Annotated in this window: 60 protein-coding genes and 1 other annotated feature (1 of these 61 running past the window's edge); of the genes, 20 read left to right on the forward strand and 40 right to left on the reverse strand. The window is 30.0% G+C overall.

Going from position 1 to position 57,671, the window contains the following annotated elements; genetic code table 11:
- Positions 1 to 240: 240 nt before the first annotated feature.
- Complete coding sequence (tnpC, locus tag FYJ83_RS09165) at positions 241 to 1,815, forward strand: IS66 family transposase (RefSeq protein ID WP_229768549.1); 1,575 nt, start codon at positions 241 to 243, stop codon at positions 1,813 to 1,815.
- A gap of 27 nt (positions 1,816 to 1,842) precedes the next feature.
- On the opposite strand, the gene FYJ83_RS09170 is transcribed toward tnpC, so the two are convergent.
- Positions 1,843 to 2,463, reverse strand: a complete 621-nt coding sequence (locus FYJ83_RS09170) for a transposase (RefSeq protein ID WP_154440027.1) — start codon at positions 2,461 to 2,463, stop codon at positions 1,843 to 1,845.
- A gap of 671 nt (positions 2,464 to 3,134) precedes the next feature.
- Between FYJ83_RS09170 and FYJ83_RS09175 the strand changes: the two genes are divergently transcribed.
- The 5 genes from FYJ83_RS09175 to FYJ83_RS09195 all read left to right on the forward strand — a co-directional run bounded on the left by FYJ83_RS09175 (position 3,135) and on the right by FYJ83_RS09195 (position 7,805).
- The gene (locus FYJ83_RS09175; RefSeq protein WP_154440028.1) at positions 3,135 to 3,539 is read left to right on the forward strand and encodes a hypothetical protein; all 405 of its coding nucleotides are present in this window, start codon (positions 3,135 to 3,137) and stop codon (positions 3,537 to 3,539) included.
- A 279-nt stretch (positions 3,540 to 3,818) separates the two neighbouring features.
- Positions 3,819 to 5,093 carry an ABC transporter substrate-binding protein gene (locus FYJ83_RS09180; RefSeq protein WP_154440029.1) on the forward strand — a complete coding sequence of 425 codons (1,275 nt, stop codon included), beginning with the start codon at positions 3,819 to 3,821 and terminating at the stop codon, positions 5,091 to 5,093.
- A gap of 25 nt (positions 5,094 to 5,118) precedes the next feature.
- Positions 5,119 to 5,970, forward strand: coding sequence for an ABC transporter permease (locus FYJ83_RS09185; protein ID WP_154440030.1), 852 nt, complete (start codon positions 5,119 to 5,121; stop codon positions 5,968 to 5,970).
- Between the two features lie 5 nt (positions 5,971 to 5,975).
- A complete protein-coding gene (locus tag FYJ83_RS09190; RefSeq protein ID WP_154440031.1) occupies positions 5,976 to 6,788 on the forward strand; it encodes an ABC transporter permease in 813 nt (270 codons plus the stop codon).
- On the forward strand, positions 6,789 to 7,805 hold the full coding sequence (locus tag FYJ83_RS09195; protein ID WP_154440032.1) for an ABC transporter ATP-binding protein: 1,017 nt from the start codon (positions 6,789 to 6,791) through the stop codon (positions 7,803 to 7,805).
- A gap of 39 nt (positions 7,806 to 7,844) precedes the next feature.
- On the opposite strand, the gene FYJ83_RS09200 is transcribed toward FYJ83_RS09195, so the two are convergent.
- From FYJ83_RS09200 to serS, 16 genes are all read right to left on the reverse strand, one after another.
- Positions 7,845 to 8,708 (reverse strand): nucleoside hydrolase, encoded by an 864-nt coding sequence (locus FYJ83_RS09200; RefSeq protein ID WP_154440033.1) that lies wholly within the window; start codon positions 8,706 to 8,708, stop codon positions 7,845 to 7,847.
- Positions 8,709 to 8,961: 253 nt separating this feature from the next.
- Positions 8,962 to 9,993 (reverse strand): heterodisulfide reductase-related iron-sulfur binding cluster, encoded by a 1,032-nt coding sequence (locus FYJ83_RS09205; protein ID WP_154440034.1) that lies wholly within the window; start codon positions 9,991 to 9,993, stop codon positions 8,962 to 8,964.
- The gene (locus tag FYJ83_RS09210) at positions 9,953 to 10,642 is read right to left on the reverse strand and encodes a TIGR04283 family arsenosugar biosynthesis glycosyltransferase (protein WP_154440035.1); all 690 of its coding nucleotides are present in this window, start codon (positions 10,640 to 10,642) and stop codon (positions 9,953 to 9,955) included. The genes FYJ83_RS09205 and FYJ83_RS09210 overlap by 41 nt, the downstream gene beginning before the upstream one ends.
- On the reverse strand, positions 10,632 to 11,630 hold the full coding sequence (locus tag FYJ83_RS09215) for an aminoglycoside phosphotransferase family protein (RefSeq protein ID WP_154440036.1): 999 nt from the start codon (positions 11,628 to 11,630) through the stop codon (positions 10,632 to 10,634). Before FYJ83_RS09215 ends, FYJ83_RS09210 begins: the two co-directional genes overlap by 11 nt.
- Positions 11,623 to 12,297, reverse strand: a complete 675-nt coding sequence (locus FYJ83_RS09220; RefSeq protein ID WP_154440037.1) for a TIGR04282 family arsenosugar biosynthesis glycosyltransferase — start codon at positions 12,295 to 12,297, stop codon at positions 11,623 to 11,625. Before FYJ83_RS09220 ends, FYJ83_RS09215 begins: the two co-directional genes overlap by 8 nt.
- The gene (locus FYJ83_RS09225) at positions 12,287 to 12,976 is read right to left on the reverse strand and encodes a TVP38/TMEM64 family protein (protein WP_154440038.1); all 690 of its coding nucleotides are present in this window, start codon (positions 12,974 to 12,976) and stop codon (positions 12,287 to 12,289) included. The genes FYJ83_RS09220 and FYJ83_RS09225 overlap by 11 nt, the downstream gene beginning before the upstream one ends.
- On the reverse strand, positions 12,963 to 13,685 hold the full coding sequence (locus FYJ83_RS09230) for a TVP38/TMEM64 family protein (RefSeq protein ID WP_154440039.1): 723 nt from the start codon (positions 13,683 to 13,685) through the stop codon (positions 12,963 to 12,965). The genes FYJ83_RS09225 and FYJ83_RS09230 overlap by 14 nt, the downstream gene beginning before the upstream one ends.
- 83 nt (positions 13,686 to 13,768) lie before the next feature.
- Complete coding sequence (locus tag FYJ83_RS09235; RefSeq protein WP_195837970.1) at positions 13,769 to 14,263, reverse strand: rhodanese-like domain-containing protein; 495 nt, start codon at positions 14,261 to 14,263, stop codon at positions 13,769 to 13,771.
- A gap of 151 nt (positions 14,264 to 14,414) precedes the next feature.
- On the reverse strand, positions 14,415 to 16,259 hold the full coding sequence (locus FYJ83_RS09240; RefSeq protein ID WP_154440041.1) for an ABC transporter ATP-binding protein: 1,845 nt from the start codon (positions 16,257 to 16,259) through the stop codon (positions 14,415 to 14,417).
- A complete protein-coding gene (locus FYJ83_RS09245; RefSeq protein WP_195837971.1) occupies positions 16,234 to 18,084 on the reverse strand; it encodes an ABC transporter ATP-binding protein in 1,851 nt (616 codons plus the stop codon). Before FYJ83_RS09245 ends, FYJ83_RS09240 begins: the two co-directional genes overlap by 26 nt.
- Before the next feature lie 89 nt (positions 18,085 to 18,173).
- Entirely contained in the window at positions 18,174 to 18,905 is a 732-nt protein-coding gene (locus tag FYJ83_RS09250) for a sensor histidine kinase (RefSeq protein WP_154440043.1), read from the reverse strand.
- Positions 18,898 to 19,626, reverse strand: a complete 729-nt coding sequence (locus tag FYJ83_RS09255) for a LytR/AlgR family response regulator transcription factor (protein ID WP_154440044.1) — start codon at positions 19,624 to 19,626, stop codon at positions 18,898 to 18,900. The genes FYJ83_RS09250 and FYJ83_RS09255 overlap by 8 nt, the downstream gene beginning before the upstream one ends.
- Before the next feature lies 1 nt (position 19,627).
- Positions 19,628 to 20,821, reverse strand: coding sequence for a D-alanyl-D-alanine carboxypeptidase family protein (locus tag FYJ83_RS09260; RefSeq protein ID WP_154440045.1), 1,194 nt, complete (start codon positions 20,819 to 20,821; stop codon positions 19,628 to 19,630).
- 130 nt (positions 20,822 to 20,951) lie between these two features.
- Positions 20,952 to 22,451 (reverse strand): M1 family metallopeptidase, encoded by a 1,500-nt coding sequence (locus FYJ83_RS09265; RefSeq protein ID WP_154440046.1) that lies wholly within the window; start codon positions 22,449 to 22,451, stop codon positions 20,952 to 20,954.
- Positions 22,452 to 22,549: 98 nt separating this feature from the next.
- Positions 22,550 to 23,419: a DUF1002 domain-containing protein gene (locus tag FYJ83_RS09270; protein WP_154440047.1), complete on the reverse strand. Its 870-nt coding sequence runs from the start codon at positions 23,417 to 23,419 to the stop codon at positions 22,550 to 22,552.
- A 126-nt stretch (positions 23,420 to 23,545) separates the two neighbouring features.
- Positions 23,546 to 24,820, reverse strand: coding sequence for a serine--tRNA ligase (gene serS / locus FYJ83_RS09275; RefSeq protein ID WP_154440048.1), 1,275 nt, complete (start codon positions 24,818 to 24,820; stop codon positions 23,546 to 23,548).
- A gap of 354 nt (positions 24,821 to 25,174) precedes the next feature.
- Positions 25,175 to 25,337, reverse strand: a binding site (T-box leader).
- Between the two features lie 301 nt (positions 25,338 to 25,638).
- On the opposite strand from serS, the gene FYJ83_RS09280 reads away from it, so the two are divergent.
- From FYJ83_RS09280 to FYJ83_RS09300, 5 genes are all read left to right on the forward strand, one after another.
- Positions 25,639 to 26,031 carry an ATP-binding cassette domain-containing protein gene (locus FYJ83_RS09280; protein WP_154440049.1) on the forward strand — a complete coding sequence of 131 codons (393 nt, stop codon included), beginning with the start codon at positions 25,639 to 25,641 and terminating at the stop codon, positions 26,029 to 26,031.
- Positions 26,007 to 26,309 (forward strand): MptD family putative ECF transporter S component, encoded by a 303-nt coding sequence (locus FYJ83_RS09285; protein WP_154440050.1) that lies wholly within the window; start codon positions 26,007 to 26,009, stop codon positions 26,307 to 26,309. Before FYJ83_RS09280 ends, FYJ83_RS09285 begins: the two co-directional genes overlap by 25 nt.
- Positions 26,310 to 26,365: 56 nt before the next feature.
- Positions 26,366 to 27,316: a helix-turn-helix domain-containing protein gene (locus tag FYJ83_RS09290; protein WP_154440051.1), complete on the forward strand. Its 951-nt coding sequence runs from the start codon at positions 26,366 to 26,368 to the stop codon at positions 27,314 to 27,316.
- Positions 27,317 to 27,431: 115 nt separating this feature from the next.
- Positions 27,432 to 29,186 (forward strand): ABC transporter ATP-binding protein, encoded by a 1,755-nt coding sequence (locus tag FYJ83_RS09295; protein ID WP_154440052.1) that lies wholly within the window; start codon positions 27,432 to 27,434, stop codon positions 29,184 to 29,186.
- Positions 29,187 to 29,199: 13 nt separating this feature from the next.
- The gene (locus FYJ83_RS09300) at positions 29,200 to 30,948 is read left to right on the forward strand and encodes an ABC transporter ATP-binding protein (protein ID WP_154440053.1); all 1,749 of its coding nucleotides are present in this window, start codon (positions 29,200 to 29,202) and stop codon (positions 30,946 to 30,948) included.
- A gap of 95 nt (positions 30,949 to 31,043) precedes the next feature.
- Here the strand turns inward: FYJ83_RS09300 and FYJ83_RS09305 are convergent, their stop codons facing one another.
- From FYJ83_RS09305 to FYJ83_RS09385, 17 genes are all read right to left on the reverse strand, one after another.
- Positions 31,044 to 32,414, reverse strand: a complete 1,371-nt coding sequence (locus FYJ83_RS09305) for a sensor histidine kinase (RefSeq protein ID WP_195837972.1) — start codon at positions 32,412 to 32,414, stop codon at positions 31,044 to 31,046.
- Between the two features lie 43 nt (positions 32,415 to 32,457).
- Positions 32,458 to 33,168 carry a response regulator transcription factor gene (locus FYJ83_RS09310; RefSeq protein WP_154440055.1) on the reverse strand — a complete coding sequence of 237 codons (711 nt, stop codon included), beginning with the start codon at positions 33,166 to 33,168 and terminating at the stop codon, positions 32,458 to 32,460.
- 65 nt (positions 33,169 to 33,233) lie between these two features.
- Positions 33,234 to 34,025 carry a TraX family protein gene (locus FYJ83_RS09315; protein ID WP_154440056.1) on the reverse strand — a complete coding sequence of 264 codons (792 nt, stop codon included), beginning with the start codon at positions 34,023 to 34,025 and terminating at the stop codon, positions 33,234 to 33,236.
- A gap of 297 nt (positions 34,026 to 34,322) precedes the next feature.
- Complete coding sequence (locus FYJ83_RS09320; protein WP_412034781.1) at positions 34,323 to 35,351, reverse strand: PTS transporter subunit IIC; 1,029 nt, start codon at positions 35,349 to 35,351, stop codon at positions 34,323 to 34,325.
- Between the two features lie 61 nt (positions 35,352 to 35,412).
- Positions 35,413 to 35,934, reverse strand: a complete 522-nt coding sequence (locus tag FYJ83_RS09325; protein WP_216585881.1) for a transcription repressor NadR — start codon at positions 35,932 to 35,934, stop codon at positions 35,413 to 35,415.
- 40 nt (positions 35,935 to 35,974) lie between these two features.
- Positions 35,975 to 36,952, reverse strand: a complete 978-nt coding sequence (locus FYJ83_RS09330; protein WP_154440057.1) for an ATP-binding protein — start codon at positions 36,950 to 36,952, stop codon at positions 35,975 to 35,977.
- Between the two features lie 2 nt (positions 36,953 to 36,954).
- On the reverse strand, positions 36,955 to 38,049 hold the full coding sequence (locus tag FYJ83_RS09335) for a DnaD domain-containing protein (RefSeq protein ID WP_154440058.1): 1,095 nt from the start codon (positions 38,047 to 38,049) through the stop codon (positions 36,955 to 36,957).
- A gap of 11 nt (positions 38,050 to 38,060) precedes the next feature.
- The gene (locus tag FYJ83_RS09340) at positions 38,061 to 38,660 is read right to left on the reverse strand and encodes a GNAT family N-acetyltransferase (protein ID WP_154440059.1); all 600 of its coding nucleotides are present in this window, start codon (positions 38,658 to 38,660) and stop codon (positions 38,061 to 38,063) included.
- A 145-nt stretch (positions 38,661 to 38,805) separates the two neighbouring features.
- The gene (dnaB, locus tag FYJ83_RS09345) at positions 38,806 to 40,137 is read right to left on the reverse strand and encodes a replicative DNA helicase (protein ID WP_154440060.1); all 1,332 of its coding nucleotides are present in this window, start codon (positions 40,135 to 40,137) and stop codon (positions 38,806 to 38,808) included.
- Between the two features lie 12 nt (positions 40,138 to 40,149).
- Positions 40,150 to 40,596: a 50S ribosomal protein L9 gene (gene rplI / locus FYJ83_RS09350; protein WP_154440061.1), complete on the reverse strand. Its 447-nt coding sequence runs from the start codon at positions 40,594 to 40,596 to the stop codon at positions 40,150 to 40,152.
- On the reverse strand, positions 40,593 to 42,590 hold the full coding sequence (locus FYJ83_RS09355; RefSeq protein ID WP_154440062.1) for a DHH family phosphoesterase: 1,998 nt from the start codon (positions 42,588 to 42,590) through the stop codon (positions 40,593 to 40,595). Before FYJ83_RS09355 ends, rplI begins: the two co-directional genes overlap by 4 nt.
- A 15-nt stretch (positions 42,591 to 42,605) precedes the next feature.
- Positions 42,606 to 43,559: a DUF2232 domain-containing protein gene (locus tag FYJ83_RS09360; protein ID WP_154440063.1), complete on the reverse strand. Its 954-nt coding sequence runs from the start codon at positions 43,557 to 43,559 to the stop codon at positions 42,606 to 42,608.
- 11 nt (positions 43,560 to 43,570) lie between these two features.
- A complete protein-coding gene (locus tag FYJ83_RS09365) occupies positions 43,571 to 43,891 on the reverse strand; it encodes a MazG-like family protein (RefSeq protein WP_154440064.1) in 321 nt (106 codons plus the stop codon).
- A 93-nt stretch (positions 43,892 to 43,984) separates the two neighbouring features.
- Positions 43,985 to 44,209 (reverse strand): 30S ribosomal protein S18, encoded by a 225-nt coding sequence (gene rpsR, locus FYJ83_RS09370; protein WP_154440065.1) that lies wholly within the window; start codon positions 44,207 to 44,209, stop codon positions 43,985 to 43,987.
- 16 nt (positions 44,210 to 44,225) lie between these two features.
- On the reverse strand, positions 44,226 to 44,657 hold the full coding sequence (locus tag FYJ83_RS09375) for a single-stranded DNA-binding protein (protein ID WP_154440066.1): 432 nt from the start codon (positions 44,655 to 44,657) through the stop codon (positions 44,226 to 44,228).
- A 20-nt stretch (positions 44,658 to 44,677) separates the two neighbouring features.
- Entirely contained in the window at positions 44,678 to 44,959 is a 282-nt protein-coding gene (gene rpsF / locus FYJ83_RS09380) for a 30S ribosomal protein S6 (protein ID WP_154440067.1), read from the reverse strand.
- Positions 44,960 to 45,129: 170 nt separating this feature from the next.
- Entirely contained in the window at positions 45,130 to 45,690 is a 561-nt protein-coding gene (locus FYJ83_RS09385) for a hypothetical protein (RefSeq protein WP_154440068.1), read from the reverse strand.
- A gap of 242 nt (positions 45,691 to 45,932) precedes the next feature.
- Here FYJ83_RS09385 and FYJ83_RS09390 point away from each other — a divergent pair, with 242 nt between their 5' ends.
- From FYJ83_RS09390 to FYJ83_RS09420, 7 genes are all read left to right on the forward strand, one after another.
- Positions 45,933 to 46,838, forward strand: a complete 906-nt coding sequence (locus FYJ83_RS09390) for a substrate-binding domain-containing protein (protein ID WP_154440069.1) — start codon at positions 45,933 to 45,935, stop codon at positions 46,836 to 46,838.
- Between the two features lie 11 nt (positions 46,839 to 46,849).
- Positions 46,850 to 47,707, forward strand: coding sequence for a phosphate ABC transporter permease subunit PstC (pstC, locus tag FYJ83_RS09395; protein WP_154440070.1), 858 nt, complete (start codon positions 46,850 to 46,852; stop codon positions 47,705 to 47,707).
- Complete coding sequence (gene pstA / locus FYJ83_RS09400) at positions 47,708 to 48,535, forward strand: phosphate ABC transporter permease PstA (RefSeq protein ID WP_280634067.1); 828 nt, start codon at positions 47,708 to 47,710, stop codon at positions 48,533 to 48,535. It abuts the gene before it with no gap.
- Positions 48,528 to 49,283, forward strand: coding sequence for a phosphate ABC transporter ATP-binding protein PstB (gene pstB / locus FYJ83_RS09405; protein WP_154440071.1), 756 nt, complete (start codon positions 48,528 to 48,530; stop codon positions 49,281 to 49,283). Before pstA ends, pstB begins: the two co-directional genes overlap by 8 nt.
- Before the next feature lie 15 nt (positions 49,284 to 49,298).
- Positions 49,299 to 49,958 (forward strand): phosphate signaling complex protein PhoU, encoded by a 660-nt coding sequence (gene phoU / locus FYJ83_RS09410; protein WP_154440072.1) that lies wholly within the window; start codon positions 49,299 to 49,301, stop codon positions 49,956 to 49,958.
- A 141-nt stretch (positions 49,959 to 50,099) separates the two neighbouring features.
- A complete protein-coding gene (locus FYJ83_RS09415) occupies positions 50,100 to 50,777 on the forward strand; it encodes a response regulator transcription factor (protein WP_154440073.1) in 678 nt (225 codons plus the stop codon).
- 2 nt (positions 50,778 to 50,779) lie between these two features.
- Positions 50,780 to 51,955, forward strand: coding sequence for a sensor histidine kinase (locus FYJ83_RS09420; protein ID WP_154440074.1), 1,176 nt, complete (start codon positions 50,780 to 50,782; stop codon positions 51,953 to 51,955).
- Between the two features lie 58 nt (positions 51,956 to 52,013).
- Here the strand turns inward: FYJ83_RS09420 and FYJ83_RS09425 are convergent, their stop codons facing one another.
- From FYJ83_RS09425 to FYJ83_RS09450, 6 genes are all read right to left on the reverse strand, one after another.
- Positions 52,014 to 53,198 (reverse strand): aminotransferase-like domain-containing protein, encoded by a 1,185-nt coding sequence (locus FYJ83_RS09425; protein ID WP_154440075.1) that lies wholly within the window; start codon positions 53,196 to 53,198, stop codon positions 52,014 to 52,016.
- Between the two features lie 136 nt (positions 53,199 to 53,334).
- Positions 53,335 to 53,577: a DUF951 domain-containing protein gene (locus FYJ83_RS09430; protein WP_154440076.1), complete on the reverse strand. Its 243-nt coding sequence runs from the start codon at positions 53,575 to 53,577 to the stop codon at positions 53,335 to 53,337.
- Positions 53,561 to 54,448, reverse strand: a complete 888-nt coding sequence (locus FYJ83_RS09435; protein ID WP_154440077.1) for a mechanosensitive ion channel family protein — start codon at positions 54,446 to 54,448, stop codon at positions 53,561 to 53,563. Before FYJ83_RS09435 ends, FYJ83_RS09430 begins: the two co-directional genes overlap by 17 nt.
- A gap of 16 nt (positions 54,449 to 54,464) precedes the next feature.
- Positions 54,465 to 54,731 (reverse strand): DUF3343 domain-containing protein, encoded by a 267-nt coding sequence (locus tag FYJ83_RS09440; RefSeq protein ID WP_154440078.1) that lies wholly within the window; start codon positions 54,729 to 54,731, stop codon positions 54,465 to 54,467.
- Between the two features lie 9 nt (positions 54,732 to 54,740).
- Positions 54,741 to 55,337 carry a sulfurtransferase-like selenium metabolism protein YedF gene (gene yedF, locus FYJ83_RS09445; RefSeq protein WP_154440079.1) on the reverse strand — a complete coding sequence of 199 codons (597 nt, stop codon included), beginning with the start codon at positions 55,335 to 55,337 and terminating at the stop codon, positions 54,741 to 54,743.
- Positions 55,338 to 55,456: 119 nt separating this feature from the next.
- Positions 55,457 to 56,536 carry a DUF5711 family protein gene (locus FYJ83_RS09450; RefSeq protein ID WP_154440080.1) on the reverse strand — a complete coding sequence of 360 codons (1,080 nt, stop codon included), beginning with the start codon at positions 56,534 to 56,536 and terminating at the stop codon, positions 55,457 to 55,459.
- Between the two features lie 251 nt (positions 56,537 to 56,787).
- On the opposite strand from FYJ83_RS09450, the gene FYJ83_RS09455 reads away from it, so the two are divergent.
- Positions 56,788 to 57,156, forward strand: coding sequence for a DUF2089 domain-containing protein (locus tag FYJ83_RS09455; RefSeq protein WP_154440081.1), 369 nt, complete (start codon positions 56,788 to 56,790; stop codon positions 57,154 to 57,156).
- A gap of 14 nt (positions 57,157 to 57,170) precedes the next feature.
- Positions 57,171 to 57,671: the start of a DUF4097 family beta strand repeat-containing protein gene (locus FYJ83_RS09460; protein ID WP_154440082.1), read on the forward strand. Its footprint extends 711 nt past the window's final position; only the first 501 of its 1,212 coding nucleotides appear in the window; its start codon is at positions 57,171 to 57,173; its stop codon lies off the right edge, out of view.

The following is a 57,671-nucleotide window of genomic DNA, read 5'->3' on the forward strand; positions in this document are numbered from 1 at the left end:
ATACAGATTAAAAGATAGAAAAGAGTATATGTCTTCTAGAAAAGAAATCACAAATACTCTTTTAAATAAATAAATTCTCTGCACTTTTTAAATGACTTTTTTATGTAGAATTAGATTGTCGTTGACAATGCTTGAAACTATTGAAAAATACGTGATTTCATGCATCTTTTTTCTTGTTTTTGACTGCTGAAAATGGTATAATATACTTAAATAAAAGCTCGAAAGAAAGGCTAAATTCCAATGACTGAAAACTCTTTAATACGAACTCTACAAGATACAATTGAATCTCAGAATAAAACCATAGAAGCTCTTAGAGAAGAGTTGAAAAGATCTAATGAAAATATGGAATATCTAATACAAAAACTCTATGGTAGAAAAACAGAAAAAACCTTTGCCATAGATGGTCAGCTAGTAATTAATGATATAGAACTAGGTTTATTCAATGAAGCAGAAAGCGAAATGGATCCAGCTGTTCTAGAACCAGTTCCATTTGAAGAGCCAATTAAAAGAACTAGAAAAGGATACAAGAGAAAAGATCTATTTAAAGATTTACCTAGCCACGACCAAGTATTTAAAATAGAAGAATCGAAACAAATATGCCCAACAGATGGCAATAGACTTTCCGTTGTAGGTAATAAATTCGTAAGATCAGAAATCAGATATGTACCAGCAGAAGTATCTGTAGTTAATATATACCAAGAAACATATGAATGCAGAACATGTAAGAAAGAAAACAGACCTGGGATGTTTAGTCCATCTACACCAGAGCCTGTACTTCAACATTCCTATGCTACTGATTCAAGCGTAGCATGGACAATGTATCAGAAATTTGTCCAAGCAGTACCACTGTATCGTCAAGAAAAAGATTGGAAGCAGATGGGATTTCCATTAAGCCGTGCAACCTTATCTAACTGGATCATAAAAACATCAGAAGAATGGCTAAATCCAGTAGTAGAAAAACTACATGAAGAACTCCTAAAGGAGAAATACTTACATGCCGATGAAACCCCAGTCCAAGTATTTAGAGAAGAAGGTAAAAAGAATACCACAAAATCCTACATGTGGGTCTACTCTACCTCAACTGATTCTAAACATGGAATCAGAATATTTAAATATGCTAAAGGTAGAACAGGCGACAATGCCAAGGACTTCCTGAAAGGTTTCAATGGATATCTACATACAGACGGCTATACTGGTTATGGTAAAGTGAAAGATATTCACCATTGTCTATGCTGGGCACATGTCAGAAGATATTTCAAGGATGCTCTTCCTAAGGATATGGAAAGTCCTGAAGCCACCTTACCTGCAACAGGAATAGCATATTGCAACCAGTTATTCGACTGGGAAAGAAAATTTAAAAGTCTATCACCAGAAGATAGGAAAAAGATGCGTCTGGAAAAGGAAAAACCAGTTTTAGATGCCTTTTGGTCATGGGTAGAAAGTTCAAATGAAAAAGTACTTCCTAAATCCAATATTGGGAAGGCTCTTCAATATGCCCTAAATCACAAAGAAAAATTAGAAACCTATTTAGAAGATGGAAACTGTGTAATCTCCAACAATATTGCAGAAAACAGCATACGCCCATTTACCATAGGTAGAAAGAATTGGACCTTCTGTGGTAGTCCTGAAGGAGCCAATGCAAGTGCATGTGTATATACACTAGTAGAAACAGCAAAAGCCAATGGACTAAACCCCTATAAATACTTAGAATTTGTATTATCAAGATTGCCAGGATCTGATTTCAAAACAAATCCCAAAATCTTAGATTTAATGATGCCTTGGGCTGAACTTATTCAAAAAACATGTAAAGCTTAATAAAAGACTCTATGGGAAGATGATACATTATCTTCCCATAGCTATCAATACATCTTTTATTGTACGCTTACATTGTTTCCCAAATTTATCATTAATTTTGTTTATTAATATTTTAATTTTTTCTTGTAATTTTGTTTCAAATTTGTTAGTTGATTTTTTCCAAACAAAGCTATATTTATTAGCATTTGCTTCGATTTTTGTTCCATCAATAAATATATTTTTATATTCTATTTCTCCTAATTCTCCTAGTTTTTTAACGAACTGATAGAATAAATCTTCTATAACTTCTGTAAGTTTTCCGCTCCTAAATCTAGCTATTGTATTATGATCAGGAGCCTTCTGGCCTTCTAATAGCCACATGAAGTTAATATCTCTTTTGCAAGCTATTTCAATTTTTCTTGTAGAATAGATATTATTCATATATGCATAAACTAAAATTTTAAAAAGAGTCTTTGGTGAAACTACTGGATTTCTCCCGAGATGAGAGTACGCTTTTTCTAAATTTCTATAATCTATTTCCTCCAGTATTTGGCTTAGTAGTCTCACAGAATCATTTTGTGGTATTAATATTTCTGTATTTACAGGAAGTACTAATTGATAAACATTACAATTTTTGCTATAATCTTTTTGTGTATTTGTTTTTTCCATAAAAAAATTATACACAAAAAACGGATTCTTTGGAATCCGTTTTTACTATTTTTTGATATCTTTTAGCTGTCTCATTTTATTTGTTATTTTTTATTTTGAGACAGCCCCTTTTTTATGTCAAAGGTAACCACTAAGTTATCTAATTACACTGCCTCTTCATTATAATATTGAGATTGAAAATTCTATAATTTGGTTAGAAGTTTTAAGATATTCAATTTATTAATAATCTTAAGTTTATTTATTTTAGTATGGGTATTTATAAAATACTAGATCAAATTTAATCCTTATTTATACAAAATTAGAAAAATAAAAGGAATGGAAGCTACCAAGGAAATCGTAGAAAAGCTATCTCTAAGGGATAGAACACAACTTGCCATTTATTATTATAAATTGTAAAGTAGATAATTATAATTAAACTCTATACTTTATAATCCATTAATATTTCACTAAAGGTTTATGTCGAAAAACAGGAGATAATATCGGAAAAAGTACATTGATATATACTTGTACATATAATACAATGTACTTAAATTAGTTTGTTATGTACTTGTCAATGTTATAGTAATTAAGAAAATCATAATATCCTGTAAATCTAAAATTACTCTAATTATAAGTTTTATTCCATAACAAATTATACTAATTTAATGGATATTAATCGGGAGGTGAATAGAGTGTCACTTAATCGAAGAAATATCATTAGATGTTTAATGGGTGTTTTGTCAATTATTTTTATCTTCAGTATTACTTCTGATGCAAGGTCACTTGATCCAGAAGTTCAAAGAAACCCTTCAGTAAAATCCACGAATAATCTGTTTCAAAATCTAAAAGCAAGATTTTCTACGGGGATAATTTGTGAGCATTGTTATGATGATATTTATCAGGGTATAGAAACAATATATGGTCGAACTGATAAGTCTGGTGAAATGTGTTCCCATTGTAATATTCAAGACTTTCATTTAACTAACGTATATGCCCGTAGAAAATCTTCAATGTGTCCTAATGGATGTACCTATAAGGATGTAGAATATTTACCAACTTTATATGAATGTACTCGTTTAAATGAAAGAAATAAATAGACAGACTTATTTATAAGATAAATTTAAAAAATTAATATATAGTTAATCTAAAATTCTAATACAATATTATTTTTAATATGGTATTGGAATTTTTTAATTGACAATCTGTACAAATCATATAAATCAAATTTATTTTTTACCAAATTACCTTTTATTTCCATCCCTATAGATATAATAAATAATCAAATAATCATTATAGAATAATATTATCATAGATATTACAATTAATATGCTATAATTATTATTGGTAAAAAATTTGTCAAATAAGGGGAGGAAAACATGAATAAGAGAAAATTATCATCATTTCTAGCAATTATTATGGTCTTATTTCTAATTGCAGGTTGTAGTGGAAATAAAGAACATCCAAATATAGTAAAAGATAGTGACTCAAATGTAACACCTAAGACAGAGGTATTTGACCCAAATATGAGCTTTGATAAAATACTTGAAGAAGCCAAAGGAGATACTGTTAGTTTCTATGGTTGGGGTGGAGATGAAGATAGAAATAAATGGTTAAGCCAAACTGTTGCTCCAATACTAAAGGAAAGATATGATATTACATTAGAAGTAGTTGGCATGGATATTGACAATATATTGGCTAAATTAGCCGGAGAAAAACAAGCTGGTTTAGAAGAAGGGTCAATAGATATGATATGGATTAATGGGGAAAATTTTTATTCTGCTAAAGAGAATGATTTACTATTTGGTCCCTTTGCAGAACAATTACCTAATTTTGAAAAATATATAGATACTGAAGATGAAGAAGTTAAAAATGATTTTGGCTTTACCATAGATGGCTATGAAGCACCATATGGTAAGGCACAAATGGTATTTATAAATGATAGTGCAACAACTTCAGAAACTCCAAAGAATGCTGAAGAATTCATGGAGTATTGTAAAAAATATGAAGGCAAAGTAACTTACCCTGCTTTGCCTGATTTTACAGGAAGTGCCTTTGTAAGAACTTTAATTTATGATGTAGTTGGACACGAGCAATTCTTAAATATGGAGGCAGATAAAGAAATAGTTAAAGCTGCAATAGAGCCTGCCTTAGAGTATTTAAAAGAATTGAATAAATACTTATGGAATCAAGGCAAAACTTTCCCTGCAACTTCAGGAGAAGTCAATAATATGTTTGAAGATGGTGAATTAGTTATGACTATGTCCTATGGTCCTTATTCAGTAGCCACAGGAATCGAAAAGGGTATATACAATGAAACTGTAAGAACATTTTTATTTGACAAAGGTACAGTAGGAAATACTAACTATATGGCTATTGCTAAAAACTCACCTAATAAGGCTGCTGCAATGGTGGCTATTAATGAAATCATTTCAGCTGAGATACAAGCAACTCAATTTGAAGAGTTAAGGTCCTTGCCTGTAGTCTCCTATGATAAATTAACCGACGCAGAAAAAGAAAGCTTTGATAAAATCAATATAGGCAAAGGAGTACTGCCACAAGATGAACTTCTTAGTAAACGTTTACCAGAAATGCCAGCTAATATTGTTCCTATAATAGAAGAAATCTGGTTAGAAGAAATAATAGGTAAATAGTAGCAAATAGTTAGGAGTGAATATTATGAATAAAAAAACACCCTATATACTTATAATGCCCATAGTATTGTTGGGTGTTCTTTTTATATTTGGAGTTATAAATGGAATTGTTCAAAGCTTTGGATATATTCCAGCTTTTGATCTTACAGACATCACTTTGGATTATTATATTGAGATACTTAATAGCCCTACTTTCCTTGATTCATTAAAAACAAGTTTGCAAATATCAATTATTTCTTCTATATTGGCAGTAATTTTAGGTACTATACTTACAGCTGCACTAGTATATACTGGACATACAGAAGGTAAAATCCTTCAAATAATTAAGCTTGCCATAATTATTCCCCATACTATAGTAGCATTATTTCTAATAAGTATACTTTCACAAAATGGTTTAATCGCTAGACTTTTTTACAAATTAGGATGGATTAGTTCACAGGGGGATTTTCCACTGTTACTATATACAAAAAATAACTTTGGAATTATATTAGGATATATATGGAAGGAGATACCCTTTGTTGCATACTTTAGCTTGGCTTTAATGTCCAGTATAAATAAAACTCTGGGAGAGGCTTCAGAAAACTTAGGTGCTTCTAAATTAAAGTCATTCTTTTATATAACTCTACCTTTAAGTATGCCTGCCATTGGAAAAGCCTTCTTGATTATTTTAACCTTTTCCTTTGGAGCTTATGATTTGCCATTTTTATTAGGTGCAACTATGCCAAAAGCACTACCTGTACAGGCACATATTGAATATATTCATCCAGATTTACGTCATAGGCCCTATGCTATGGCAATGAACGGATTAATATTAATAATAACTTGGACTATGGCAGGAATGTATTATTTAATAACTACAAAAAAGAATAAAAGGTGATATTGATGAAAAGTACTAATTCCAATAAACTATTAAAGATTTTTTTATACATTACTTTGTTTACAATATTAGCACCTATGGCAATACTTATTCTTTGGATTTTTGTAGGAAGATGGCCTTGGCCTAATTTATTACCAGCAACTTATTCCCTTAGAGCTATTAAAGAAATATTTGCACCTTATTCAAACGTATTTTCAATATTATTTTCAAGTATATTACTGTCTTTATCTGTAGCAATTTTATCAGCAATAATTGCTACGATCACTGCTCGAGCATTGGTATTATACGATTTCATAGGAAAAACAGTAATAGAATTTTTAACCATTGCCCCGATCTTAGTCCCAGGAGCTGTATTTGCCATGGGCATACATATAGTATTTATAAAACTGTCTTTAGCTGATACTGTATTAGGAGTAATAATAATACATTTAATATATACACTGCCTTATACTATAAATATTATGAAAGATTTAACAGAATCTGTAGGTAAGCAAATGGAGGTACAGGCTTATGTATTAGGGGCATCACCTTTAAAATCATTTATATATATTACATTTCCACTGCTTACACCAGGAATAATGGCAAGTATTAGTATGGCTTATATTACTTCATTCAGTCAGTATTTCATTACTTTACTAATAGGTGGAGGGACAGTAAAATCCTTTAATGTACTTATGGTACCATTTATAGCAAAGGGAGACCGTTCCCTGAGTTCTGCCTATGCTTTAGTATTTATTATATCTACACTTTTAGTTTTCCTAATTATAGATAAAATCATAAAAAAATTACCTTATCAAGATAATAAGGAGGAGATATAATTGGAATTAGAATTAAAAAACATATCTGTAACATTATCCAATAAAGAGATATTAAAATCTATAAATTTAAAAGTTGAAAACGGCGAATTCATATCTTTACTAGGTCCTTCTGGATGCGGAAAAAGCACTATGTTAAAAACAATAGCAGGTATAATAAATCAACATGAAGGTTCTGTTATATTAGGTGGAAATATAATAGACAATATACCACCTTACAAAAGAAAGACTGTTATTGTTTTTCAAGACTTTAGATTATTTCCCCATATGACAGTAGCTGAAAATATAGGTTTTCCGTTGAAAATACTTGGTGTTAATAAAAACAAATGCAGGGAAAGAGCTATAGAATTACTTAAAAAGGTTAAATTAGTTGGATATGAAAATAGACGAGTCCACGAAATGTCTGGAGGACAGATACAAAGAGTTGCTCTAGCACGTGCAATTGCAGCTGAGCCAACAGTATTATTATTAGACGAACCTTTCTCTAGTCTTGATACTAATTTAAGAAAGGACATGAGAGAATTAGTTTTGGAGCTGCAAAAAGAATATAAAATAACTACTATACTAGTTACCCATGATAAAGAAGAAGCTTTAATTATGTCAGATAAAATAGCTTTTATGTATAATGGACAAATAGAACAGTATACTACACCTAAAAATATTTTTAACAATCCTGCAAACACCATAGTAGCAGATTATTTCTTAGAAGGAACATATATTGATGGAGAAATAATGGATAATAGATTTCTTAGTGAACTATTTAATATAGATGTAAATAAAAATAATGGAAAATATAAATGCCTTATTAGACCTTTAGCTGTAAGGCCGTTTAAATCCCATGTTGGTGAATTCTTAGTAATCAATAAAATATATCAAGGAGATAATTATTTACTTAAATTAAATAGTACTATTAAAGACTTAACGCTAGAAAGTATTGTACCAGATTTTACAGATATTATGGAAGGTGATAAAGTCAATGTAGAAATTGTAAAGGATAAACTTATTTTCATACCAATGTAGAATTTTTCTATTGGTTATAAGTTTATCCTTAGGTTAAAATTAAAATTTTTCTCCAAAAATCCTATATTGATTATATACATGTTCTATATATTCATCTACATCCTTTATCTTTGGTATAATGACTTCTCGTGTTTTACCTTTTCCTATTAATAAGCCTTTTTTCATACTTTCCTCATCTGGTGAAATATTTATAGTATTTTTTATAAACAAATTAGGATTCAAAAGAGCTGCTGCTGACAATATATCCCAGATATATATTCCTTCGTTTTTAAATACATTCTTCTCTCTGTCAAACCAATATTCGCACTGAACATATAGCCATTTTTCAAAATCATTACCTTCTTTTAATGTTTCAAATCTTTCCCTTGTAAAAAATCCATCCAAACAAGTATTTCCTGTGGCTATAGTGATATTTTTTCCATGTTCCAAAACATTTAGACTCGCCTCAGCATTACAGGAAAAATTCAATTCGTTTAAAATCTTGTTGTTTATAACCAATGGTGCAGTTATTCCTCCCATTAGGGAAATGGATTTTATCTTTTCATAAAATTTATTATCTATTTTCCAGGCATCATATAAATTGGTCAATGAGCCTGTTGCTAATATACATAAATCTCCATTATATTTATTTACCATCTCTACTAAAAACTTTGCTGCTTTATTATTTTCATAGGAATCTTCTGACCCTTTATAGACTGGAATTTCTGGATAGCCAATATTTTTCATAAAGGAAATAGTATTGGGATATACAATATCTAAACTATTGTTGCCAAAGGTTGTACTTATACCTAATACTTCCACCTCCCTTTGGGCTAAAGCATATATAATCGCAAGACCATCATCTACATCACAACCATCTATGCCAAAGGTATTATCACAATCTATTATTATCTTTCTACCCATTAGTATCACTCCTGTTCTTTAAGAGAAAACAATGCTACTATTCACAAACCCTTTAAAATATAATAGAAATACACATTTACGGTTTCGGTCATGAATAATTCTATAGAGAATTCCAGCTAAAAATCCTACAACTTGCAAACTCGCTACGCTCAAACAGTGCAAGTTGCTTAACAGCTTTTCAGCTTACATTCTCTAAGAATTATAGTCATGCCCTGCAAATGTTCATTTAGTATTTTTATTATATTTATCTTATTTATCCTGAATAGTAACAAAACAATGCTCTGTTTTTTACGGAATTTATTCCTACTGATATTGTTTCCTTTGTACCAATTAGTTTACATAGGATATGCTCCACATTTGTATTGGACTTTGTTATCATACCTGCACAGGTAGCACAGTATACATATATCTTCTCATCATAGGCTTTAAACTTGTCCTGCATATTCTTAGTAAGTTCTTTTTCTTTTATAGATGCACATCCTCCTGCACCACAGCACTGAATTTCTCTTATTTCTTGGGTATCTCTTATATATTTTTCTATCATTTTATAGATTTGTCTGCTATCTTTATCTGGACAAGGTAAAAATAATGGTCCTTCTATTTTATTAGGATTCTCCTTAGAAATTAGACTCTCCATTATGTCCTTATGTTCATATATCATAGATACTTCAATATCCAAATTATTTTTAAAATAATAATAACAATTTGGACATAGTAATATAAGCCTTTTAATTCCTAATTCTTTAAATCTATTGTTTAATCTCTCTTTTACAATTTCTTTTTCCTTTGCCATATTCAAATCAGCTATAGGTTTACCACAACAATCAAATACAGTTGAAATTCCAAAGTCTTCCTTTAATTTTTTTGAGATAACCTTAGTTGTACTAGGATAATATGCTGAAAAATTACATCCTGGAAAAAAGGCAACTGTACTATTTACATCTTTATAATTTTTAAAGATATAGTTTCTTTTTTCTAAGAGTAATGCTCCATATCCATTTAAATATAGATTATATCCCTTTTCTATTTTACTTTTCCTTAAATCCAAGGATATTTGCCTACCATCTATATCAACTGGGCAAACTCTTTTACATTCTCCGCAAAGATAACAATTATAGGCGAGATTTGGTAAATTGGCATAATCCTTTAAATTTATATTATATTTTTTTAAAAACAAACAGCAATTTGTACATTTGCCACAGTCAATACATTTTTCATAGCTTGATTTCAAATCCTTCACCTTCTCATTTGTATAAATTCGCAATCTTTTTAATATCTTCTCCATTTCTATACATGTATTGTAGCCTTTGCATTCTTATCATAGTTTTTAATCTACCATTTTTTATAAAGCGTCTTTCTGAAGTTTCTATTTTTGCTTTTCCTAATGCTATTTTTTCACCACTATCTTTTATATCCATTGAAAGTTGATAATCTTCCATAATAGGTATGTCTCGAAACTCACCTAATTCATAAAAATAATCTCTAACTATGAATATTCCTTGATCTCCAAAAGCTATATTTCTTAATCTAACCCTTAAATTTGACATAAAGCCACATATTTTCATAAGAAAGTTTTTGCTATTAAATTTTATTTTAAAACATCCAACCTTATATCCTTGGGAAATTATTTTATGGATTTCATTGAGAAAATCATGGGGAAGCAAACTATCTGCATGTAGAAATAAAAGTATCTCTCCTTTTGATAATTTTGCTCCATAGTTCATTTGATTAGATCGACCTTTTTTCGGAGAATAGACAAGGCTATATTTTTCTTGGATTATTTTATCTGTGCCATCATTGCTGCCACCATCTACAAATATAATTTCACAACAATCTTTAAATTGTGCTAAATTATCCATTAATTCATTTATATTAGAAGCTTCATTATATACAGGAATTATAATTGAAACCTTATTATCCGATTTAATACTCATTTAGATATTCCTCTTTTATCATACTTAAAAACTCCTTAGACAAATAAGATTTAATCTTCTTATATGTGGAGTCATTGGATATAAGCTTATTTGGTTCTTGATATTCTACATAAGCCATTGCACACCATGTTATCCCTCTTAGACAATTCATAGATAGATAATTTTTTACAGAGTTCCAAAGTTCCTTTTCATCTTTGTATTGATTAGAGTTTTTACAATATTCTTTTATAAAGAAATCAATCTCTTCTTTAGATAGAATAATATCCGTTTTCCAAAATGTGGTTGTAGGTGCTAAAAAATGTCCTAAATCCTGTGCTGGATAGCCATATAATGGTTTTTCCCAGTCCACTATATAGTTATTGTCTCCTTCTCCATTTATAAGGAAATTTCCAGAATTTAGCTCTGTATTTATTATAGTTCTATTTCCTATATCTGTAGTTTTTATATTTCTTCCTTTTTCCAGTAAGTAATCTATACTATCTTTAATTTCCATATCCATATATTCTGATACTCTATATATTTCAAACATTTTCAGACATTCTTCATATATTGCTTCTATTGGATTTTCTGGTTTTATCAGATGATTAGTTTTTGAGATGGGATGGTTATGAATATCTGCTAAGGCTTTTGATGCAAGTTTTAAATCTTTTTTATAATCCAAATGTTTTCCTGAGAGATACTCCATAACTAAAAACCCATAAGGTATTAATTCCTTACTATCATCACAATATATAGGTTTTGGAGTTCTCTTAGTCATACTTAATAACTTTAAAGCATTATATTCATATCTAATTTGATTTTCTAATTTCATCTGACTAGCTGTGGCTATTCTCAGAATCAGCTTTTTATTATAAACTTTTGAATTAAAAATATAGTTAATATTATATTCTCCTTGTCCCAGTAAGATAAATTCTTCTTTCTGTTCTAATCCAAATCTTTCTATGAAGTCTTTATTTCTTCTTATATTATCTAAATTAATTTTATTCATATTTATCACACTTTTCCATTATTTCATTAACTAATTTCCTTGTATTTTCACAGGAAATACTCTTATCTTTATTTAATATTTCATAAAGTTTTAAAAAATCATTTTTGTCATCTATATCTAATTGAATATTTCCTTCCCCAAAGGATTTCTGTAAGTTTGTGATTTTATCTATGGTTTCCCTAAATACTGAGCTTGTACTATATCTTATATTGAATATATCCTTATTTTCATCCTTCATACCAATTAAATAATATCCTCCGTCATAGGTTGGAGAAATGACTATATCCTTAGTTTCTAGAATCTTAAAAGCTATTTCTATATCATTCTTATTTATTAAAGGAAGATCACTTCCTATAAGCACTGCATTATTATACCTTTTTAAAGAAAAAGATATAGCATTATACATCTTTTCTCCTAAATCTTTTCCTCTTTGTTTTAAGAAACATATATCTTCACCTATTATATCCCTTAAAACCTTTAGCTCACCATGATCTGAATAACTTATGATTATTTCTATTCCCATATCCTTTATATTGTTATAAATATCTTTTATAAATGCTGTCTGAAGCTTTACACATAAATCTTTATTTAAAAAAGATTCCAGTCTTGTTTTTGTCTTGCCTAATGTAGGTATTCTTGTAAAAAAAATAATTACTTTATTCTTCATCTTGCTCCTTTATGGTTAATAATTTGTATTTTTTATATAAATATGTTCCCAAAACCATCATTAAAAATATTATTAATAAGGCCATTAAAAACATTTTACTTCTATCTTCTGCATTTATAACTCCTTCTGTACCTATACTAAAGATAACAACTCCTGGAATCATAAACAAAAAAGTTCCTATAGTATATTTTACTATAGAAATATTTGTTATTCCATAAGCAAAGTTTTGAAGGTTAAATGGAAATATAGGAAGTAGTCTAGTTATCATTAAAATTAACAATTCCTTTTCAGAATCTGTTTGAAATATTATATTGTATAGTTTATCATTTTTCTTAACTAACTCCTCTATAGAATCCTTTAATAAATATCTGCTTAGAAGAAATGATAAAACTGCTCCTAAGGTTGCTCCTATTAAGCAATATAAACTCCCAATCCATGGACCAAATAGTCCACTGGCTATAACAGCAAAGGTAACTCCTGGCAAAGCTAAAACCGAAGATCCTATTATGGTAAATACTAAATATAAAGCTATTGAATACACATAATTATTATCTACAAAGTCAGAAACTTCTTTCAAATTCTTAGAATCTATTAAGGAACTCAATTGAAATTTTGTATTTAAAAATAATCCTAAAGCTACTATGAGCATAAAAATCAAAACTTTTTTATATTTGTTCATTATCCTTTTTCCTAGCCTTTGGCTCTCTTGAATTAAATATATTTCTTATTAGTACAATAAATATTGATAATGCAAATAAAATAAGAAGCCCTGTCACTAATAATTGTACTCCACCTGATAGCATACCTCCAACGTAAGAATAAATTATGGTTGCTGGTAATTGTCCTATTCCTGTTGCTATAAAGAAGGGTATAAAAGCCATGGAAGTTAGACCTGCTGCATAGCTTACAAGATCAAAAGACATAAATGGAAGTAATCTAGCTATTAATATAGAATATTTTCCATACTTTTCAAAGAAATTATCAATGCTTTCTAATCCTGCCTTACTTGTCAATTTTTCTACTATATCTCTACCTAGTACACGGGATATATAAAAACATAATGCTGCTCCTAACATTGCACTTACCCAAGATAATATAGCCCCTTGCCACCATCCAAATAAATTTGCATTGGCAAATGTAATTAAAAATGCTGGTAACGGTGCCATTACTGATTGAAATATCATTAATCCCGCTGATACTAACATTGCATAGGTACCATATTCATCAATAAAGTCCCTAACAACTGTAAAGTCTCCTGTTGCAAACATTGCAGATATATTATTTACTAATTGATTTACATTATGGTTGAAAAAATATAATAAAACTAATATTAAGATTATACCTACAAGAATTACTTTTGATTTATGTTTCAATAGGTTTTCCTTCATTGTTCACCTCAACTAAAAGTATTTTTTTTGTTAAATGGCTATTTATTTAAAAATATTTTTAAATAAATAGCCATTTATATTAATTATTCTAAAAGACCTTTATAATCGTCTCCGCCTTCTTCCCAGGCTTTCATTCCACCTTCTAATGTATAAATTTGATCTGCTGATATTCCCATTTCCAGCATTAAATCTGTAGCTTTTTGTGCATAGGATTTTCCTGAGTAACACACTAATGCGTATTTGCTGTCAGAATTTCCAAGTTCATTTCCTGTTGCTTCCTTAAGAGCTACTTTTAAATTTTCTGTTCCTTTAGCATCGTCTCCGCCTTTATTAGCAGCATCCACATCTCCTGAAATAGAACCTACTATATGACTTGTATTAAAGTCCTCTACTTTTCTTACATCTAAAATAATGTATTCCCCAGCGTCTGATTCTATAGATGTTTTTAAATCTTCTTTTGCAACATACTGCATTGGATTTGCTTCTGCATTTCCCTGCTCTGCTTTTTGTCCACAAGCTACTAATAATAATGATAAAATTAATAGAACTGACATTAATTTTAATGATTTGTTTTTCATAATATCTATACCTCCAAAATATTTTTTATCCATCTTACATTGTACAGTAAGGCATACTTAAAAACAAATAGATATTATTTATAAATTTTATTCTCACTATTGATATTTTAAATAGTATTTACTATATTTACATTACTAATTTTTAGTCTCTCTACATTGCCTCTTCATTATAATACTGTGCTTGGGAGTTCCATAGTTCATAGTATTTTCCATCTATATCCTTCAATAAACTTTCATGGTTTCCCTTTTGAACTATCCTCCCCTCATGGAATACTGCTATTTCATCACAGAACCTGCAGGATGATAATCTATGGGATATATAAAAGGCTGTCTTGGTGCCTACTAATTCGTTGAACTTAGAATATATTTCAAATTCTGCTATAGGGTCCAAGGCTGATGTTGGTTCATCTAATATAATAATAGGTGCATTACGATATAAGGCCCTAGCCAAAGCTATTTTTTGCGCCTCTCCACCTGAAATCTCCACGCCATCTTCATCAAAATCTTTATATAATGGGGTCTCAACTCCTTTAGACAAAGTAGCTAATCTTTCCTTTAATCCTGCTTTAATTAATATATCTTCTACCTTGCTAATATTATAATCTACAGATGCAGCCACATTTTGTCCCAAGGAAAATGAAAATAACTTAAAATCTTGAAATACTATGGAAAATAAATTCAAATATTCATCATAATCATATTTCTTTATATCTATTCCATTTAAAAGTATTTCTCCTTCGTCTGGGTCATAGAGCCTACACAACAACTTGATAAAAGTAGTTTTTCCTGAGCCATTCATACCTACTATGGCAAGTCGTTCCCCTATATTTAATTTCATAGAAATATTCTTTAGTACATAATTATTCGTCTTTGGATATTTGAAAGATACATTTCTAAATTCTATTTCATATTCATCATCATCTCTTTTTTCTACTGGCAATGTTCCCTTATATTTCTCTCCCTCTATATTTAAAAAATCCATATATAACTGTAGATATTGATTATTAGCCTTTAATCCTACTATAGCCATTAGCACCATACCGCTTCCTGCCATAAATTGATTTATACTTCCTGTATATTTGACTATATTTCCTATGGTAATGGAACCACTCATGGCTTTTAACCCTACAAATATATATACTAAACCGGATAATAATGATGAAATAAATCCGTTGGCTGCACCATATTTAATATTATCAGAAATAATTTCATTTAATATCTGATGGAATCCATTGCACATATTTTCAGATTTTTTATTGAGTAAAGGCTGTTGATGATATAACCTTACACTCTTACCCGAGTTATAGTCTGAAATTTGATCATAGTAAAAGAAAAACATTCTATTATAGCTGATCATTCTATTGAAAGAATTAAAAAATTTATTCTGTGAGTTTTCTTTTAGCTTTAGATTGTAAATTGTACATATAACCAATATAGCTATAAAAATCATATTGAATATTGTAGAATTTATAAATCCAATAGATTCTCCCACATTTGAATTCACTTTGAAAATCTCCATTATCAATATAATACTTGTGAATAACGTAACTAAACCTGTGATTAATTCATCAAAATAATTAACAAGAGCATATACTCCTCCACCATTCATGCTTTCTCCTTCTGTTATTTTTGTTCTTAGAATATGGGTTTCTGGGTTTTCCACATGTTGATAATCCATACTTATTATTTTTTCATTTATCCTCATGTCTTGATTTTGCCACATTATTCTAGCCAATAATCCCTTTAGATGTCCAAACCCTGTGGATAAAAGATGAATAATAAGATTTAACCCAATTGTAATACCTACAAGGAAAATAAGTCTATCCACATCTTTTGTTCTTAGTAATTCGTCTATTATTTTTGAGGACATATAGATATTTATAAAAGGCATTATAGATTTAAAAAATGAATTAATAATAGTAACTGGAATCACCCAAGGCTGTAGTATATGAATTTCTTTTAATCCAAATTTAAGAATCTGTATATCTTTTTTCATTCTCTGCACCCCCTATATTATCTTTATAATAATGAGCCTGCATATCATACATTTCCTTATATATTCCGCCCTTATTCATTAGACTATTATGATCGCCTTCTTCTACTATCTCACCATCTTTAAGAAAAACTATTCTATCACAAAATCTAGTAGAAGATAATCTATGAGATATAAATATGGAGGTTTTTTCCTTCGTCAATTCATTGTATTTCTGGTATATTTCATTTTCAGCTATAGGATCTAAAGCCGCAGTTGGCTCATCTAGTATAATAATAGGTCCATCCTTATATAATGCAGCAGCTAAAGCTAATTTCTGTTTTTCTCCCCCCGATAAATCTATGGCATCATCATAGACAGATTTTAACATTAGAGTCTTTTTACCTTTTTCTAAAGATTTTACCTTCTCCATTAATCCAGACATATTAAGGACTTTATCCATCATTTCCTCATCAATATCTTCCTCTAACTGGGATGCAATATTTTCTTCTATGGACATAGGAAGTAAATATATATCTTGAAATACTACAGAAAATAGCTTGTAATACTCATCTCTATTATATAAGGTGGATTTCTTATCATTTATATATATTTCGCCTTTAGTAGGAGCATATAATCCACAGAGTAATTTAACTAAGGTAGTTTTTCCTGCACCATTTATTCCTACTAATGCTAACTTCTCTCCTTTTCTTATATGAAGATTAATATTTTTAATAGTATAGTCTTCTGCTTCTGGATATTTGTAGAAAACATTTCTTAGTTCTATATCACAGGGTAATTCATATTCTTTTGGTAACTCTACTCCAGTACCTCTATTCATCTTATCTTCCATCTCTAGAAATTCTCTTAAATCCATGGTTTCTAAATGAACTCTATTTAATTCATTTATACTTTTTACTATGGCTGATAACCAAGTAGAAAATCCAGCAGTTGCTCCAAAGTATAATACAAAATTGCCTATACTCATATTTTTATATAATACAGAATAAATCAAAATTCCATAGGCTATGCCATCTCTTAAAAAACCTAATAATCCATCTATAATATTAGCAAGATATTTTCTAGATATATTTTGCTTTTGTAGCTTTATTCTTTTATATAAAAATATATTATACATCTCTTTAAACCATAAAGACATATTATATAATCTTAAATCCTTAGCAGCCTTAAAATCTCCTGACTTTTCCCTTATATATCTAAGCTTCTTTTCTATTGGTGCTAAATTAGATTTATTTTTATATTCAAATTTATTTGCGTAGTCTCCCATAAAATAATTAGTTAAAGAAGAAATAACAATAAATAGCGCAAACAATGGATGGATAGTAAATATTATGCTTCCATATAAAACTAAACCTACTATATTTGATATTAATTCTACAGAAACTTTAATTATAGCTTCTGTAGCAGAACCATTATTTTCTGTTGCCATAAATGCCTTCATAAATTTGTTTTGTCCTTGTGATCCATCTATATTTTCAAAATCTGTATCATTAGCCTTATGGATTAGTATTTGGATGTATCTAAATCTATAGATTACTCCTCCAAATAATGTCTTAAAGTATGAGCCTTTCAACATTGTTTCCACTATTATAATACCAATTATAGGTATTCCAATATTTATTAGGAGTTTAGTTATGCCTACATTTTCTACAATAGAATCTATCAGTACTTTAGGCAGGTAAATGCTAAGTAAAGGTCCAAGTACTAATAAAGGAATTTGTATAATGAAAAATCCGAATAATCCCTTATCCCAATTCCACATATTTTTCATTAAATATCTTAGATTTTCAAATAAAGAATATTTTTTCTTAAATATCTTTTCTTCCATAATCTCCATCACCTCAACTATATCATAGCATTACATCTATATTTATGTAAAAAAAAGCACCAATGGTTCAATTTACGACACCAATGGTACTATAGGGGTAAAATTATCTCTGTTGCAAAAACACCTTCTTCATTTTGTCTATTTATAAATCCATTATATTTTTTTACTATACTATCTACCCTTTTTAAGCCAAATCCATGGTTTATCCCTAGTTTTGTACTTAAATATTCTAAGTTAATTTTCTTTACTTCTCCACCTATAGAGTTAGTTATGGATATATATAGCTGACTTTTCATTTCTCTTATATAGATTCTTATGAATCTTTCATCTAAATTCTCCAATTTCATAGTAGCTTCCATGGCATTATCCATTAGATTTCCAATAATCACACAAAGATCCATATCTAAAATCTTCAAATCCTTTGGAACTGTTGCTTTGGCATTGATTTTTATATCATTGCTAATAGCTATAGATAATTTACTGTTTAAAATTGCATCTACCATTATATTTCCTGTTTTAATAACTGTATCTATATTGGTTAAGTCCTTATGTAATTCACTAAGATATTTATCCATGTCTTCATACTTTCCCAAGGAAAGATATGCCTTCATCACCTGTATATGATTATGATAGTCATGTCTCCAACCTCTCATTTGTTTATAAACATTTTCCACTTCATTAAAATGTTTAGATATAAGTTCATTTTGATAATTATTAATTCTTCTATCTACTAACCTATTGAATACATATCTACATATCAAAAATATAGCTCCTATTAATAGAGATATACCTATGGGCAAAAATAAAATCTTGCTATTCATCTACCTCACCCCTAAAGTATCTAATAAACTCCTTATTAACTTTAGAATATAGTCTCCTACTGACAGGAATGGTCTCTTTATTATCTAACTCTATATCTGTTTTTCCTATTCTCTTTATATGTTTCAAGCCTACTATATAGGACCTATGGCATCTTATAAAGAGTTTCGCATCTAACTCCTTTTCTATAACACCGATGTTCTTTCGGGTAGTATATATTCCATCTATTGTATGAATATCTATAGAATGAGAAAAAGCCTCTATATATATTATGTCCTTCTCCTTTATTCTAGTAATTTTCCCTTCTACATCTATAAGAAGTATCTTTTCTTCCATATGAATCTTTTTCACTGATTTATCTAAACATTCATATAGTTTAGTTTCTATTATAGGTTTTATTAGATAATTTATGGCATCTACTTCATAGCCTTCTCCTATATAATCTGAAATAGCAGTAATAAAAACTATATTTAATAGATTATCTTCTGTTCTTATTTTTTTCGCCAAATCTACTCCATTTATTCCAGACATTTCTATATCTAAAAGGAGTATATTATATTTCTTGTCCATACTCCAACTAAATTCAAAGGACTCACCACTATAAAAACATTCTATATTTACTTTTAGATTGTTTTTAGTCTCCCAGTTCTTTACATATTTTTTCAATAATTCTACCTGTACCTTTTCATCATCACATATGGCTATATTAACTATCTGAGACATTTTAATTATCCCCTCTCCCAAATAATCTTTCAATATATCTCATAAGAACTATGTACCATTTAGCTTTAATTACATCTTCCTTAATTAAAACATTAGTTTCAAAGATAATCTCTCCATTTTCTAATACTTCAGCCCTTCCTATGACAGCACCACTTTTTATAGGTAATTTCATATTTTCATTTATATGTAGATTTACTGTTATATCTTCATCATTTTTTATTAGCCTTGAAAATTCTTTTTCTGGAAACACATCTACTTTTGTAATATGCCCTTTAGGAAAATCTAAGGTCTTTAATGGAATAGTTTTATCTAAAAATACTTTATGGGAATAGTTATCAATTCCATATTGTACTAGAATTTTAGCCATTATATTTCTTTTCTCTAAATCCTTAGCCCCCATTACTATGGCTATAAGCCTTTGGTCTTTACTTTCTCCAGCCTTCCCTTCTATTGTAAAGGTAGATACATAGCTATATCCTGCTTTATTTGTAAATCCTGTTTTTAAACCATCTACACCTTTTATTTCATTTAACAAAGGATTAGTATTTAGCTCAAAATAATTTCTATCTATTTGTTCTATTGATTTTATTGAACAAATATTCAATATTTCAGGATATTTTTTAATTATATATTGAGACAAAAGAAATATTTCCTTTGTAGTCATTTTATTTTGTACATCTTTTTCTGGTATGGGAAGTCCTGTAGAATTGTAGAATACTGCACTTTCTATACCTATTTCTTTTGCCTTTTCATTCATCATCTTCACAAAGTTTTCTTCAGTTCCTCCCACATATTTTGATAGTGCATATGCGGCATCATTTCCAGATATAACTATGGCAGCTTCCAGTAGTTCCTTTACTGTAAATACTTCTCCAACCTTTAGTTTAAAACTAGAACCCTTTATTTTAGTAGTATCCTTATCTATGGTAATAATATCATCTAAGGAAACATTTCCCTTTGACACTTGCTCCATTACTACTAAATAAGACATTAGCTTAGATATACTTGCTATTTCCACTACTTCATTTATATTATGTTCTTCTAATATTTCTCCAGTTTCAAAATCAGCTAAAATATATGTTCGCAAATTTTCTCTTAAAACAACTGGAATATATGTATTTATACTATCTCCATAGGATATAGTACCTGTTATTACAATCATAAATATTAGTAAAATTGATAATAGCCTCTTCATAAAATCCCTCCATACTTATTGTAACAAAAATATATCTATATTTATATAATGTATTATATATTTCTCATATACTTGCTAGAAATATATAATAAATAGATAAGGCAGAGAATATGGATATTCTCTGCCTTATCTATTTATTTCCATTTAGATATTCCTTTACTAATGGTTCAAAGGAAGTTTTTGTTACTTCTTCACAGACCTTAATAAAATCTTCAGTAGTTGCTATATGAAATTTATGTCTTTCATAATATTTATTAAGTATCTCGTATAGAGCTTCTTCTCCAAAATCATTTTTTATTCTATCTATGAACATTGCTCCCCTTAGATATACTAAAATAGAATAATCATCCCATCCTGCAAATTCATCTAAAGGTTTATTCACTACTTCATTTCCTATGTTCCTATATTGAGCTCCATATTCATAACCTAATCTAATATTTTCATTATAATAATTTCTAGCTTCTTCTTCTCCCCTAGTTTCATTTACATATATCAGTTCTGAATATGTGGCTAAACTTTCATCTAACCAAGCTTCTTTAACTTGATTGTTTCCCACTAAACCGTACCACCACTGATGTGCAGTTTCATGGACTATGACCTTTTCCAATATATTTGTTAAATGTTTATAAAAATAGTCATTAGATATAAAAACTATACCTGGATACTCCATACCAGAAGGAAACTCAGTATTTACTATGGAATATACACCATAAGGATATTCACCAAAGATTCTATTAAAAGTCAATAAAGATTGTTCCCCTATTTCTAAGGTTTTATCTATCATATGTGAATTATTATTTATTGAGTAAACCTTAACGATTGTACCTTCTACTTTCTTTTCCTTCACTACAAAGTCTTTGCTTGCAGCCCAGGCAAAATCTCTTATTAATTTCCCTTCTATTTTGTAAGTCTTTTTATTTTTATTTACCTTCTCTGATAAGATTTTCCCACTGGAAGCAACTACTACTTCTTTAGGTACTGTTATAGTCACATCATAATCAGATACCTCACTATAGAAAGGGTCTCCTACTTTATAGTATAAGTCTAGGTTCCATCCATTTTCATCATATACACATACTATGGGATACCAGTTTCCAAGATTTATTCCCTTATCATGGTATCCAAATCTATCCTTTGTAGTAGGCAATTTTACATTATATTCTAAATAAATTTCAGTCGATTCACCTTTCTTTAATGTTTCGTTGAGTTTTACATGGAGAATAGTATCTATACTATGTATATTCCATTCTAAATCCTTATTTCCTGAGCTTACTTTCTTTATATCTATCAAGCCTTCCCTATAATCTAAGGAGTTAGTATTTTGTCCTAAATTAAATAAAATTGGTGCATTTTCCAATGTCTTAAAGGCATTAGGATATAGGTGAAAATAAACTTCCTCTAAATCTACATCTGTATTATTTGTATACATAAGGGTTTGTTTCCCTTTGTATGTCATGGACTCAGTATCTAAATCCACATCTATTTTATATTTATTTATGGTAGATTCTTTTACTCCATTTAAGTTCTTAATAACTATTGTGTCTTGATTTAATTTACCGCTTTCCTGCCTACATCCTGATACCAATAATATAAATACTAAAAGTATAACGAATAATCTAAATTTTTTCATAATACACCTCCATATATTAATATTAACTATATGGAGAAATTTTATCAATAATAATTTCAAAACCACTGAAAAGTATAGAATTTCCAGTGGTTTTAAAATTATTTTCTTTTAAACAAAGAATTAAAAAACTCTTTTATAGCATCTAGTATTTTCTGAAGCAATGATTTCACTTCTTCATTATTTTTTAATGTTTCATCAAGTTTTTGACCAATACCTTTTAATTGTTCTTTAATTTGTTCTGTATTTAAATCTAGTTTACTTATTTTTTCCATTAACTTTGCAATATCTTTTATTTGATTAGTATTTAGATTTATATCTAATTTTCCAGCAATTTCAATAATAATCTTTTTTATTTCTTCTGGAGTCTTTACATTTTTCTCTATAACCTTTTCTTTGACCTCTCTTATTAGTTCACTGGCTTTTTCTTTACCTATGACCTCTCCTAATTCTCCTGTTTGAATAATTTCTTCATTAGCTACTTTCTTTTGTTCTTCACTTATTTCTATACCTGCTGCCTGTTCAAAGGCTTTTAGTATACCAGTCAAAGCTCCTGTTCCTGAAACTGGATAAGGAGCCGCAGCTATAACCTTTGCATCTTTTACACCTGCTGTAATAAGTGCACTGCGGTACATTTCTTCTGTTGCCCAAGAGATATTATATGTTTGTACATCTATACCAGAACCTTCTTCCAATAATTCTACATAGGAGGATGATATGGTTATCTTTCCCAGTTGTCCTTCACTTGCTACTCCTTCTAAGTATTTTCTTTCTTCTTCATTATTAACTTCTATTATAGTAGCTTCATTTTTATTTACATTAAAAAGATTCAACATTTGTTTTCGTTGGTCTTCATTTAAGTTTTTCCCCAATGTAACAACCTTTGTGCTATCACCATAGGCAAAAGCATTAAATATAAAAATAAAAGATAAAATTATTGTTATATTCATTATTAATTTTTTATTTTTCATTTTACCACCTCTCTAAAATACTTTTTCTCTATTTTATCATATAATCCCCTTTTAGTCTCTTATTGTATAATAAAAAGCAATAATAAGGAACTAGAATGAGTTTCATCTAGTTCCTTATTATAGAATTTACTTCTCTATTTTCTCCAATCCTCCCATATATGGCCTTAGTGCTTCTGGAATTATTACTGTTCCATTTTCTTCTTGATAATTTTCTAAAATTGCTGCAAAGGTTCTGCCTACAGCTAACCCTGAGCCATTTAGAGTATGAACAAACTCAACTTTTCCTGTTTCTTCTTTTCTATATCTAATGTTTGCACGTCTTGCTTGAAAATCCTCAAAGTTACTACAGCTTGAAATCTCTACATATCTGCCATATGAAGGCATCCATACTTCTATATCATAAGTCTTTGCAGATGAGAAGCCTAAGTCTCCGCTACATAAAGCTACTACTCTATAAGGTATATTAAGTCTCTTTAATACTTCTTCTGCACTTAAAGTTAGCTTTTCCAATTCTTCATAGGAATTTTCTGGACTTACAAACTTAACTAATTCAACCTTATCAAATTGGTGGTTTCTAATAAGCCCTCTTGTATCCCTTCCTGCTGCCCCTGCTTCCTGTCTAAAACAAGGAGTATATGCTGTATAGTATATTGGTAAATCCTTTTCATTTAATATTTCATCCCTAAGAAGGTTTGTAAGGGGAACTTCTGCTGTTGGTATAAGGAAGTAGTCTTTAGTAGGTAGATGGAACATATCTTCTTCAAACTTTGGCAATTGACCTGTACCTGTCATACTATCTCTATTTACCATAAATGGAACAGCCATTTCAGTAAACCCATGTTCTGTTGTATGCAAATCCAACATAAATTGTGTAATGGCTCTTTCAAGTCTTGCACCTAAACCTCTAAAAACTGTAAATCTAGCTCCTGTAATCTTTGTAGCATTTTCAAAGTCCAATATATTTAAGTCTGTACCTATATCCCAATGTGCCTTTGCTTCAAATGTAAAATCCTTTGGTTCTCCAAACTTTCTTACTTCCACATTATCTGTATCATCTTTACCTTCTATTACAGCTTCATTAGGTGTATTTGGTATTTGAAGTAAAGTATTTCTTAAATCCTCATCTATTTCCTTTACTTTTACATCTAGATCCTTTATTTTCTCTGACAACTCCTTCATTTCAGCAAAAATAGGTGCTGGGTCTTTTCCTTCTTTTTTCAGTTTAGGTATTTCCTTTGATACTGAATTTTGTCTTGCCTTCATTTCTTCTACTTCTACAAGAATATTTCTTCTAGTTTCGTCTAATTCTAAAACTTTATCAATAGGAAATTCTCCTTTTCTTTTTCCTAAGGCTTTTATTACTTCTTCTGGATTTGATCTGATTCTTCGAATATCTAACATGATTCTTTCCTCCTTAAATTTTCCACAGTCCCAAAACACAAATCGGGTTAGGTCATTTGCCACGGTTTCGCAACTCAAATTCATTTACTCGCTACACTCATATAGATTTGGTTCTCATTGCCTTTTTGTCCAATGAGCGATAGCGAATTGCAGACAAAACGGACAGCGTAGGTGCGTTTGACCTACATCAGCTCACTGTCGTTCGCTGTATTAGGTCATTTGCCGCAGTTTCGAAACTCAAATCTATTCACTCGCTACGCTCATATAGATTTGGTTCTCATTGCGTTTGACCTACTAAAGCTCACTGTCGTTCGCTAAGTTAGGTCATAAAAAAACTCTCGATCCCTAATAAATATTAGGGACGAGAGTTACCCGCGTTGCCACCCTAGTTAGCCCGAAGGCTCACTCGAAATTCATAGACTCTGGGACGGATTCAATATTTTGCTTTGCCAATTCTCACCAACCATTGGCTCTCTTAAAAAGCTATATACTTACTATTTCCCTTCTTTGCCTAGTATTTAATTATAGATATTATAACACAATATTTGCAATTGTCAAGGTTTTTTTAATTTATAATAAAAATAAAATTTGACCAGATATATCTTGATAAAAATCTATAAACTTTTAACTTATTTCTATTATATATTTGTCTAAATGGAGTATAACGGTCTTTATAGAGCAGACAATCTCACAAATCTATATTAGACTATTTAGTATATGATATTATCTACTTCTATCTTATAGTTAGCCGATACTAACTTCCAAAGGATAAATACTATTTTAAAAGGACGTGATTTAATCTTTTATGGATAAACCACTTGAATTTAAGTCCACAAAACCTGATCATAGAGCAGGGAGAATTAAAAGGGAAGGGAACTATATGTAATCAAAACATAACTAGTGAATCAATAAAAGAAAGATCATATAAAGTAGGTTCTGTCTTTCAAGACCCACGTTCACAATTCTTTACCCTACATGTAAAAACAGAAATTTCCTTTCCAAGTGAAAACCATGGTGTTTCTACAGATAAAATGCAAAGAAACATTTCTGAAACAGTAGATAGACTAAAGTTTTCACCATTAATGGGAAGAAAACCTTTTGATTTATCTAGTGGCGAAAAACAAAAAGTTGCTTTAGCCTCTGTTTATTCATTAGGAGTAAAAGTCTATGTTTTAGAGGAGGATTTGTGGGAGAGCTACTTTTTAATTTAATAGGAAGAAATAAATTTATAGCAGCTGTATTTGGATTTTCTTCTATTATGCTAGGCTATGCCCTTGGTGAATATATTCCATTTGTATATATGCAAGATGTCTACATAGCATTGTATAAAAACTACAGGTACATTACCTATTGTTCAGCAATGTTTAGAAATTATGAACCCAAGTTTAATGATTATCTTATGTATTATAACAGTCATTGCTTCCATTTTAGGATGTTTATGGGTAAAAAATTACTTCATAAGCACTTTAAAAAGGCTGGAATTGTATAAAATAAGGGATAATTGCACAATAAAGATAGGATGTGAAACGGAAAGGAGTGTATAAAATGTCATGGGAAGAAAAAACCTTTTTAGGTGACAATATCACCACTTTTTCTCAAAGTGAAGATTGTACAATTTATCGAATGAAAGATAAGTCTGGTGATGGCATTATGACAGCAATAAAAGTATTTCCAGGAATTATTTTAATATATAATGATTTTCACATGGAAAGTTGTTCCTCTCAATTTCATACAAAGGCTAATTTCCTTTGCATCGATTTCTGTCGGGAGGGAAGAATGGAATGGAAATTGGACAACGATACCTATGTATACATGAAAGCTGGTGATTTACAGATAAACCATCGAGAAAACCATATTCAAAACTTTGGATTTCCTCTGAATCATTACCATGGAATATCATTAGTATTTCATATTGAAGAAGCAGAGGAAGTTGTAAAACTATATGGAGGATTTTCTATTGATCTAGCTGCTTTAAGTAAAAAGTTTTTTATGTTAAATAGACCTTTTATTATTCAAGCAGATAAGGTAATAGCACATATATTTTTGGAGCTCTATACAATACCTAATAAGATAAAAGATGATTACTTGAAAATAAAGATTTTAGAACTACTACTTCATCTAAGCATTTTAGAGATTCCCAAAAACTTTGATAAAAGACCATACTATTATAAAACTCAAGTTGAAAAGGTAAAGGCAATTCAGGAACTTATTACCACAAATTTAGAGGATCATTATACATTAGACGAGCTTTCAGAAAAGTTTAATATTCCTTTAACCTCAATGAAATTATGTTTTAAGGGAGTATACGGGACTTCAATATATTCTTATATAAGAGTATATCGTATGAACAAGGCTGCAATTATGTTAAGACAAACTAAGGAAAATATTTCTGAAATAGCACATAAAGTTGGATATGATAATTCCAGTAAATTTGCATCAGCCTTTAGATCCGTTATAGGAAAATCACCAAAGGAGTATAGAAATTCCATTGTCTAAATGGAGTATCATGGACTCATTAGAGTAGATAGGTTGCTAAATATAAAATATAATTGGGAATAGTTAAATAACTATTCCCAATTATATGAACTTTAATTTTAGAAAGGAGAGCATTATGAATAAAGAATCTTGGTTAAAAACCGTTATGAAATTCGCAGAACCATGTAAGAGAAAATTAATTTTTTCTATTTTTTTAGAAGTTATTAGTGTGGCTGGAGGTATAATCCCTTATTTTGGAGTATATCAGATAATCATTCTCTTTTTTGAAGGAAAACAGTCTGTAAATAATATATTATTTTGGACATCTATTTGTCTCTTAGGATATGTAATTAAATTGTTATTCCACGGCTTTTCAACTACATTATCACATATTTCTGCTTATACAATTTTAGAGGAAATGAGAATGTCCATGGCAGATAGATTAATGTATGCACCTCTAGGTACAGTATTAAATCAAACAGTGGGAAATTTAAAAAGTATTATAATAGACAGAGTAGAAACAATTGAACTCCCTCTAGCACATTTAATCCCAGAAGGATTTTCAAATCTTTTATTACCAATTTGCGTTTTCATTTATCTTTTTGTAATAAATTGGCGTATGGCATTAGCATCAATTATAACAGTTCCCATTTCATTTATTGCATATGGTTTTATGATGCGAAACTTCAATGAAAAATATAATGATTATATGGAAGCTAGCGCCTATGTCAATGGAGTCATTGTAGAGTATGTAGAAGGAATAGAGGTTATTAAAACATTTAATCAGTCTACAACTTCATATGAAAAGTTTGAAAAAGCCATACACTCTTTCAAAGAGTACACCTTGGACTGGTTTAGGAGTACATGGAAATTAATGAATTTTGGCGGAGCTGTTCTACCCTCCACTTTACTCGGCACATTACCTATAGGAATGTTTCTTTACAAACAGGGAAGTTTAAGCCCGGCAGAGCTTACTATGTGTATGATTTTATCTCTAGGAATTATAGGACCACTAACAAGTTTTACAGTATTCATTAATGACTTAAAATCTATTGAATATGCTGTAAGAGATGCCAATAGTCTACTTAATCTAACAAAACTGGAAAATGCAGATAAGTTAGTTTCTATTAAAGAATATGATATTGAATTAAATAATGTTTCGTTTTCCTATGACAGTACAGATAACAACGAGGTGTTATCAAATCTAAGTTTAAAGATTCCACAAGGAAGCTTTACAGCATTAGTAGGCCCATCTGGTAGTGGTAAATCTACCATAGCAAGATTGATTGCTCGTTTTTGGGATGTAAATGAAGGTGAAATAAAAATAGGTAATACAAATATAAAAGAAATACCTCTAAGTCAACTATGTGATATGGTCAGTTTTGTTACACAGGATAATTTCTTGTTTAACTGTTCATTACTTGAAAATATTCGCTTAGGCAATCCAAAAGCAACTGATGAGGAAGTTTTGCAAGCAGCCAAATCTGCATGTTGTGATGAATTTATCTCCAATTTTGAAAAGGGATATAATACCAGTGCTGGTGAAGCTGGTGGAAGACTGTCTGGTGGAGAAAAGCAACGAATTGTCATAGCTCGAGCAATATTAAAAGATGCTCCAATCATAATTCTTGATGAAGCAACGGCTTTTACTGATCCGGAAAATGAAGATAAAATCCAGAAATCCATTGCAGCACTTACGAAAGGAAAAACATTGTTAGTAATTGCCCATAGATTATCTACTATAAAAAATTCAGATCAAATTATTGTTCTACAAAAAGGAAAAATCCAAAGTAAAGGCACCCATGAAGAGTTATTAAAAAAAGAAGGCCTTTATAAAGATATGTGGACAGCACATATTGGGGCGAAACTATGGGCAGTAAATCAAGAATAAGGGGGAGTGTAATATGTTTAGGTCAATAAAAAGGATAATAGCATGGACAGGTATGCGTAAAAAGAGATTATATATTGGGTTTGTTTATTCTTTTATACACACTATGTTTACTGCAATGCCTATTATGGCAACAGCTTATGGATTAAATCTGATATTAGAAGATATATCTGGAAAAAAACCATTGGCTAGTAAAGAAATTATCCTACTAACTATATATATGATATTTGCTGTCCTAGGAAGATTTTTATTTTCCTATCTTCGTGCTAAAACACAAGAAAGTGTTGGATATGAGGTCTCAGCAGAAGAAAGAACTAAAATCGGAAATAGACTGAAAAGAGTATCCCTTGGATTTTTCAGCAATAATAATACTGGAGAACTAACTTCAGCTGTTACAACAGATTTATCCTTCATTGAGATGCACGGAATGAAAATGATTGATACAGTAGTAAATGGATATATCAGTGCTTTTACCATGGTATTATGTATGGGATTTTACAATATATGGATTGCAATAACTGCTGTAATAGGAATAGTATTATCTGCAGTATTCCTGAAACTTTTAGGAAATAAAAGTAATCAGAATGCTCCTATTCATCAAAAAGCACAAGATACTATGATCAATGCAACTATTGAATATATTAGGGGAATGCCTGTAGTAAAGGCCTTTAAACAGGAAGGTGTTTCAATAGATGGGATTCGTAATGCTTATAAATCCAGTAAGGATATTAATCTTAAAATTGAAAAGAATTACGTTCCATATAATACTATGCATCATTTTGTGTTAAAAACTGCATCTGTATGTATTATAGCCATTTCTTCTATTTTTGCCATAAAGGAAACTATGGATATACCAACTATGCTAATGATGATTATCTTCTCTTTTGTTATCTTTGGCAATGTAGAAACCATCAATAATGCAGCCCATGTTCTAAAAATCATAGATGCTACTTTTAATAAATTGGAGCCCATTGAAAATGCAGAATTTATTGATTATGATGGTAAGGATATTTCTTTGAATAATTATAACATTGAATTTCAAAATGTAACCTTTGCTTACAATAACAAAAATGTCTTAAGCAATGTATCATTCCAAATTCCACAAAATACAACTACTGCTATCGTTGGTCCATCTGGCAGTGGTAAAACAACCATATGTAATTTGATTTCCAGGTTTTATGATGTAAATGAAGGAAGTATTAAAATAGGAAATGTAGATATTAGAGAGATGACTTGTGATAGTTTATTAAAAAATATCAGCATGGTATTCCAAAATGTATATTTATTTCATGATACTATTCTAAATAATATTAAATTTGGAAAGCCAGAAGCTAACTTCGATGAAATTGTAGAAACAGCAAAGAAAGCATGCTGTCATGAATTTATCATGAACCTTCCTCAAGGCTATAATACTATCATAGGAGATGGTGGTTCTACCCTCTCTGGCGGTGAAAAACAAAGAATATCTATTGCAAGGGCCATGTTAAAGGATGCTCCAATAGTCATATTAGATGAAGCTACAGCCAGTATTGACCCAGAAAATGAGCATTTCATTCAGCAAGCTATTAGTGCCTTAGTACATGGAAAAACTATTATCACCATAGCTCATCGTTTAGCTACTATTCAAAATGCAGATCAAATAATTGTAGTAGATAATGGACAAATTGTACAAAGAGGTACTCATATGGATTTAATAGAAGAAGCAGGTATTTATAAGCGTTTTATTGAAATTCGTGAGAAAGCAGAAGGATGGATAATTGCATAATTGATTCTTTTAGTTTTAAAACCTTGAAAATATAGTTAATAATAATATTATATCCCTATCTTGTATTTTGAGAAATAAGATAGGGGTATAATACTTTAATTAGGAAGAATAATCCTAAAACACGTGCCAGTTCCTAGCTTACTTTCTACACCAATTTCGCCTCCGTGGACTTTTATAATCTGCTTAGTTATAGCCATACCTAGACCTGTTCCTTCAACTGTATTAGAAGTATTTGTACCTCGATAATGTCTATTGAAAATATATGGTAGATCCTCTGGTGAGATTCCCTTACCATCATCATCCACATATATATAAATTTTATTTTCCTCATAAGTTAATTTCACCTTAATATTCACTGATCTATCATTATGAGTAATAGCATTGTATAGAATGTTATTTATGGCTCGTCTAAAAAGTACAGGATCAAGCTGACATAAAATCTGTGTTTCATCACAATACCAATCCAGATGAACATTAGACATATCTACACCGTTAAGCACATCAATAATAATATCTCTTAACAAAGTTACCAGATTTACTGTCTGTAAATTTAACACTAAATATCCACTTTCCAGTCTCGTACTTAGATTTAAATCATCTACTAAGTTTGAGATATAAAGTGCCTTATCCTCAATAACTTTTGCATAACGATGTATATTCTCTACTGAAATTCTTTCATCACTACGAAGCAATTCTCCATATCCACGAATAGACGCCAGTGGCGTTTTTATATCATGTGATATATTAGAAATCCAGTTTTCTCGCATAGTATCTATGGCAACACGTTCTTTTTCATTGGCTTGTAGTTGATCCGATAATTTATTGATATTAGAAAAAACCGATCCGTATAACCCCTTTGTTGGCAGAACTTGATTGTAACCTCCCTCAGTCAAATCCTCTATACTTTTAATCATTTCTCCTACTGGCTTTGTTAGGCCTCTACTAAAACCCATACCAAATAGCAATCCTAAAATTAGGTCCACAGCAAAAACCAGCAGCACAAGTCCACCTATAATACTGGCAAAGTAAGTTTTATTGAAGGTAAAAAACGTCCTTTGAATATCTTTATATGGCATACCTATTAAATAGGTATAGGTCTCTTCTCCAAAAGACACCTCACTTACAAAGATTGTATCTGGATTGGCGTATTTATAATTATGCACTAAAGTCATTGGGGTGTATATCTGCGGAAGCTCTTCATTCCCATTGAATTGAAAATTTACCTTATAATCTGTACTAAGTATCTGAATCCAAGCATGGTTTTGGATTAAAGAACGCTCTGCATTTTTATCTAAGGAAAATTGTCCTTCCTCTAAGCTAATATGCTTAAAAAACTGTCTGACATAATCTTCTGGACTAATATAGCGTTCATTGGCAATTCCATAGGAATAAGATTCCCTAGGCCCAAAATGAAATAGGCCAAAAGCCATAAGGCCGTTGACCAATCCCACTACAATAATAACCATAATAATACTTATCAAATATTTGAAGGTTAAATGTAATCTCATATTATTTGTCCTTTACTACTAGCTTATAGCCAAGCCCTTTTACCGTTATTAAATACTCTGGATTTGATGGGTCTACTTCGATTTGCTCTCTTATTCTTCGAATGTGTACCATAATCGTGTTATCAAAGCCAATATAATCCTCTCCCCAGACTGCACCACATAAATGCTCCTTACTTAAAATCAAATTAGGATGTCTTGCAAAATATTCCAATAACTTATAGGCTTTTGGCTGTAGCACAAGTTCTTCATCTTCCTTAAAAAGTTCGCCTTTTAAAGGAATCATCCTAAATGGCCCAAAATAGATAGTTTCAATATCCTGTGGATCAGATGTAGATTCTGAGCGTTTCAAATGTGCTTTTACTCGATATGCAAGTTCTTTTGGACTAAATGGCTTTGTTACATAATCATCTGCTCCTATTGCAAATCCTACAATTCGGTCCACTTCTTCTGTTTTTGCAGATACAAAAATAATGGGAATCTGTGAAGTCTCTCTTATGGTCTTACACAGATTATGTCCTTGGACATCAGGTAACATTACATCTAAAATCACCATATCTGGTTGCCAACTATGAAATTCTTCCAAAGCTTTAACACCTGTATTTGTGGTTTTAACATTAGTGAAACCTTCTAGTTTTAAGGCATGTTCAATTATCTCTAGCAACTCAACTTCATCATCTACAACAAGTATCTTTTTATTAAATAGCACATCCATAATACCGCTCCTTATTATTGATATAGGTATAGTATACCCAATTTCGTCACCACATGATAAGTGATTTACGCGAAAAAGGTAGATAAAACGTATAAAACATAAATGTGAAGTGGATAAAACACATAAAATAAATATTTCATACCCTTACCCCTTTGACCATTATAAAGTGCTAAGAAAGGTAATGCTCCTATCATCATCCATTGGAAATTATCATAGAATATCCCTTGTAAGGAGAAGTTCTGCCAAGGCATTAAAGCAATAGACACTAAAGCATATAAAATCAATTGAAGTCTTTTTTTATCACGTGTTAAATAAAACAATATTCCCAATGCTATAAATACTGGACCACCTTCAACAAACATTGGGGTTGGTAATAGAAAAATTGCATGAATCATCCCTGGCACATGAAGGTTCATCATCATAAGTATACCAATGGCAACAGGCAATACCAATCCTAAAATTCCCAGCACTACAGACATGATGCGTCTTTCTTTAATACCTTTTTTTAGGTATTCGATTATGGTTAAATAAACAGTAATTAAAAAGAGAGTTGCAAAAATATTTGTCATAAGAGCTGCGTCATCACCACGTGGAAACCATCTTGAAATCCATTGATTTCCAAGAACCATTATCAATGATCCCATATAAAGTCTACCCATATATTTAACACGACTTCGTGTATGGATAAACCCTTCCACAGTCATGAAAATAAATATTGGAGCTACCACACGCCCTGTCCATGTAAACCATAAAGGTATCTTATTAGTAAACGAAAAAAAGTAATGCACATGATCAAAAATCATTAGAAAAAGTGCAATGAGCTTTATTTGAAATCCTGTTAATCCTTTTTTAAACATATTGTTCACCTCATTTTTTTATTTTCATTATGAGTATAACAAATCAAGTTTAAACCTTATTAACAGAAACCTTAATTAAACCTTAATTCTCTAGTTTCAGTAGAACTAGTAAAAGTACTGACTTTTACTAAACTTTTATAGCAAAATGCAAATATCCATTAAAAAATCTAAATTTAGATTTTTTAATGGATATTCTTATCTTTTGTTCTGTAATTATTTTATCCTTAGTTAGGAGGTTTGTCCTCCTGCCTTTTATATACCCCATAGGAGTTTATTAAAACAATATATTCAGAAAGTTTAAAGCTTCATATCTCCAAATTTTATAAATCCTTTTTTTCTCATCCATTCTGATACTATGAAGGATATTAGTCCTGGTAAAATAAAGTGCATCATAAGAATTAGAATTAAAGTTTTAGGGTTTCCACCCATTACGTCTATAGTAGCAAATTGACCTACTAATCCACTGGTCCCCATACCTGCCCCTATACTATTTCCTTCCATTTTTAAAAATTGAGTAGATATAGGTCCAAGTATTGCCGATGATACTATGGCAGGTATCCATATTAGAGGATTTTTTACTATATTGGGAACTTGAAGCATAGAAGTGCCTAAGCCTTGAGCTATAAATCCTCCAAATCCATTTTCTCTATAGGAAGCTACTGCAAATCCTATCATATTTGCTGCACACCCTATTGTACTGGCTCCTGCTGCAAGACCTGAAAGACCTAAGGATATTGCTAAAGCTGCCGAGCTTATTGGTAGTGTTAAAACTATTCCCATAACTACTGATACTATTATTCCCATGGGAATTGGGTGCATTTCTGTTGCTGTATTTACTATATTACCAAAGAAATTCATTATTGTGGTCATATATGGACCTATATGAGTTCCTACAAACCCACCTACTATAATGGTAGACAGAGGAACTAATACTATATCTACCTTAGTTTTACCACTAATTAACTTAGAAAACTCTGCCCCTATTAAAGCTGCTACAAAGGCACCTACAGGCTCTCCTGTATTGATAATTGTTATAGCTCCATCAAAAGTAATACTTCCTGCACCTATGGCCCCTGTAACTACTGAAGCAAATATTCCCAAAGGCGGAGCACCTACACTATAGGCTACTCCTGCACCTATGGCTGGTCCCATTAATTTTTGTGCTATTGAGCCAAATAAAATAAGAGCTTCCATATTAAACAATGTACCTAACTGTTTGATTATAAGTCCAATAAGTAAAGATGAAAAAAGTCCTAAAGCCATGCCATTTAATATCTTAACAAAATAATCTCTTATACTCCCTTGTGATTTTGCTATTTTCCACACCTCCGAGTTAAGTTATATTTACAGTTGTCTTGTCAGCTATAGATATAAATATATCATCTCATTACTCTTTTATCAAGTATTTTTTCTTTGAAAGTGCTTCTTTTATCTTATGAAATATTTCTTCACTATTTACTTCTATAGTATGTAAATGAACACCGTCTGTCAGTGAGGATAAGGGCTCCGCTTTAGTTGTCTTTAAATTATCCATAAATAGCATTAAATCATGTCTAGACCCTATTTGTAGTTGGGACTTTATTTCTCCATATAAAGGATGCTCTACTATTACATCTATAACCTTTCCACCTAAATCCACTATAGTTCTTAATTCATCTTCTAATTCTTCATTATTTTTATGATTACACACTATAGTTTTTATTAGCCTATCTTTTTCATAAATTCTAGGCATCAAGTATCCTTGAGGTGTGGCAAATATATTTTCCCCTTTTGCCCGTAATATTGCAATATCTTGAACTATTACTTGTCTGCTTACTTGTAGTTTTTCAGCTAATTCTGTACCTTTTACTGGATCCTTTGATTTGTTCAATATATTAATTATTTCCTGTCTTCTTTCACCTGCATCCACTATCTCACCCCCTGATTCACTATTTATTATTTACTAAATATTATTCCCACCTTAAATCTGGTCCATAAAACTTCAATGGAATAAACTTGTCTAATATTCTAGAAAATATTCTGTCTGTATATATTTCTGATATTTCCTTTGGAGTCAAATTAGTAGATATTATAGTCTTTTTGCCTCCTATTATTCTTGTATTTACTATATTGAAAATCTCTGCATTTGTAAAAGTATTAGATACTTCAGTACCTAAATCATCAATTATTAATAAGTCTGCGTCAAATAGAGAGTTGTATTCATAGTCATTTGCTTTTGTATCCCTTTTAAATCTATGTCCTTCTATTATTTCAAGTATCGTAAATGCAGTCTGATATATAACTATTTTATTTTTATCTAAGAGAGATTTGGCTATACAGCTACAGAGAAAGGTTTTTCCTAGACCTGTAGTTCCATAGAAAAGTAAGTTATCTCCATTGTTTTCATTGAAGTTACTAATAAATCCTTCTGCAATACTTACTATATCCTGCATATTTTCTCTAGGCGTCATATTTTCATTTCCAAAAGGTTCACTGCTAAATACATTAATATTAAAGGTCTTAAAGTTTTCTGCTTCTAAGGAGTTTTCTATATTTGACATTTTATATGCCCTAGAGACTAAAGCCTGTCTTAAACAGTTACATTGACTCCCGCTATCTAAATATCCAGTATCATTGCATGTATTACATTCATATTTTATATCCATATAATCTACTGGAATATTGGATTCTGTTAATAGATATGCCTTTTCCATTTTTAGCTTTTCTATGGTTCCCTTAGCTTCTTCTACTGCTTCCATATATTTATCAGGATTACCTATTATATATTTAGACATGGAAAGTCCTGCCTTAAATATGTCCTCATCAATTCTTCTAATGGCAGGTATCTTTTTATAGACATTTTCTTTTCTCATTCTTTGTTCATATATTTGTCTATCTCTTTTTCTCTCATATTCAGTTGATAATTCCTTTAATATATCCTTATACATCTTTAGGCTTCTCCTTTTGCTCTTTGATTATATGCTTCTCTCTTTCTTCTTGCAATATTTTCTAATTCTTCAGAAGTATATTTATCTGTTCTCTGTTCAAAATTATGAAATCTAGTTTTAAGTGGCATACTTTTACTTTGCTGAGCTTTTGTTACTTTATATTCCTTTTTCTCCTTAGGCTTATCCTTTTCTTCTATATCTTCTAAGGTTTGTATTCCTTTATTATGCCAAGAGGATATTACTCCATCAATATAGTTAATACTAGGATTTGCCACCTTAGATGAAGCCTCACATCCCTTTAAAACCATTTCTAAGGAATATTTATATTTATCAAACCATTTATCTATTACAGTCATTTCTCCCTGTGAAATAGGTCTATTATCTAATCCTAAGGATTTCATTACTCTTTGGTATCTATAATACTTTTCATCTTGAGTTTTAAAATGCTCGATTATGGATTCCATATTTGTAAGTCCATTATCATACCAGTTTCTTATGATACCCTCTATATAGTTAATACTCTTAACTCCCTTTCTCTCTACTCCGTAGAAAAAGGCTTTTTCTATTACATCTGGATTCATATTATAATTTTCTATCCATGATAGTATCTTCTGTTTTTCAGTGGTTACTGTTTGTCTTCTAATTATATAATCTATTTGGTTAAACATTTTATTTATGGCTGGTATTTGGTTTGCATCTATTAACTCCTGAGGCGTAATAGTCTTTGGTTTTTGTATAATGTTTTCTTTTGTCTCAAATAGACTCAAATTATTTTTTATGTATAACTGCTTTAAATTTAGAAACTTTACTTTATAATTATATTTATTCTCTTCATTATTTTGTATCTTTTCTATGATTCCCTTACTTTCCCAAAAATCCCAAGCCCTTAATACATCTTCCAAGGGTATTTCTAAATGTTTAGCTATGGTTTGGTTAGTTACCTCTATTTTTTCATCTCTATCATGAGCATATTTATATCCCAATAAATAGACTTTTACATAAGTTCCATTGGCCATAGGCATAAAGTCATTTATAAATATATTTTCTATAGGGGTATCACCTAGGTCCATATCTGTAGTTTCAAGAGTGAAACTCATTTTATCAACTCCTACATAGTTTTCCTTAACTTAAAAAATCTTTTCTTGTTTAAGACCATTTTGTAAATATAATTATATATCTTTTTATTAGTTATTACAAAAGAAGATTTTTCTTCTAAATAATATGGATTTGTTAAATTTAAGTTAGAGTCAAAGAATTCATCAAGATAGTATCCTACAGGAAGGAATCCTACCTTTTCATATACTCTATAGGCCCTCTTATTGAATTCTGCCACTTCTAGTATCATCTTTTTCATTTTCATTTCAGTAAAATAATATTCTAGAAATGTATCTAAAATTTCAGTTCCATATCCTTTATTGACATAGTTTGGATCAAGTACTATTCCCAAAGTAGCTTCTCTTCTAATGACTTTTATATCCTTTGTACCCATATATCCTATTAGTTTATTATCTTCGTTTAATATACCATAGTATTTATTAAATAACCTATTAGTCTTCATTTTATACCATAATTTTATTTCTTTATCATTCATTGGTGGAAAATTATAATCTTCTATTAAAGGATTCTCATGAGTTCCCCAATTTTTCATATTAAAAACATCTTCCAATTGCAAATCTCTTATTATAACTCTTTCCCCTCTAATCTCCAATAAAATCACCCCTTTAATCAATATATATTAATTAAAAAGCTTTTCCAAAGAATATGTAATAGATAAAACAGGATTACAATAAATCCATTTATTGTAATCCTTGGTCCTATTATCTTTGCTAATTGTTCTGTGCTAGTTGCATTTACTATTCTCTTACCATATTGACAAACTTAGTAAACTCTTTCTTAAATACTAACTCAATACTTCCAGTTGGTCCATTTCTATGTTTTGCTATAATTACTTCTCCTATATTTTTTTTCTCTGAATCCTCATTATAATAATCATCCCTATATAGGAAAAGTACCACGTCAGCATCCTGCTCTATGGCTCCAGATTCCCTAAGGTCAGATAATATAGGTCTATGGTCAGTTCTTAGTTCTGGAGCACGGCTTAGCTGTGATAAAGCTATTACAGGACAATCCATTTCCTTAGCTAGAGCCTTTAGACCTCTAGATATTGCTGAAATCTCCTGCTGTCTGCTTTCCTGTCTGCCTTCCAATTGCATTAACTGCAAATAGTCTATCATAACAAGGTCTAGCCCTTTTTCTATTTTCAACCTTCTGCATTTAGCTTTCATTTCCATCAATGAAATACCCGGTGTATCATCTATAAAAACATTTGCCTGAGACAAAGGTCCCATAGAGTTTATAACTTGTATCCATTCATCCTCTTCAAGTCTTCCTGATATAATCTTTTGAAGATCTACGTGGGCTGTGGCAGAAATCATTCTTTGTACTAGCTGTTCCTTAGACATCTCTAAAGAGAATACTGCTACACTTGCTCCTGCCTTTATGGCAGCATTAGTTACTATATTTACAGATATTGCCGTTTTTCCCATGGAAGGTCTAGCAGCCAATAAGACTAAATCCGATTTTTGAAGTCCAGATAATTTATTATCCAAATCTATAAATCCGGTGGTAAGTCCAGTTAGAGTTCCTTTATTTGCTGCTCTTTCTTCTATTTGAGAAAAGCTGTCTAATAAGACTTCACTAATAGGAGAAAATCCTTCTCTATGTCTTCCTTGAGTAATATCAAATATAGATTTTTCAGCCTTTTCTATTATGGCATTAACTTCATCTGAATTCTCATAGGATTGTGCTATTACATTATCACAAGAATTAATCAATCTTCTAAGAATAGATTTTTCCTCTACTATTTTACAGTAATATTTTACATTGGCAGTTGTTGCTATACCACTGGAAATATCTGCAAGATAAGTAACACCACCTGTATTCTCTAAAGTACCCCGTCTTTTTAATTCTTCTGACAGAGTAATTAAATCTACTGGTTCATTTTTATTAAATAATACCAATATAGATTCAAATATTTCCTTATTAGCTTCTTTATAGAAATCATCAGGTCTAATTATTTCTATTGCCGTATTTATAGCTTCTTTATTTAAAATCATAGCACCTAAAACCGATTGTTCAGCTTCTAGGCTATGAGGTGGAACTCGTCCAATTAGTGCTGTTTCCATTTAATCACCCTACTACTGTTCTTTTACACTAACATTTAACTTTGCCAATACTTCTGCATATACCCTTACATCTACTTGAGTATTCCCAAGAGATTTAATATTATCCTTTAATTCTATTTTTCTTCTATCTATATCTATTTTATGCTGTGATTTTAAACCATCAGCTATATCCTTTGAAGTAATTGAACCAAATAACTTTCCGCCTTCTCCTGATTTACCCTTAATTACTACTGTAATAGATTCTATTTTTTCCTTTAGTTCCAATGCCTCTTTATGTTCTTCTGCCTTTTTCTTAGCCTGTTCAGCTTTTTCTTCTTCCCATTTCTTTAGATTAGCTGGAGTTGCTTCTATTGCATCACCTTTTGGCAGTAGGAAATTTCTAGCATAACCATCCTTTGCATTTACTAAATCTCCTTCTTTTCCCAAACCCTTTATATCTTTCATTAATATTACTTTCATTCTTCTTCACCTTCCCTTAAAAATTTATCTATTGTTTCAGTAAGTACGGCTTCTCCTTCATCCATATTCATATCTAGCTGAGTACCAGCACTTGTTAAGTGGCCTCCTCCTCCTAATTTTTCAAGGATCAGTTGTACAGATATATTCCCCAAGGACCTACCACTAATATGAAGCTTATTATTTACATAGGTCATTACAAAAGAAGCTTCTACACCGTTTATGTTTAAAAGCTCATTTGCAGCCTGTGCAGCTATTAAAAGGGAATCATCCATTTGAGTTTCAAGTCTACCTATGGCTATTTTATCAAATATGATTCTGGAAGATTTAATTACTTCTGCTTTATAAATAAATGTATTATAATCATCTCTAAATAATTGTCTCACAACAGTAGTATCTGCACCTGCTCTCTTTAATGTGGAAGCAGCTTCAAAGGTTCTAACTCCAGTTTGGAAGCTGAAGTTTTTCGTATCTACAGTGATTCCAGCCATTAAAGCCTCAGATTCAAACTTAGTCAAATTGATTTTATCACTCATATAAGATAATACCTCTGTAACTAATTCACAGGTAGAAGATGCGTAGGGTTCCAAATAAGTAAGCACTGGATCTTTTATAAATTCTACACCCCTTCTATGGTGATCTATTACTACTACTTTATTTGTGTTATCTAAAAGCTCTGGTGCCTCTGTAAAGCTAGGTTTATGGTTATCTACCACTACCATCAGACAATCATTATTTATTAATTCTAAAGCCACTTCTGGAGTTATAATTCTTTCTAATAATTCAGGTTGTTCTTTTTCCATCTTTTCATAAACATTTTTAATAGATGGATTTTCTCCGCTTAAAACTAAATAACCTTCTTTATCTCTGTCTTTTACACAACGTAGTATTCCTATACCTGCACCAAAGGAATCCATATCTGGATTTTTATGTCCCATTACAAATACTTTATCTGCTTGGTCTATAAGCTGTCTTAAGGCATATCCTATAACTCTTGATTTTACCTTATTTCTCTTTTCTATTGCCTTTGTCTTACCCCCATAGAAACTTAGTTGACTGCCAACTTGTACAACTGCTTGGTCTCCACCTCTACCAAGTCCAATATCTATGGCAGCTCTTGCCTTTTCATAGGAATCAAAAGGAGTATTTCCACCTGCACCAACTCCCATACTTAAAGTAATAGGAATTGTATTTCCTAAATTTAATTCTCTCAGTTGATCTAATATATCAAACTTTTTACTTTCTATATTTTTAAAACCTTGATTTTCCATTATTATAAGATATTTATCATTTTCATATTTTCTAACTACGCCGTTATCTTTAGAAAAATATGAGTTAATGTTTTTATCTATTTCTGCCATTACTAAAGGTCGATTTACTTCTGGAGTACTGTTTTTTACATCGTCATAATTATCTACATAGGCCAATGCCAATACTAATCTTTCTCTATTATATTGATCTTCTAAACTAACAAAATTGGTATTATCAACAAAATAGAGCATTACTATCATATTATTAATACTATTAGTTTTCTTTGTATCTACTATATTGGGATATACCTTATATATTCTATCCTCATATTTTACATCTAAAGGTTTTAGATCATTTTCCTTAAATATACCATCTAAATTAATTCCTGGAATTAATTCTATTAGCTTCTTATTTAATATATCGTCACCGCTTATCATCTTTAAAAATGGAGTATTATACCATGATACTCCTCTATTTTCATCTAACATGACTAAGGGAAAAGGCATATTAAATATGGCATGTTTTGTTGCAGATTCAAATTCATCTGCTAATCCCTCTACGTGTTTCTTAAAAGCTTTTTCCTGTTTATGAGTATTTTTTATACTATGAAAAATTAAATATGCCAATAAAATAATACCTATTACTGATAACATTGGCTGATAAATTGATACTATTACAACTAAAATTCCAATAATTATAAGGTAAATATTATTCTCAAACCATTCCAATATCTTTTTATTATCCATTTTAATCCCCCTAAATTAGGACTTTAATCTTCTTAATTTCCTTGTATCAAATACTGTATCTAGTATGCCTAAAAACAATATAATACTGCTCATAGGTATAAAGAGTATCATTATACCTATTATTAAAATCCTAAATACTAAGCGAACTTTAGATTTCTTTAAAAGAAAATCTACAACAGCTAAACCTTGAAGTAAAAATGCAAAGCTAACTAGAAATGTAAGGTTATATAACAGTGCATCATGATATTCTATGCCTAGTTGCTTTATTATAAATGCAGCCATAAACATTACTAGAATTCCTGGAATAATATTTTTAGGTAATTTAAATTTAGAAAATCCTATGGCTCCTACTATTCCATATCCCATTTTCCTTAGAATTATTGACGATAAAAATACATTGATAGAACTTATAATTAAAGAGATTATTCCTAACATAGATGGAATAAGAACTATTATACTTCTATAGGCAGTTTCTAGTAAATCCTTAGTCTGAAGTATCTCATGATTGGTCATTCCCATATCTCTAAACATATCTATCTGTACAGTTAATATTCTAGTAAAATCATTTTCCAACTGTTTAGTTAAATCTAAATCAGATATCTTCACTCCTAGAAACATTAACATTACAATAGAAAGAAAAAATATTAAAGTCGAAGCTGATATGATTTCCATAGTAGTCTTTCTTTTTATTATACAATAATTTATTATAAGACTTAAAGGTACGAAAATCAAAATAAGTAAAGCATTTGATGCAACTCCAAGGAGTAGCCCTGCTATTATAAAGGATATTATCATACTTATTCCATTAATATATATGTTATTTCTTACACCCAATACTACAAAGGGTAATGGAATAAACAACATCAGTAAAGGTAGGAAATGAATTCCATAAACTATGTACAAAGCCATAATAGATATTACTATTATACTTTCTGTTATACTTTTCTTTATTTTATCATTATTATCCAAAAAATTCACCTCTAATCTTTATGGTTGTCTATAAATTCTAACAATATACTTAAATCTCCATACCATCTTTCTATTTTATGTTCTTCTATTAAATTCAATTGAATATTATCCCTTAAAGTTGATTTTATACTTTCATAGGATAATCCTAATCTTTTGCCTAAAAGCAAAGATTCTAATATAAGATTAGCAATAGTGTCTTCAAGATTTTCTTTGGTGTTCTCTTCTCCATTTGCTAAGGTAGTATAAAGGTTAGCAACTGTATTAAGCAACTGTGCTTTTAGCCATTCTACAGTTTTCATATTCTTTATAATATCTATGTCTTTATTTTTCATCTATTCTCATCCTTTGATTTATATTTTAGCCTTATTAAAATAATACAAATTATAAGGACAGAAGTCAAATAAAAAAGAGAGGTTTATCCTCTCTTATTCTGCACTATATGGTAATAATGCTACTTGTCTTGATCTTTTTATAGCTGTTGTAAGCTCTCTTTGATGTTTTGAACAGTTTCCAGAAATTCTTCTAGGAAGAATTTTTCCTCTTTCTGTTATATATTTTTTAAGTTTATTTATATCTTTATAGTCTATATGACTAGTTTTATCTGCACAAAAGCTACAAACTCTTTTTCTTGGCTTAAATCTTCTTTGCATCTCTTCTTACCTCCTTCTAGAATGGAATATCATCATTATCAGTAGGATGGAAGCCCTCTATACCACCAAAATCTAAAGAAGAATCTTGGAAATCTGAGGATTTATTCTTATCTCCCCATTCTAGGAATTCAACATTGTTAGCTACAACTTCTGTAGTATAAACTCTAACTCCCTCTTTTTCATAAGAGCCAGTTTGGATTCTTCCGTGAATAGCCACTAGTCTACCTTTTACTAGGTAGTTAGCACAATTTTCAGCAGGTTTTCCCCATACTACTATATTTATAAAATCAGCTGTTGGTTGATTTCTAGATTCCATTTCTTGTTTCTTTTCCCTTGAAAGCCCTCTATCTACTGCTATTCCAAATCTTGCAACAGCAGTTCCACTTCCAGGAATATATCTTAATTCAGGATCTCTTGTAAGTCTTCCAATCAATACAACATTATTCAATATTATCACCTACCCTTAGATTATTCATCTTCTCTAATGATCATGTGTCTCATAATGCTGTCAGAAATTCTAGCAACTCTATCTAACTCTTTAATAACCTCTGGTGTACCTTCAAAGTTTATAAGTACATAATAACCTTCAGCTATATCATCTATTAGATATGCTAATTTTCTATTGCCCCACTCATCAATGTTTGCTATAGTTCCTTCAGCTTCAATTATACCTTTGAATCTTTCAAGAACTTGAACTCTTTTTTCCTCTTCATTTGGTAAAAAGATAAACACCGCTTCGTATTTTCTCATGCCTTTCACCTCCCTATGGACTATCGGCTCTATATCAATTATAGAGCAAGGATTACCAAAGTATTATACCACTTATGATAGAACTATGCAAGAAAATTTAATTTATGTAATTATGTCCAGACTTTACATTTCTTTTAATTTATAGAATAACATAATATTTAATCATATGATCAATCAATTTGTAGTAATTCTACTCCTTCCTGAGGTTCAATATATATTTCAAACGTGCCTGTTGTCTTATATCCTATTAAAGCTATTATATTCTCTCCTTTCGATAAAGAATAGATTGCTTTTTCTGTAGTAGATTCTTTCATAAGCTCAACTAATTCACCATTGGATAAAATTATAAATACTTTGAAATCATCTTTTGGAGCAGAAATTTTATAGGATATTTCTACATCACATTCATTTTCTGTGTTTATTGAAACATAATGGTGAACACCTGTAAATTTACTAAATTTAAAAGAAAACCCATTTACCTCAGGTGTAGATCCTCTAGTTAGAAAGAACCTACCAATTGAATTATTTATTATCATATTCTCATCTATATCTTCTAAATTATTTAGTTCTGACCATTTTTTTATGTTTGACTTCTCTTCCAATGTATTTACAACATTTGTATTTCCTTTAGTGATATTATCATCTTTAATAGAATTTTTCCTATATAAAAAAAATATAGTCAAAACTATGATACCAGATAAAATTAAAAAGACAAAATTTCTTTTAGACATAACAAGCATCTCCCCTTTACATTTACACAAGCTTACCATATACATAAATTTAAATAAAGAAATTTAATCCACTATTTTATATCATATTTCATCAGAATTCGATGTTTTTTACTTTCAATCACGCATTTACTATTCATAATAATATTAACTAATTAATTTTACATAGATTTTACATTACTATAACAATAGATTTAACATTCCTCCTATATACTAAAAGCAAATAGTAAAAGGGAGGAAATAAAATGAAAAAAATAGTTGCTTTAGCATTATCATTGGTTTTAGCATTATCACTTCTTGCAGGATGTAAATCAAACAATCAAGATGGGGAAAATATTGAAACAGGTAAGAATAATAAAAAAGAATTCGATTCATCAAAAGAAATCGTAGTAGTTACTAGAGAAGAAGGTTCAGGTACTAGAGGTGCTTTTGTTGAACTAACGGGAATAGAAGAAAAGGATGGTAATGGAAATAAAGTAGATAAAACTACAAAGGAAGCTATTACTCAAATGAAAACCGACACTGTTCTTACAACAGTTGCTGGGGATGAGTATGCCATAGGGTATGTATCTACAGGTTCTCTTCAAGATACAATAAAAGCATTAAGCATCGATGGAATAAAGCCTACAACTGAAAATATTAAAAATGGTAGTTATAAAATAGCAAGACCCTTCAATGTAGCAACAAAACATGACGTTTCTGAAATTACACATGATTTTATAGACTATATAATGAGTAAAGAAGGTCAAGAAGTAGTTTCACAATCCTATATAGCTATAGATGATAATGCAGAACCATATAAGGGAAGCAAACCAGCTGGAAAAATAGTTGTTGCTGGCTCTTCATCTGTTACACCAGTTATGGAAAAACTTAGAGAAGCTTATCTTGAGATCAACCCAAATGCTGAAATTGAAATACAACAGTCTGATTCATCAGCAGGTATAAAAGCTGCTACAGATGGTACTTGCGATATAGGTATGGCTTCAAGAGCCTTAAAAGATAGTGAGATAACTGGACTTCAGAATATGGAAATAGCTTTAGACGGAATTGCAGTAATTATAAATCCTAACAATACTTTAACTGATATATCTTTAGAAAATGTAAAAAAAGTATTTACGGGAGAATTTACTAACTGGAGTGACATTAAATAAAGGGTGATTAAATGAAAAGGCAATCTTTAGACAAATTTATGGAGATAATATTTTTTATCTCCGCTTGTGTTTCTATAATATCTGTAATCTTAATATGTTATTTTATGTTTGCTAACGGCATACCAGGAATTAAAAAAATTGGTGTGTTGAATTTTTTATTTGGATTGGATTGGTCTCCTTCTAATATACCTCCATCCTTTGGAATATTTCCTATGATTGTTGGAAGTATTTATATAACCTTCGGTGCCATAATAATCGGTGTTCCAATTGGAATATTAACTGCCATGTATCTAGCTAAATTTTGTTCACCTAGATTATATAAATATCTAAAACCAGCAGTTAATTTAATGGCTGGTATTCCTTCAATTATATATGGTTTCTTTGGACTTGTTGTGCTTGTACCCCTAATAAGGAATATATTTGGTGGAACAGGTTCTAGTATATTAACAGCCTCTATTCTTCTTGGAATTATGATTTTACCAACTATAATAGGTCTTTCTGAATCTGCCATCAGAGCAGTGCCTAATTCTTATTATGAAGGGGCCATAGCTCTAGGTGCTACTCATGAATATTCAATAGTCTTCGCCATGTTACCTGCAGCAAAGTCTGGTATACTTTCATCTATAGTTCTTGGAATTGGCAGGGCAATAGGTGAAACTATGGCAGTAATCATGGTGGCAGGAAATCAGGCTCGTATGCCTAATGGGATATTAAAAGGTGTACGTACTCTTACTGCCAATATTGTAATAGAAATGGGATACGCTGCAGATCTTCATAGGGAAGCTTTAATTGGAACAGGAGTAGTATTATTTGTATTTATTTTAATAATAAATGGACTATTTTCCATGTTAAAAAGGAAGGTGTTTTAATTGACTAAATTAAGTAAGCTAATTAAAACTCTTGTTATGCTTTCAGCATTTTTAACTTTTTCTATTTTATTTATTATAATCGGGTATATTTTAATGAAAGGAATTCCACATATAAAACCTTCTTTATTTGCTTTAAAATATACAACAGAAAACGTTTCTTTATTTCCAGCTATAATTACTACTTTGATAATGACATTTTTATCCTTATTAATTTCCTGTCCAATTGGTATATTTACTGGAATATTTCTTATTGAATATTCTAAAAAGGAAAGTAAGTTAGTTGAATTAATAAGACTAACAACAGAGACTCTCTCTGGTATTCCTTCTATTGTATACGGATTATTTGGGTTATTATTCTTTGTAACAAGCTTAGGTATGGGATTCTCTATTTTATCTGGTGCTCTTACTTTATCTATTATGATTCTACCCCTTATAATTAGATCAACAGAGGAGGCACTTTTAGCAGTTCCTAATAATCTTCGTGAGGCAAGTTTTGCTTTAGGTGCAGGGAAACTGAGAACTATATTTAAAATAGTCCTACCTACGGCAATACCTGGAATATTTTCTGGAATTATTCTTGCTATAGGCAGAATTGTAGGAGAAACTGCTGCTCTTGTATATACTGCGGGTACAGTACCGCAAATACCTAAAAATTTATTTTCATCAAGTAGAACTTTGGCAATTCATATGTATTCTCTTTCTAGTGAGGGTTTATATACTAATGAAGCCTATGGCACAGCTGTAGTACTTTTAGTAGTAGTCATAGGAATTAACGGTTTATCATCTTTAATAGCTAAAAAATTGAGGAAAGGTGAGTTAAATGGATAAAATAATAGTTGAAAATTTAAATCTATATTATGGGGATTTTCAAGCCTTAAAAAATATAAATATAAATATTCCTAAAAATCGTATTACTGCTTTTATAGGTCCTTCTGGATGTGGTAAGTCTACATTTCTTAAAACCCTTAATAGAATGAATGATTTAATTTCCGATTGTAGAATAGAAGGTAAAGTCTTGGTGGATAAAGAGAATATTTATGATAATTCAAACATAAATATAAACAATTTAAGAAAACGTATAGGTATGGTTTTTCAAAAACCAAACCCTTTTCCAATGAGTATATACGATAATATTGCCTTTGGTCCTCGCACTCATGGAATAAAATCAAAAATCAAATTAGATGAAATAGTTGAAAAAAGCTTAAAGAATGCTGCTATATTTAGTGAAGTAAAGGATAGGTTAAAGAAAAATGCCTTGGAGCTTTCTGGGGGGCAACAGCAAAGAATATGTATAGCAAGAGCTTTAGCTGTTGAACCAGAAGTACTATTATTGGATGAGCCTACAAGTGCCCTTGACCCAATATCCACTATTAAAATTGAAGAATTAGTAGAAGATTTAAAAGATGTATATACTATAGTAATGGTAACTCATAATATGCAGCAGGCAACTCGTATTTCAGATAAAACTGCATTCTTTTTATCAGGAGAATTAGTTGAGTTTGATGATACCCATATTATATTCTCTAATCCAAAGGATAAACGTACTGAAGACTATATTACTGGAAGATTTGGTTAAAAGGAGCTGATATAAATGAGAAGTAAATTTGATAAAGAATTAGAATTATTAAATGAAGAACTTATAGATATGGGAAATATTATCGAAAGTTCCATAGAAACTGCTGTTGCTGCCCTTATAGAGCAGGATATTTGCCTTGCAAAAAGAATTGTGGATAATGATAGTGAAGTAGACAATGCAGAGAAAAATATAGAAACAAGATGTTTAAAGCTCTTATTGCAGCAACAGCCTGTAGCCAGTGATTTAAGAATGATCTCTTCAGCATTAAAAATAATTACAGACATGGAAAGAATAGGAGATCAAGCTGCTGATATTTCTGAAATAACAATTAGACTTATTGGACAAAAATATATAAAAAAAATTACCCATATTCCACAAATGGCAACAGCTACAATTAAAATGGTACGTGATAGTATCAATGCCTTTGTAAAAAAAGATTTAGAGCTTGTAAAAAATGTTATAGATTATGACGATGTAGTAGATGACCTATTTCATGTAGTAAAAAATGAATTAATTGAACTTATTAGACAAAATGCAGACAATGGAGAACAGGCCGTAGACCTACTTATGATAGCTAAGTATTTAGAGAGAATTGGTGACCATGCAGAAAACATTTCTGAATGGGTTTATTATTCTATTACAGGAGAACACTATGTAAGGAATTATGAATCATAATTTGAAAAATAAAAACCTATCTCATAATAATCTTTCAAAATTAAAAGCAGGCTGATTTAAACCTGTTTTTATTTTTCATTTTAATATTTTAATCTCTATGCTATAATTATGATAATTTATAGGGAATATTGGGGTGATTTTATGAAAACAATTTACTGTGTTGAAGACGATGAAAGTATCAGACAATTGGTCATATATGCACTAAAAAATAATGGTTTTGAAACCAAAGGTTTTGAAAACGGTAATGATCTATATACTGAACTTCATCATACAATACCTGATTTAATTTTATTGGATATAATGTTACCTGGGGATGATGGATATAAAATATTAGATAATATAAGGAAAAATCATAATACTAAGGATATTCCTGTCATAATCCTTACTGCAAAAAATAGTGAGTTTGATAAAGTAAAAGGACTTGATATGGGAGCAGATGATTATATTTCAAAACCCTTTGGTGTAATGGAATTAATATCTAGAGTCAATGCTGTTCTTCGCCGAAGTCTTAAAACAGATAATAAAGATAGTATTTTATCTATAGATAACCTTATTGTAGATGAAAACAAACGTATTGTAACTGTAGATAATAGAGAGGTTAATTTGACCTTTAAAGAATTTGAACTTCTTCTATACCTTATTAGAAATAAAAACATGGTTCTATCCCGGGATAAAATAATGAATGAAGTATGGGAAACTGATTTTGAAGGGGAAAGTAGGACTGTAGATGTTCATGTAAGAACTTTAAGATTAAAATTAGGAGATGCTGGTAAAATTATTCAAACCATAAGAAATGTTGGGTATAAGATAGGAGGATAACCTTGGGAAGAAAAATTTATTATAATCTTGCAGCTATAGCAACTATAACAGCAGTTATAACCTCCATAGTACTAGTATTTCTATTTTTCGATTTCTATAATCCAAGAGATATTAATGATATAATTAAAGTAGATATATATGATTCTAATTCTATACCTAAGGAAATACCATCAAACTTATCTCATGATGTAAAATTAGATAATAAAATAGTGAGAGTATCTAAACCTATCCAACATATTCAACAAGCCTTTATAGGAATATTACCTGCAATGGCTGGAGTTCTTGTACTGATCTTAATGTCCTTGTATATAGTGTCTTCCATATTGACATCAAAACTACTAGAACCTATCGAATTAGCCTCTAAAAGTATTGGAAGTATATTATCAGGAGAAGAAATGATAGATACTGAAACATATGAAGAACTTCAACCCTTTATTAGAACCATAGATATACAGAAAAAGGAAATCGAATACTCCATTGATAAATTAAAGGAATCAGAAAAAATTAGAAGAGAGTTCACTGCAAATGTATCTCATGAGCTTAAAACTCCGCTGACCTCTATTATTGGCTTTGCTGAAATGATAGAAACTGGAATGGCAAAAGATGAAGACATTAAAAAATCTGCCTCTATTATTTATAAAGAAGGTAATAGACTTTTAACTTTAATAGACTCAATAATCAAATTATCACAACTAGATGATCTGTCTATTAAAAGGGATTTAACTGAAATAGACCTATTTTCAATTGGAGAATTTGTATATTCTAACCTATTAAATAATACAAAAGAAAAAGATATATCTTTAAAAATAGAAGGAAAATCTACTATGATTAATGGAAATCAAAGGATGATTGAAGACCTAATATTTAATTTAGTAGATAATGCTATTAAATATAATAAAATAAATGGTAAAGTAGATATTAAAATCTATTCTGATGATAAATGGGGTGTAGTTAAGGTAAGTGATACAGGTATTGGAATACCACAAAAACATCAAAATAGAATATTTGAAAGGTTCTATAGAGTAGATAAATCTCGTTCTAAAAAAATTAATGGTACTGGTCTAGGACTATCTATAGTTAAACATACAGTTGAATACCATAGAGGACAGTTAACTGTATCCAGTATAGAAAATGAAGGAACTACCATAGAAGTTAAACTACCAAAAGCTAATTGTTGATTTTAAATTAAGAAAAACCTTTATATTGTTTAACAATATAAAGGTTTTTCTTAATTATTTATTTAACTGCTTCTCTTATTACTTTACCAAGTCTTTTTATACCTTCTACTATTTTTTCCTCATCCATATTGGAATAGTTTAATCTAAATGTATTTTCATTTCCACCATTAGGGAAGAAAGAACCTCCTGGTACATAGGCAACATTTTCTTCTAATGCCTTTAATGCTAGTTCTCTAGCATTCATATATTCTGGTAATACTACCCAAGTAAATAGTCCTCCCTCTGGATAAGTATAAGTAACTCCTTCTGGGAACTCTTCTTCTATGGTTTTCATCATTAGGTCTCTTCTAACTCTATATAAGTCAATTATTTTTTGAATATGATTATCTATATCATAAAGCTCCAAGAATTTAGCAGTTTCCATCTGTGATATAGTACTTGATTGAAGGTCTGCTCCTTGTTTTACAAGTATAAATTTATTTAAGAATTCAGTATCAGCTGCTACCCATCCAAGTCTTAATCCAGGACAAAGTATTTTAGAAAACGTACCTAAGAAAGCTACCCTTCCCTCTGTATCAAAATGTTTAACAGCTGGTAGTATTTCTCCTTCAAATCTTAATTCTCCATAAGGATTATCCTCTATAATAGCTACATTATATTTATTAGCTAATTCTATTAACTTCATTCTTCTTTCTACTGTCCAAGTTTTACCTGATGGGTTTTGGAAGTCTGGAATAACATAGATAAACTTAACTTTATCATTGTTTTTTAGCACTTCTTCTAATTCTTCCATATTCATACCATCTTTATCAGTAGATACTTCTATGAATTTTGGCTCATAAGCCTTAAATGCGTTAATAGCTCCTAAATAAGTAGGACTTTCACAAACTATAATATCTCCAGGGTTTATAAATATTTTAGCAGCAAAGTCTAATCCCTGTTGTGAACCACTGGTTATTAGTATATTTTCAGCTTTTACATCTACTTTTACTTTTTCCATTCTCTTAGCTATGGCTTCTCTAAGTGGTCCGTAACCTTCCGTTGGACCATATTGTAATGCTTGAGTTCCTGTGTTTTCTAGAACTTCTTTTCCAATCTTAATAAATTCCTCTACTGGAAATGATTCTGGAGCTGGTAATCCACCAGCAAATGAAATTATACCTGGTTGCTGTGTTAATTTTAATAACTCTCTAATTTCTGAAGCTCTAATGTTGTCCATACGCTTTGCATAATTTAATGACATTAGACACACCTCCACTAAATTTGGATTCTCTTTGTTATATCCTTGTCTATAGTTTACTATTAAATCGCGTAATTGTCTAACATTATAATACAATTTAGCATTTAAAAATTAAAGTTCATCTATTGAGAATTTTCCATCAATTTTTCCCTTCACTATCTCCCTTGCCCTTATGATGAATTATACTGATCCATTTATCTTCCACTAAAATCTTTCTAATTCTCTTGTCAAAATCTATCCTTGGTATCCAAATTTGTCTGTCGCACCCTAAACATCTGAGCTTTATATCTGCACCAGTACGCATGATTTCCCATTTATTTTCTCCACATGGATGACCTTTTTTTAAAGTTATTATATCTCCAGCATCATATTTCAGTATCATTTTCTTTTCCTCCAAATATTACTGTTTTAGGGTAAGGTATTTTTATATTTTCTTTATCAAAAGCTTCCTTAACCTTTTTTCTTATTTGTCTTTCCACTGCCCACTGCTCCATAGGCTTGGTTTTGGCTATTATAGTAAGGGATACATTGGATTCTCCTAAATCTGTAATTCCTAATATAGTAGGTCCATCTAACACAGAATCATTATTATTTTTAATTTCTAGGCAAATACCTTCTAATATTTTAATTACCCTATCTATATCTTCTTCATAGGATATAAATATTTGTACTAATGCCCTCATGGCACCCCTAGTCTTATTTGTTACAATTTGAATCATCCCATTGGGAATTATATATAAATCACCTGAAAAGTCTCTAACTTTTGTAACCCTGAGTCCCAATTCCTCAACAGTACCTTCCATAGATTCTACATTTATATAATCTCCAACTGCATACTGATCCTCAAATAATATAAAAAATCCTGTAATAACATCTTTAACCAAGGACTGAGCACCAAATCCTATAGCTAATCCTCCAATTCCTGCTGTAGCAAGTATTGAATTAGTATTTATATTAAACATGTCTAAAACCATTACCGTTCCTATGAAGTATAGAATATATTTAACTACCTTTTTAAGAACTTCAGCAATTGTATTAGCCCTTCTACTATCTACAAAAAAATTTGCACCTCGTTTATTTTTTAGAGTCTTGTCTATAATTTTATTTATTAAAGAAATAACTAATTTTATAATTAATATTATGATAAATATATTTATTAGTTTTCCTAAAATATTAAAATCTCCATTATCTCTCTTAATATATATATCAATAATATTTTTTAGGTGATTAAACCTTTCAATAATATCTATCATAAAGTCAACTCCAAATTTAATCTATCTTCTCAGCTTCATTACCTGATTCACTTTTTGTATATTTATATATACTATCTATATTTATATCATTCCTACTTACCATATCCTTTACCTTTGGAAGATCATCTAAGGCAAAGATAATTGCTAATCCACAACTAACGGTTATTTCTCTTGGGGTAGGTATAGTTCTAAAGCTTATTCCATTCTCCTTAAATACTCCTTCAGCTTGAATTGTATGATGTGTAGACTGATAAGTAGTTACTCCATAAGTCTCTTTTCTCATTGTTATCTCCTAACCAATATTTAAAGTATTATTTGCATTTCTCATTTTTTCATATATTGCATACATATTTCCTATTTCTCCAACTTGAATTTTATCCTTCAGATTATAATAATCTAAACAGGTGCCGCAAGAAATAATTTCAACACCTGATTTTTCTAACTCCTTTAAATCTTCCAATACAGGTGAATCTTCACAGGTTAAATTGACACCTGAATTTAAAAATAAAATGGTAGTTGGAAATGGCGTAGTTTCTCTTATGGTATATATGAAGCTTTTCATTAAGATTTTACCTAGTTCTTCTTCACCAACTCCCATTTTATCTGAACCTATGGCTATGGTTAAATCTTTAGTTTTACTTGGGGTCGGAATACCAATAGTTTCTTCCACTATTCCATCCTTAGTAATATGGATATAATAATCCTCATCTTTCTTATCAATTATAAAACTACATCCAGAAGACTGAGCTAATTTTGACACATTGTCTCTAGCCACTTCATTATCTACTATTGTAGTGATTACTCCCTTTGCTAAATTATCTAATTCCTTTTTAGTCATTATAACTGGTTTAGGACAAAGCTGACCTCTTGCATCTACTTCTATTCTCATTTTTTATGCCTCCTATATATTCAATAATTATATTATACTAGTTTTAATGATTGTCAATAAAAATATTGATAAATATTATATTATTTTATTTATTATAGATTAGTTTAATAAAATAAATTCTATTTATTTAGAAATCTATAGATTTTAACTTCATCATTATTCCATATCAATATATTATTTTTACTAGTCCTTACTTCTTTTATATCATCAGTATGTTTTAATATCTCCTTATTATCCTCTACTATGGAAATACCTTTTTCTCCATAAGCTAATATATTTCCATTAAATTCTTCTATTTTCCTATAATCCTCAGTAAATCCTATTTTGTTTTTAGTTTCTCCCTTAAAATCTATGGATTCTAAATAATTACTGTACAGTATATATATATCTTTTCCTATATAAATATCTTTTATTAAATCGAATTGTCTTTTCCATAATACTTCGTTCTCTTTAATACAATATATATTGTGATCCGTTAAAGCGATTAACTCATCCTTTGATATAAAATGAAGATATACTACTATTTCTCCTTCTATATCTATAGAATTTATGTTTTTATTATTTTCTCCATATATCTCTATTTGAGATTTTAAAATATTTCCATTAAAATCTAATAATGATAATGATCTTTTTTTCCCATTTTTATTTACTTCATATGCAAGTATATTTTTATCCTCATATGAATTACTGCCAACTACAGCATTATCTCCATCCAATACCTTAATGGCTTCCTGTTCATTATTTTTTATATGATATATAATATATCCATTACTTTCTTTTAAATTAAATATTTCTCTATTTATTTGGTTTCTACTTATGGTTTGACCATTTTTATCTAGAGAATAAATATCTCCTGTTGACTTATCCATTATATAAATATAATTTTGTCCGTAATATATGAAAGGATCTGCAAAATTAAATTCTTTTTCTAAAATAATAGTACCATCAATCTTTAAAAAACTTAATTTATTTCCATCCCATTTAATCATATTATTATCATATATATTCACACTTCCTAAAGACTTATTATCTTTGAAAGAATTCACTAATTCTAAAGTATTCTTTTTACTGCCTATGGAATCAAAAAACTTAATTAACTTTTCTTGATTTTTCTCATTTAATAAAAACATACTTAAAACAAGAAATATAATAACAAATATTTTAAATCCCTTATGATTTTCTTTCTTATCCCCTTTCATTTGTAGTCCCCCTAAAGCATATTATATTTTTATTATATCATATACATAAATCATATAACAATTTAAGAATCTATATTAGATTATATTTTATTCTATCTTTTATATTCAAAGCAAAATATTAATAATATTAATTTAAAAATTAATATTATTAATATTTATGTTGACATTTCTTATTTTTAATATTATTATAGTATTAACAGTAAAAATAATATTAATTTTCAGATATATTATATAAAAGAAAGGATGAAAATATGAAAAGAGAAGTAATAGGTAAATGTCCAGTTTGTGGAGAAGAACTTTTCGTAACAAAACTTAGTTGTCACAAATGTCATACTCACATAGAAGGTAATTTTTCACTTTGTAAATTTTGTAAACTTACAGACGATCAAAAACATTTTGTAGAAATCTTCATGAAAAGCAGAGGTAATATAAAGGAAATAGAAAAAGAATTAGGTATCTCATATCCAACTGTAAGGGGAAGGCTTGAAAATGTAATTGAAGCATTAGGTTATAGTCCAAAGTATAATGAACCTACCGTTAATAAGAAAGAAGTTCTTGAGAAATTAAATAGTGGTGAAATAACATCTGAAGAAGCCCTTAAACTTCTTCAAGGTGAATAATAGGAGGGATATAGATGAAAGAGGAAAAAATGATGATTTTATCAATGCTTGAAGAAGGCAAAATAACATCTCAGGAAGCCATTAAGTTAATGGAAGCATTAGAAGATATAGAATTTCCCAAAGAAACTGAAGTTATTAAAGAAGAAAAGAATGAAAAACATAAAGAAAAAGAAACATCTAAACCTATCTTCAACAGTCTAGAAGATATTGGGTCTGATATAGGCAGTGCTTTATCTAGTATGTTTGAAGGTCTCAAGGGTATAGGTAATCCTTTTAACTTCATAGGCAATTATGAAACAATAGTTACAGATTTAGATATGGATTTATCAGAAATTGAAAATCCAAGTTTAGATTTTAAAGCCATTAATGGAAGTATAAAACTTAGACCAGCAGATGAAAATAAACTGATTATTAAATCTACTTGTAAGTATAAAAATGGTCTATTAAATCTAAATGAACCTTATTTCGATTTCTATGCAAATGAAAATAAAATAATATTCAGTCCAAAATATAAT

It is taken from the genome of Tissierella pigra (assembly GCF_009695605.1).
Taxonomy (GTDB): domain Bacteria; phylum Bacillota; class Clostridia; order Tissierellales; family Tissierellaceae; genus Tissierella; species Tissierella pigra.

Bases quoted from the DNA above. Each gene is read 5' to 3' on its own strand.
- FYJ83_RS09305 (WP_195837972.1), bottom strand. From the start codon at position 32,414: ATGGTTATTATTGTAGTGGGATTGGTCAACGGCCTTATGGCTTTTGGC.
- FYJ83_RS09210 (WP_154440035.1), bottom strand. From the start codon at position 10,642: ATGAGTATTAAATCGGATAATAAGGTTTCAATTATAATTCCTGTATAT.
- FYJ83_RS09300 (WP_154440053.1), top strand. From the start codon at position 29,200: ATGTTTAGGTCAATAAAAAGGATAATAGCATGGACAGGTATGCGTAAA.
- FYJ83_RS09435 (WP_154440077.1), bottom strand. From the start codon at position 54,448: ATGATAGATATTATTGAAAGGTTTAATCACCTAAAAAATATTATTGAT.
- FYJ83_RS09220 (WP_154440037.1), bottom strand. From the start codon at position 12,297: ATGAAGAATAAAGTAATTATTTTTTTTACAAGAATACCTACATTAGGC.
- FYJ83_RS09190 (WP_154440031.1), top strand. From the start codon at position 5,976: ATGAAAAGTACTAATTCCAATAAACTATTAAAGATTTTTTTATACATT.
- FYJ83_RS09440 (WP_154440078.1), bottom strand. From the start codon at position 54,731: ATGAGAAAAGAGACTTATGGAGTAACTACTTATCAGTCTACACATCAT.
- FYJ83_RS09205 (WP_154440034.1), bottom strand. From the start codon at position 9,993: ATGGAGAAGATATTAAAAAGATTGCGAATTTATACAAATGAGAAGGTG.
- FYJ83_RS09170 (WP_154440027.1), bottom strand. From the start codon at position 2,463: ATGGAAAAAACAAATACACAAAAAGATTATAGCAAAAATTGTAATGTT.
- phoU (WP_154440072.1), top strand. From the start codon at position 49,299: ATGAGAAGTAAATTTGATAAAGAATTAGAATTATTAAATGAAGAACTT.
- FYJ83_RS09245 (WP_195837971.1), bottom strand. From the start codon at position 18,084: ATGGAAGAAAAGATATTTAAGAAAAAATATTCTTTATTTGAAAATCTA.
- pstC (WP_154440070.1), top strand. From the start codon at position 46,850: ATGAAAAGGCAATCTTTAGACAAATTTATGGAGATAATATTTTTTATC.
- FYJ83_RS09455 (WP_154440081.1), top strand. From the start codon at position 56,788: ATGAAAAGAGAAGTAATAGGTAAATGTCCAGTTTGTGGAGAAGAACTT.
- FYJ83_RS09430 (WP_154440076.1), bottom strand. From the start codon at position 53,577: ATGATACTGAAATATGATGCTGGAGATATAATAACTTTAAAAAAAGGT.
- FYJ83_RS09260 (WP_154440045.1), bottom strand. From the start codon at position 20,821: ATGAAGAGGCTATTATCAATTTTACTAATATTTATGATTGTAATAACA.
- FYJ83_RS09235 (WP_195837970.1), bottom strand. From the start codon at position 14,263: ATGAAAAACAAATCATTAAAATTAATGTCAGTTCTATTAATTTTATCA.
- tnpC (WP_229768549.1), top strand. From the start codon at position 241: ATGACTGAAAACTCTTTAATACGAACTCTACAAGATACAATTGAATCT.
- FYJ83_RS09265 (WP_154440046.1), bottom strand. From the start codon at position 22,451: ATGAAAAAATTTAGATTATTCGTTATACTTTTAGTATTTATATTATTG.
- FYJ83_RS09415 (WP_154440073.1), top strand. From the start codon at position 50,100: ATGAAAACAATTTACTGTGTTGAAGACGATGAAAGTATCAGACAATTG.
- rpsF (WP_154440067.1), bottom strand. From the start codon at position 44,959: ATGAGAAAATACGAAGCGGTGTTTATCTTTTTACCAAATGAAGAGGAA.
- FYJ83_RS09200 (WP_154440033.1), bottom strand. From the start codon at position 8,708: ATGGGTAGAAAGATAATAATAGATTGTGATAATACCTTTGGCATAGAT.
- dnaB (WP_154440060.1), bottom strand. From the start codon at position 40,137: ATGGAAACAGCACTAATTGGACGAGTTCCACCTCATAGCCTAGAAGCT.
- FYJ83_RS09250 (WP_154440043.1), bottom strand. From the start codon at position 18,905: ATGAATAGCAAGATTTTATTTTTGCCCATAGGTATATCTCTATTAATA.
- FYJ83_RS09225 (WP_154440038.1), bottom strand. From the start codon at position 12,976: ATGAACAAATATAAAAAAGTTTTGATTTTTATGCTCATAGTAGCTTTA.
- yedF (WP_154440079.1), bottom strand. From the start codon at position 55,337: ATGAGAATAGAAGTAGATGCAAGAGGTCAGCTTTGTCCTAAACCAGTT.
- FYJ83_RS09355 (WP_154440062.1), bottom strand. From the start codon at position 42,590: ATGGATAATAAAAAGATATTGGAATGGTTTGAGAATAATATTTACCTT.
- FYJ83_RS09230 (WP_154440039.1), bottom strand. From the start codon at position 13,685: ATGAAGGAAAACCTATTGAAACATAAATCAAAAGTAATTCTTGTAGGT.
- FYJ83_RS09365 (WP_154440064.1), bottom strand. From the start codon at position 43,891: ATGAAAAATAAAGACATAGATATTATAAAGAATATGAAAACTGTAGAA.
- FYJ83_RS09390 (WP_154440069.1), top strand. From the start codon at position 45,933: ATGAAAAAAATAGTTGCTTTAGCATTATCATTGGTTTTAGCATTATCA.
- FYJ83_RS09240 (WP_154440041.1), bottom strand. From the start codon at position 16,259: ATGAAAAAAGATATACAGATTCTTAAATTTGGATTAAAAGAAATTCAT.
- rpsR (WP_154440065.1), bottom strand. From the start codon at position 44,209: ATGCAAAGAAGATTTAAGCCAAGAAAAAGAGTTTGTAGCTTTTGTGCA.
- FYJ83_RS09330 (WP_154440057.1), bottom strand. From the start codon at position 36,952: ATGTATAAGGATATATTAAAGGAATTATCAACTGAATATGAGAGAAAA.
- FYJ83_RS09425 (WP_154440075.1), bottom strand. From the start codon at position 53,198: ATGTCATTAAATTATGCAAAGCGTATGGACAACATTAGAGCTTCAGAA.
- FYJ83_RS09385 (WP_154440068.1), bottom strand. From the start codon at position 45,690: ATGTCTAAAAGAAATTTTGTCTTTTTAATTTTATCTGGTATCATAGTT.
- FYJ83_RS09450 (WP_154440080.1), bottom strand. From the start codon at position 56,536: ATGAAAGGGGATAAGAAAGAAAATCATAAGGGATTTAAAATATTTGTT.
- FYJ83_RS09215 (WP_154440036.1), bottom strand. From the start codon at position 11,630: ATGAATAAAATTAATTTAGATAATATAAGAAGAAATAAAGACTTCATA.
- FYJ83_RS09315 (WP_154440056.1), bottom strand. From the start codon at position 34,025: ATGTTTAAAAAAGGATTAACAGGATTTCAAATAAAGCTCATTGCACTT.
- FYJ83_RS09185 (WP_154440030.1), top strand. From the start codon at position 5,119: ATGAATAAAAAAACACCCTATATACTTATAATGCCCATAGTATTGTTG.
- FYJ83_RS09335 (WP_154440058.1), bottom strand. From the start codon at position 38,049: ATGAGTTTCACTCTTGAAACTACAGATATGGACCTAGGTGATACCCCT.
- FYJ83_RS09290 (WP_154440051.1), top strand. From the start codon at position 26,366: ATGTCATGGGAAGAAAAAACCTTTTTAGGTGACAATATCACCACTTTT.
- pstB (WP_154440071.1), top strand. From the start codon at position 48,528: ATGGATAAAATAATAGTTGAAAATTTAAATCTATATTATGGGGATTTT.
- FYJ83_RS09270 (WP_154440047.1), bottom strand. From the start codon at position 23,419: ATGAAAAATAAAAAATTAATAATGAATATAACAATAATTTTATCTTTT.
- rplI (WP_154440061.1), bottom strand. From the start codon at position 40,596: ATGAAAGTAATATTAATGAAAGATATAAAGGGTTTGGGAAAAGAAGGA.
- FYJ83_RS09295 (WP_154440052.1), top strand. From the start codon at position 27,432: ATGAATAAAGAATCTTGGTTAAAAACCGTTATGAAATTCGCAGAACCA.
- FYJ83_RS09310 (WP_154440055.1), bottom strand. From the start codon at position 33,168: ATGGATGTGCTATTTAATAAAAAGATACTTGTTGTAGATGATGAAGTT.
- serS (WP_154440048.1), bottom strand. From the start codon at position 24,820: ATGTTAGATATTCGAAGAATCAGATCAAATCCAGAAGAAGTAATAAAA.
- FYJ83_RS09180 (WP_154440029.1), top strand. From the start codon at position 3,819: ATGAATAAGAGAAAATTATCATCATTTCTAGCAATTATTATGGTCTTA.
- FYJ83_RS09255 (WP_154440044.1), bottom strand. From the start codon at position 19,626: ATGTCTCAGATAGTTAATATAGCCATATGTGATGATGAAAAGGTACAG.